Origin of the sequence: Streptococcus sp. HMSC065C01 (assembly GCF_001813525.1) — a bacterium.
In the GTDB taxonomy this organism is placed as follows: Bacteria; Bacillota; Bacilli; order Lactobacillales; family Streptococcaceae; genus Streptococcus; species Streptococcus parasanguinis_V.
Window position 1 is genome coordinate 254,281 of sequence record NZ_KV812857.1, and the last position, 41,349, is coordinate 295,629.

Here is a 41,349-nt window from a genome sequence, read left to right on the forward strand (position 1 = left end):
AACGTTGTATAGGGTTTATTGTAGTACTGATTGTATCCTACATAAGAGGTATACAGGGTACTTGCCAGTTGGAAGCTCTCAGTAACAGTTCTCACCTTTTTGATATTTTTTGCCCGATTGATTTCTTCCTGTGTAGCAGGTTTGCCTGTAAAAGGATCAATACCTTCTTCAATTATATAATAATCATATTTAGTTTGAAAAGCAGGATCTCGCCAACTAAGCATTTTTTGACTATCTAAAAGGAAATAGCGGTCTAGTAGGTAATCATAATTAGCTCGTTCTGTTTCAGATTTAAATAGTTGTGCATATGGATTCACATGAGCCATGGAGATCAATGTTTTAAGTTCTGGGTAGGCCTCTTCTAACGCTTCTTGATCCATTGCATCGATACGTTTCTTAAATTTCGGGTCCACCTTGGCTAATTCTGAAGGTAATAATCCTAAGTGATCATCCTTTACTTCATTATACCGCTTCCATAACAATTTGAGATCGTTCATATCCCATTTGGCAAGGATCGCATCACCTTGCCCCATATTCGTATACCTTTTATAGGCTTGAATCACATCTCCATACTCTTCCTCCAGTTCAGCACGTGACATTTTTGAGAGTTTTTCTTCTAATGTTTCAACTTTCGGATTCTTCACTTTGTTCAGAATGGCTTGACGTTTTTGCCATCCTAAAGAGGTTGTTTGCTTCCACGATAGATCAGATCCACTACTTGGAGGCAAGTAGGTTCCACTCGCAGCATCTTCTGTCGCTAGCAATTCTTTTGTTTAAATTAACACGCCTACAGAATCATCCTAATATCAAATTTTTTTGAGAAATACATGGACAAACTTCTTTCAAATTAATAAACTGACTTCATCATATGCTATAATTTAGTTATATTTTACAAAAATGAAAGTTTCTAACTAATGCCCCTATTTGCTCATTAATGTAACTGGGCTGTTATGTCATTATCAGTTTTATGTTATAGCTTTATCAAGGAGTTTCGTCTATGTTTCAATACCTTAAGCCTTTGCGCTGGTATCTTTTCTTTAATTTTCTCTTTAGTGGACTGTCCAATATTTGTACGGCTCTTCTTCCATACTTTACACAAGAATTAATTCGTGGCCACTATCAAATAGCTTTGTCAGGTTATTGTATCGCAGTTATAGGTTACTTGACTTGCAACTACATCCAAATGCGACTTGACTGGAAACAGGCCATTCTCTTTTCGACAAATCTAAAGAACGATTGGTTTCAATCTCTTTTAGGACTTGCCCACCATGATTTCAAGCAGAAAACAGTCGCAGAATACATTTCTTATCAATCTAATGATCTTGATTCACTGGAAAAAGATTATCTACCTCCACTGATGAGTTTTTTTAAGCAGATTCTACGAATTTTGATTTATACCATCATTATTACCAGAACGATCAATCCTATAGTGGCACTGATCCTACTGATTTCAACAGCCATCAGTATTCAAATTCCAAAGATCGTTGGTCAATTGACTGCGAAGCGTAGACAAACCTATCTTGAAAAGCAAGGTGATTATTATCGGACCTTGGAGGATCTATTCCGAGGACATCACCTAGTTAACAAACTTACTCTACCTCATTTTATAGAGCAACAAAGAAGTTCTCTCAAAAATTTGCAGGATAAGTATCTTGGGTATGGTTTGACTAAAATTACAGGTATTCTCTTGACGGGTATTTCTTTTGAATTCATTAGCCTTATTCTCTTTTCCTATCTAGCTTACTCTCTATATCATCATCAAATTGGTATCCCTGAGGTGGTTGCAAGTTTTGGTTATATTACAGCCTTCTCAGAACCAATTCAAGAAATCCTTTACGATCTGCAAATGTTAGAGTCGGTAAAACCTGTAATTAAAAGCTTTCAAACTATCGTTAAACATCCATCTTCAATTCAGGCACCACAGCATTCTTTTGAAACGATCACATTGAAAAATCTTTCTAAACAACTTGGGGAATCAACATTGAAGATTTCTTTTGCCACCATTCACAAAGGAGATAAGATTGCCCTCATAGGAGAGAACGGATCAGGTAAGAGTAGCCTGCTCAATATTTTAAATGGTACGGATGAGGATTTCCAAGGCGAGATTTTGCTGAATGATCTTCCCCTAAATCAGCTTTGGGGAAGATTTGGCCTGATCTTGCAACAAGAGCATAGCTTCATCTCTAGTTATGAAAATAATGTTACGCTATTCAATACTTTCCCCGCAGAGTTTAAGGATGAGGAATTTGAAGCAACACCTCCTCAATCCCTGTCAGCTGGACAACAACAACGCATGTACCTCAATCGAGAAAAAAACCGCCAGAGTCCATTAGTTATTATGGATGAACCTTTTTCAGCCTTGGATGCTCATCAGTTCGAGGCAGAATTGAAAAAAGTACTAGACTTACCGTGTGCTGTCATCATTACTTTACACCGACAGAATGAAGCACTGAAGAACTTTGACCAAGTCTGGGAAATTAGATCTGGAGAACTAATCATTCAAAAAAATGAGTAGACTTGCTTTCTCACGAAGATTTGTTTTACCATGATCAATACATCATCAGGCACAGATAGATTGAGGTCATCTTAACCTCAAAAAGAGAGTGGGACAGAAATCGGTAATTCGTTAGAATTCGATTTCGTCGTCCCACCTACTCACAGTTGAGTAGGGCTGTAAAAGCTGATGAAATCAGCGTAGTAGAGCCCACTCAACCACTGCGTCTTGCTCGACAATCCAAAAATAATTGAGAGGCTAGGACTTTTGTCCCAGCCTCTTTTTTATATTTAATTGTATTTCTTCCAACCCCTTCTATTACATCTTTAATTTCAAAAGAGATGAATCGTTTGATCAGTGCATAAGTATACTGGATTGATCTTCTCAATACTTCCTACTCGTCAGTGGACTTCTTAACTGTAATCACTCAACTAAGGATTTTATTCATACAAATGCAAATCATGATTTGCACTCTCTAAAAAGATATCACTCATTTAAATACTCTTTTCCTTAAATCCTATTTTACCAAAATATGCCCATGAATTCATACCAAAACAAAAAAAAGAGCAGCAAACTGAGCTGCTCTCCATTTGGTTTATTTTTCGACCATTCCGCCTTTGATAAGACTGTCTTTCGTTACTGAATAACTGACTGTTTTGTCATCTAGGGGATTAAAGCCTGGGACGATTTCTTTTAATTTATTAAAATCGATTTTTGTGTAATCAATGGTATTGCGGATATAAAAGATTCCGTCTTTGTATTCTGATGTTAGTTCAAATCCATGGCCCATCAGATCTTTGAATTTTTCTTGGCTCTTGGCGACGGCTTCTTTCATGGTTTCAAGAGGGTTCTCACCAGGCACTTTTGAGACGTCGTAATCATCAACTTTTTCTTGTAATAACAAGGTATCTCCCTTGTAATACAAGGTTATAGTTGACTTACCTGCTTCATCACTCGTTTCGAGAACGGTTTTTTGTGCACCTGCTAGTGCATCTTCTTTTTTGCTTTCATCAGTTGATGACTCTTTTGTCTTTTCTTTAGCGGATGATTTGCTTGTTGCTTTACTTGTCGCCTTAGTGGACGATTGACTAGTAGATTTTGTAGTCTCTTTTTGTGCGCAACCAGCTAAAAGAAGACCCGCTGTCAAGAAGACGGCTAACATTTTTGTGGTTTTATTCATTTTGAATACCTCACTTTTTATGATGGTTAAGGAAATGACTGACGTCTGAAACGAGTCATTTGGCAAGATCAACTGTCGTTTTAGATGTTATTAAAAAAGTCTCAAAAATGATATTCGCAGTCCCTCCTTATCGATCATTGTAGCCATCTGGGTGGCTGGAATGCCAAGCCCAAGCTGTTTGGATAATGGTTTCGATATTGTCAAATTTTGGTTGCCAACCAAGGATGGCACGCGCCTTCTCAGAGGATGCGATCAGGGTATCAGGATCTCCTGGTCTACGATCTGCAATCTCAAGTGGGATCGGATGTCCCGTCACCTTGCGGGCTGCTTCAACGATTTGAAGATTGGAGAATCCAGTCGATGAGCCCAGATTAAAGGCGGTCGATGGATTGCCATTTCGGAGATACTCCACTGCTAAAAGATGGGCATCTGCCAAGTCAAATGGATGGACATAGTCCCGAACATTGGTGCCATCTGGTGTCTTGTAGTCATCTCCAAAAATAGAGATCTTCTCGCGTTTGCCTTGGGCTACTTGTAAGACAATCGGCAAGAGATGGGTCTCTGGTCCATGGTCTTCTCCGATGGATCCATCTGGCTTAGCACCCGCTACATTAAAGTAACGAAGGGGCACGTACTTGATGCCGTAGGCTTGATCAGCCCAGCGCATGATGGTTTCCATCATGAGCTTGCTTTCCCCGTAAGGATTAATCGGTTTTTGTGGAGTGGTTTCAAGAATCGGAATTTCTTCTGGAATGCCGTAGGTGGCAGCAGTTGAAGAAAAGACGATGTAGTGCACCCCACATTCATGCATGACTTCCAAGAGTTTGACCATGCCTGCTGTATTGTTGTCAAAATATTTCAAAGGATCTGCCATGGACTCAGCGACCAGTGAGTAGGCCGCAAAGTGGATGACCGCATCAATATCGGCATGTTCCTTAAAAACAGTGCGCATAAAGTCTTGATCCGCCAGGTCTCCTTGGTAAAAGACGGCATCTGGATGCACCGCTGCACGGTGGCCTGTGACCAGACTATCAACCACGACGACTTTTTCCTGTCCTTCATTGACCAAGCGGTCCACCATGTGGGAACCGATATAGCCAGCTCCTCCGAGTACGAGTATTGCCATTTGTTTTCCTTTCGCTTCTTGTCTTCTCTCTTATTGTACCAAATTTCTGCCACTTCTCCACACTTAAAGTGTCGCAACAAAGCGTCTAAAGGCAGCTTGTCCTTCTGCTGTTCTCTTGTAGACACCAGCATCTTCGAGCACACGCGCAAAGATCTGGCCAACTGATTCACGGACAAGGGCTTCTGCCTCTGCTTCGTCTGTGATGGCTGGGTGAGTGGCTTTCAAATCATCTGCCCAAGGCTGGTGGTAGGTCGCCACAGTATTCTCACGTCCAATCAAATAGTCTTGAACCTGCTTGAGCTCTTCCTTGAGGCGAGGTGGCAAAATGGCCAAGCCCATGACTTCGATCAGGCCGATATTTTCTTTTTTGATGTGTTGCACATCCGCATGTGGGTGATAAATGCCATCTGGATGCTCTGGTGAGGTTTGGTTGTCACGGAGCACCAAGTCCAATTCATAATGCCCATCACGAATCCGTGCAATGGGGGTAATGGTATGGTGGGGCTGACCGTCGGATGCTGCTAAGACTTGAACGGCTGGATCCGAGTAGCCTCGCCAGGCTGTGAGGATATGGTCTGCCAGGTCAATCAATTGCGCCTTGTCATCTGATTGCAGACGAAGAACTGACATGGGCCAGTTAACAATCCCTAGCGACACAGCTTCAAATCCCTCAATGGTAAAGCTTTCCTCCACAGGAGCCAGCTCCATAGGGAAGGTGTGGCGTCCGCCTTGATAATGGTCATGAGTGAGGATAGATCCCCCTACAATGGGTAGATCTGCATTGGAGCCTGCAAAATAGCCTGGAAAAGTCTCCACAATGGTCAAGAGTCGCTCAAAGGTCTTGCGGCTAATGGCCATGGGAACATGCTGGCTATCGAGGAAAATGCAGTGTTCATTGAAGTAGGCATAAGGGGAATACTGGAAACCCCAATCATGACCGTCCATGTCAAAGCGAATAATCCGATGATTGGCCCGAGCTGGATGGTCTAGGCGACCTTGATAGCCTTCATTTTCAAAACACAATTGGCAGGCTGGATAATGACTGGCTTTGGCAAGTTTAGCTGCTGCAATGTCTTTAGGATCTTTTTCAGGTTTTGACAGATTAATGGTGATTTCAAGAGAACCGTAGGGAGTTTCTGCCTCAAAGGCAATATTTTGCGCAATGGCCTCTACCTTGATGTAATCATTGCGCTTAGAGAGGGCATAGAAATCAGCAATCGCGTCTTCCTTGGACTGACGGTAGGTCTCCCAAAAGCGATGGTTGACCTGACTAGGGCTAGGGGTAATCCAATCCATCAACTCCGCACCCAAGCTGTCCTTGGCGGCCATACTGTCCTGGATCTTGCTATTCGCAACCGCAATCTCCACCAACTGATCTTTGAGTGCAATCAAGTCTTCTTTTTTGGCTGGGGCATCTAGCCCTTCTTCTCCAACGCGACTCATGACGCGATTTTTTAGATAAATCCGATCCATCTCTTCGTAGTCACTCGCCGCAATGACGGCCGTGACAAATGCATCTAATACCTGTTCTGTCATCCTATCTCCTTTTTAATCGAGTACCCGTGTTCCTGCCGCAACTTCTGCAATATAGAAGCTTGGCGCATAGCCAACGACTTCTTCATAACGGTTGCCGACAGCTTCTTTAAAGGCTTCAACCTTATCTTTGTTTACGAGGGCAATGGCGCAACCACCAAAGCCTGCTCCTGTCATACGAGCGCCCAAGACGCCTTCTTGTTCCCAGGCTGTATGCACCAAGGTATCCAATTCTAGACCTGTCACTTCGTAGTCATGCTCCAAGGATACGTGGGAAGCATTCATGAGACGGCCAAAGCCTTCCAAATCACCTGCTTCAAGGGCCTTACGAGCTTGGAGAGTTCGTTGGTTTTCAAGTACAGCATGGCGAGCTCGTTTGATGCGATTTTCATCCTTGATCAAGTAGCTGTAGGCATCAAAAGCCCAGAGATCCAGTTCCCCTAAGGTTTGGATATCCAATTTTTCTTGGAGTTCAGAGACGGCGGTTTCACATTCTGAACGACGTTCATTGTATTTTGAATCCGCTAATTCCCGGCGTTTGTTGGTATTCATGATGACTACGACATTGTCTTTGAGGTCCAGCGGTACCAGATCATACTCTAGGGTGTTGGTATCGAGATAAATAGCCCGTTGATCAGCTCCCATACCGATGGCAAATTGGTCCATGATCCCAGAGTTAACTCCGATGAAGTGATTTTCGGTTTGTTTTCCGATCTTGACCAGATCTAGACGATCTAAGTGAAGATCATATAGTTTCTCAGCGATGACGCCAATCAAGAGCTCAAGGGAAGCTGAAGAAGAAAGACCAGATCCATTTGGAATATTGCCGTAGACATAGACGTCCATTCCGCTATCAATGACATGACCAGCTTCTTGCAAGAAGTGGAGTACGCCTTTTGGATAGTTGGTCCAGTTGTGTTCTTTTTCAAAGTGGAGGTTTTCAAGCGGAACTTCAATGATCCCCTTGTCTTCAAAGTTTCCTGAGAAGAAACGCAAGACCTTGTCCTCACGCTTTCTTGCCGCTCCGTAGGTACCAAGTGTAATGGCTGCTGGGAAGACATGCCCACCATTATAGTCCGTGTGTTCACCGATCAGATTGATCCGTCCTGGTGAAAAGAAAGTGTGGTCAGCCTTTTCCCCAAAGACAGCCTGGAACTTTTCTTGTAAATCTTGAGATGTGATTGTTGTCGTCATGAGAAACTCCTTTAGTTTTGTAAACGTTTTTATACTTGTATTATATCTGATCAGAAGTAAAAGTTCAAGTGTTTTTAGTAAAATTTTATTTAATTTTTATTTTATATTTAAAAAGCCTACAATATAGGTTTTAAACCATATTTTATTTCCAACTAAATCGGTATCGTTCGAGTTAATATTAGTAAAACTTTACTAAAAAATCTCAATTGGGAAATCACCCAATTGAGATTCTTAATTCATTAGTTTTTCTTTCTTGGATAGACAAAAGATCCAAGGAAGGTTAAGAGGCTGACACCCATAAGGGAGAGGAGGTTCCCTGTTTGACCGGTTTTTGGCAATACCGATGATGCAGGACTGGCTGAAACACTTGCAGGAACCTGAGCAGTGTCATGTGATACAGAAACCGGAGTGACTTGTGGACCATCAAGAGGGCTCACCTTTTCTTGCTTGCTAACAAGAACCTGTGTTCCAGTGTGACCAACCTCTACTGGTTGTGTCTGATGGGTTGGATCTTGAACTGGTGAAGTTGGATCTTGGGTTTCTGGTGTTGGCAATGGTGCAGGTGCTGGATAGAAGAGACCATGACCAATACGGTAGGCGTACTCTGTTTCCGACATTTTTCCGTCTACAATTTTTGGAATATCAACCGGTAAGGTACCTAGATGTTCTTTGCCATTGAAGATGACTTCCACTCCTGCAGGAATATTAGGACCAAATGCATTGTCTGGTTTGAGGGATTCCGTTGGATCCATTCCCTTATTTCCATAGACTGCCAAAATGGCTTTGGCTGCTGGATAGTTGGCTACATCATAAGGTTTAGAGATAGAAAGGACAGCTGCCTTCTTATGGTTGGTATTGGCATAATTGACGATCTCTGTTGGGATCTTGGTCCGCCAGAAATCTTTATCCAGTTGCCCTTCATAACCGATCTCTGAAATGACTACGATGTGAGTCGCTTTTTCAAGATCTTCTTTTAGACTATCCAGAGTAGATTCTTTAGTGAAGTTCTTGGCCACAAAGGAGGTGTCTTTTGGAAGCACTCCGTCAGCAATTAAGCGACGCATACCCAAATCGAGTCCAGGAACTTCGTTTTCAAAAGCTCCTAAGAGTAAGACATGGTCCCCTGTTTGCACCTTAAATGGCAAGGTATTGTCTTCATTTTTTACAACCGTCACCGCTGCTGCTGCAATCTTACGTTCCAAGTCACGATTGAGGGTAGATCCAACTGCTTCTTCTGCTTTTTCAGCTGTTCGAGCACTTGGATCAAAATTCAGGACCCCACGTTTTTCTTTGAGGGTCAGGATCCGGCGAACCGACTCATTTAAGCGTTCTTCTGAGATGTCACCGGTTTGGACCGCATCTACCACTGCATTGACAATGGTATCAATCTTGGTCAAATCGGCTTTGCTGCGAAGGGTCGTTGGCATCAAGACCAGGTCAACTCCTGCTTTGATGGCCATCTTCACAGCTTCCACCTCACCGAAGTTCTTGGCGATAGCATCCATTCCCATGGCATCGGAGACAATCACACCCTTATAGCCGTATTTCTTCCGTACCAAGCCCGTTAAAATATCATCAGAGAGGGTCGCTGGAACATAGATTTTCTCACCCGTTTCTTTTGACACGACCTGATCTTTTTCAATCTGCGGGTATTGGATATGAGCCGTCATCAAGAGGTCGACCCCTTCATCCATAGCTTTTTTGAATGGAAGAAGTTCCAATTTTTCAAGCTCAGCAAGAGATTTATCCACCAATGGGAGACCCGTATGGGAATCGACCGCTGTATCTCCATGACCTGGGAAATGCTTGGCCGCTACAGCCACATTGTAGTCCTGAATGCCTTTCATCATCGGAATACCCAAGTAGGCAACCCGGTTCGGGTCAGATGAGAAGGAACGAAGCCCAATCACAGGGTTTTGAGGATTGTTATTGGTATCTAGAACCGGAGCAAAATCCACATTCAAGCCTAGTGCAGAAAGTTCACGTCCGATAATTTGACCAGCTTCTTTCGCTAGTTTGGGATCATTGGTAGCTCCGATGGCCATATTACCGGGAAGGGCTGTACCCGTACCCAAGCGGTAGACGATCCCCCCTTCTTGGTCGATGGCTAACAAGAGCGGAATTTTGCCATTGTTGGCTTTGTTTTCAATCGCTGCCTTTTGCATGTCTTGCGTCAGAGCCAAAGTCTGCTTGGTTTCTTTGACGTTTTCAGCAAAAAGAATGACGCCTCCAAAATCATATTTATCAATCGCATCTGCTACTTCAGCATTGACCTTGGTGAGATCCTGTGGCGACTCCTGATTGGCCTCCTGCCACTTACGGAAGTCCGGCATGATCATTTGGGTCACTTTTTGTTTGAGTGGCATGTTTTCAATCAGTTTTTCCACTTCAGGAGATGCCGTCTCTGTCGATGTTACCGTTGGGGAGGCAGCAGGAACAGCTGCACGGTCTGTTGTCGTCGGTGTTTCGGCCACTTCTCCCTGATTTTCTGTGGTGCTTTCTGGCGTTGGAGAAGCCACCACCTCTTCTACTGTTGCCGCCGGTTCATTGGCTTGATCCGACGCTTGAGCTGTGTCTGCTTTTGCTGTTTGAACGGATAATAGAGCAAAAGCCGTTAATAGGGCCGCAGATGGATAAATGATTTTTTTCATAAAGCGACCTCCTTTCTTTCAATAGATATTGTACCATTATTTTATAGTTTTGTAAACGGTTGCAATGTATAAAACAGAAAAAGGATAAGCATTTTTTACTTATCCTTTAGTTCGTTCATATTTTTTTAAAACACAATGTCTTGACCATTTTCTGTCACTTGGTAAGTGCCATCAGCAAGATTGATTCGGGCTACTGCTGTGGAAGTTTGGTCTTTATTTTGGCGCGTGATGACAATGGTATGATCATCTGGTGTTTCCACCTCAATGCTTCCTTCTAGGTCAAAAGCTTGCGAGTTGTTCCGGAAACTAAAGAGCTTGAGAAGGGATTGCACGACTGGTCGCTCCACTTCTTGAGCAATTTCTTCATTACTGTAGTAATGACGGTTGATATTGCGGCCTTCTTTGGTGTTTTCTAAGAGTTCCAAATCATTCTTCCCAGCTAAGAATCCAACATAATAAACTTGTGGAATACCTGGTGCAAAGGCTTGAATTAATCGGGCTAGGAAGTACTTACGATCGTCATCTCCAAGCGCTGAATAGTAGGTCGAATTGATTTGGTAGATGTCCAAATTGTTGTACTCTGCTGTGGAATATTTGCGTTTAACATTTGCCCCAACCTTATAAAGCTCATTTGAAGCATAGTCAATCTCTTCATCTGTCAAGATATCCTTGACATCGACCACCCCAATTCCATCATGGGTATCGAGCGTCGTGAACTGCTTCATGGGGCTCATCTTCAGCCACTTGGCAAGGCGCTCCACTTTTGAACTATAGAGGCTATAGAGGGTCACCATTGGAAGGGCAAAGTCATAGACATAATAGTCGTGATCGGCAATCTTAAATTGGATGGAATAGTGTTCATGAATCTCTGGCAAGAGCTCAGCACCGTAGCTGGCTGCCATATCGCGCACCTTATCCAACAAGTCCCAAATGTCTGGCTCCACGAAGAAATCATTGGTGTCCAATTTCTTGACTGCATAGGCAAAAGCATCTAAACGAATGAGGTCACAACCATTGCTCGCCAAATGTTCGATGGTCTTGCGGATAAAGTCCATGGTCACTTCCTTGGTCACGTCCAGGTCAATCTGCTCTTCCCCGAAGGTATTCCAGAGATGCTCAGTTGTCCCATCCGCAAAGGTAATTTCTTGCTTGGGAGCTCGATCTTTGCGCTTATAAATCAAGTCCACATCCGCTTGAGTTGGACGATTCTCTGGCCAGAACTTGTCCCAGTTGAGAAAGAGATCCTTGTAAGCACTTTGGTCGTGCTTCTCTTGATAATCTTTGTAGTATTTAGACTGACGGGAAATGTGATTGATCATAAAATCAAACATGAGATAGTACTTGTCCCCCAGGCGTTTGACATCTTCCCAATCTCCAAAGGCTGGATCCACTTGGTCATAATCCACAGGCGCAAAGCCACGGTCACCGGTTGATGGGAAAAATGGCAAGAGGTGAACCCCACCGACTGCATCTCCAAAATGTTTCTCCAGATTTTCATAGAGATCCTTGAGGTTATTTCCTAAGCTATCTGAGTAAGTAATTAACATGGTTTTGTTTTGAATTGGCATAATGGTTTCCTTTTCTTTTTTTGAAAGCCAAGTCTTAGGAGACCTGGCTTTCTTGAGTTTTTCTATTTTAAAATTGCTTCCTAGGATACGATTTAAATCAGCAAGCTGAATTGTCCCTTTGTATCTTAAATTGAACACGCCCTAAGCTCTGTGTGAAAAAGATGAATCTTCCAAGAAGCCAAGGCTTCTTATTCAGATTCCCTTTTTTCACTGTGAGCTTTTGACGGGCTTTGTATCTTATTATTTCACTGCGCCGTTGCTCATTCCTGCGATGATATGGCGTTGGAAGAAGAGATAGACAATGGTGATACTGATAATGCCGACCACGTAAGAGGCAAAGCTTGGTCCGTAGTCGTTGAAATATTGGCCTGCGTAGTTGTATTGGAACAAAGGCAAGGTCCACATTTTGGAATCCCGGTTCAAGACAAGGAGTGGCAACATGAAGTCATTCCAGAACCAAAGGGCATTGATGATCATGGTTGTCGCATGCATGGGTTTCATCATTGGGAAGATGATGCGGAAATAGGTTGTGAATTTATTAGCCCCATCGATCTCTGCTGCTTCATCCAGACTTTCTGGGATAGAGATTTTGATATAGCCGACATAGAGGAAGAGGGTCTGTGGAATCGCATAGGTCAAGTAGAGCAAGATCAAACCAAAGGTGTTAGCCAAACCGAGTTTACTCATCATAACCGTAATCGGAATCATGATAACTTGGAAAGGTACGAAAATCCCAAGAATCAAGAGGGTGTACATGATGGTAAAGGCTTTTCTCTTACTCATATTACGTGCGATGGAGTAGGCTGCCATGGGGATAAAGATCATTACTGCAAGTAAAGACAAGACAGTGATGACGACAGAGTTCCAATAATAGCCTCCGATCCCATCAGCCAAGAGACGGCTGAAGTTGTCCCATGTGAAGTTGGTTGGAAATCCAAAGAAATTGTCTACGATATCCTTGGTTGGTTTGAAGGAACTAAAGAGGGTGGCAAGGAGTGGCACTAAAATCAGAACCGATCCTAGAATCAATAGAATGTATTTGCCAATCAAGGCTTTTCTTTCATCTTGTTTCATCGTGCTTCTCCTCTTAAATTTCAAATTTCTTAGATACTCTCAATTGGATGATCGAAATCACTACAATCAAGAAGAACAAGATTACGGCAATGGCATTGGCATAACCGAATTGGTTATTTTTAAAGGCATAGTTATAAACCAAGAGTCCAAGTGAGGTTGTGGCATTGTTTGGACCCCCACCAGTCATGGCAAAGACTTGGTCAAAGGCGGTAAGCCCACCTTTTAGGGCTAGGATAAAGACCATAGAGACACTTGGTAGTAAGTAAGGCAATTCAACATTCCAGAAGACTTGCTTGCTCGTCGCACCATCGATTCTTGCTGCTTCTGTAATTTCAGATGGAATAGATTGTAGACCAGCTAGGAAGATAATGATGGGCATAGCTACTCCTTGCCAAAGAAGGACAAAGACAGCCGCGAAGATCGCTCCCCACTTAGTCCCTAAAAGACTGGTTTGAAGAAACTCGATATGAAGGGCATTCCCAATTGCTGGAAGACCGTAGTTGAAGACTTGTTTGAAAATCAGAGCCACTGTCAAACCAGACAAAACTGCTGGGAAGAAGAACCAAGCACGAAAGAAGGTTTGGCCTTTGATCTTAGAGTTCAAGACACGCGCAATGAAGATCCCAAGGGCAATCTCACCAACTACCATAGCAATCGTGATGATTGCAGTAAAGCCAATAGCATTCATGAATTTTGGATCCATAAAGAGGAGCTTAAAGTTGTTCAAGCCGACAAACTTGTAGTTATAGGTCAAACCTGTCCAGTTGGTAAAACTGTAAAAGGCTCCTTGGAACATTGGCACATAGAAGAAAATTGCTTGTAATAAGAGGGGAATGACCACAAAAGCCCATGCCCAATATTTTTGTAATACTTTTTTCATTGTCTCTCTACTCCTAATCCACATCCGCTTTCATCGGGTTAAAGAAGGCATTCAAATCATTGACCATTCCTTGTTTATCACCTGTCAAGACATAGTTCATCGTCAAGGTATGGAAGTCTGCTTCACTGGTCCAGTATTGTTGCAACCACACCAAGTGACGATCCGTAAAGGCATATTTGGTCATCCCAGCAAGCGGTGAATCCTCTCCTGCTTGTTTGACCCCTTCGATCGCTGTTGGAGATCCGTCCACATCATAGTACTTTTGCATGACTTCTGGACGGGTCATGTATTCCACAAAGGCATTGGCTTCTTTTGGATGTTTGGTAGTAGCAGAGATAGACCATGCTAAGTCTCCTGCACCAACGGTTAAGCTTTGTCCTTTTTCTTTTCCTGGAATCATGAAGGTTCCAATCTTAAATTTCGGTTTTTGTTCATTAATCGCTGTAATCGCCCAAGACCCATTTGGTGTCATGAGGACGTCCCCACGCGCGAAGGCTCCGATAACGTCTGTATAGCCAGCACCTTCCCAGTTCTTTTGCTTCGAACCTTTAATGCGAAGAATATCCATCACCTTGATGTCATCTTTCATAATCGGATCCGTCAATTTAATAGCATTTGGTTGAGAATAACGAAGATATTGATTGGCTTCTTTTCCTCCACCTGCTGCTGTCGCAAAGGCTAATTGATTGTAACCATTGAGTGTCCAAGCATCTGCACCTGCAATTCCAAATGGTGTTTGTCCTTTAGCAACGATGTCTTTGACTAACTGTTCAAATTCATCCCAGGTTTCAGGGACCTTCAAGCCTAGTTCTTCGAATTTATCTTTGTTGTAGTAGATTCCGTAAGCATTGGCTGTAAAGGGAACGTTGTAGACTTTTCCGTTCACGGCATATTTTTCAGCATAGCCATTTTTCACGCGTTTCATATAGTCTTTATTGGACAAATCTTCGAAGACACCTGCTTTTGCCCATTCTTGTAGTTCGATGGACTGTGGGTAAATATTAACCACATCTGGCACATCTCCTGCGAGGACACGTGTTTTCAATACTTCTCCACCGTTCGGTACATTGACAACTTTGACCTTGACCTTTGGGTTTTCCTTTTCAAAATCACGCGCGATTTCTTCCAAAGTTTTAGTCATTTCTTTTTTCTGGTTGAAATACTCGATGGTCACTGTGCCATCCGCCGATTTTCCATCGTTGGAGCAAGCACCGAGCCCAAACAAGGCTAAGCCTGTTGTCGCAAGAAGTCCGATTTTTTTATACCATTTCATTTGGCTGTCTCCTTTTATTTTTTGACAAAAACATATTGTTTAGTGAGGAAATCTCCCTGAGGAAGAACGACGGTTAAGCCGGCATACATGAGCTCAGCTCCTGAATAGACTTGGTTGGTCCCTTCTAAGCTATAGAGCGCATCTTTTTCCAAGCCTTTGAGCTTCAGAGTTGGCTCGATCTCCTCAACCGTTGATAAGACCCGTACATAGGTTACAACCGTACGGTCTTGATAAGTGAACTGGACGGCTGCTTGATTGCTACCATGGCCTGGATTGATCAAGCGGTAGTGTTTTCCGAATTGGACAAGGGGTCGAATCGTTTTGTAATGAGCAACTTGAGCTGCGATCTGATCCAACTCTTCTTGCGGAAGACTGGTTAGATCCAATTCATAGCCTAGATTTCCCATCATGGCTACATGGCCACGTGTTTCTAGTGGTGTGATCCGTCCCATCTGGTGATTTGGCACCGCTGATACGTGAGCGCCCATAGAAATAGTTGGATAGAGATAACTCGATCCATACTGGATCGGAAGTCTGGCCATGGCATCCGTATTGTCACTCGCCCAGACCTGTGGGAAGTAACGCATCATCCCCAGGTCATTGCGTCCACCACCACCGGAGCAAGACTCAAAGAGGATGTGCTCGTATTTCTCCGTCAAGTAGGAAACCACCTCATAGAGACCTAAGATATAAGCATGGGATTGCATCTTGGTTTCCAGGTAGGTTTTACCATTTCCAAGCTTGGTGATATTGCGGTTCATATCCCATTTGATATAGTCGATCTCATGGTTTCCAAGTAAGTCATCCAAGACCTGCTTGATATAAGCCACTACTTCTTTATTTGAGAAATCAAGCACTAGTTGATTCCGTGAATAGGTGTGTTCGTAACCTGGGACTTGAATAGCCCAGTCCGGATGAGCCCGATAGAGGTCGCTATCAACAGAAATCATTTCGGGCTCCACCCAAAGGCCGAATTGAAGTCCCTTGTCATGGATGCCTTGGATCAATTCTGCTAGACTTCCACCTAATTTTTCTTCATTGACGGTCCAATCACCAAGGGCCCGATTGTCATCATAACGATTGCCAAACCAGCCATCATCAAGAACAAAAAGTTCGATCCCCACTTTTTGAGCTTCGTCTGCTAGCTCCAATAATTTGTCTTTTTTGAAATCAAAGTAGGTCGCTTCCCAGTTGTTGATAAGAATTGGACGTTCTTTATGGGCAAACTGGCTAGGAATGATATGGTTTTGGACAAATGCTTGACTCTCTTGACTGAGACCGGTCAATCCCTTATGGGAGTATGTGATCATGGCCACTGGCGTATCAAAGCTCTGATTGGATTCCAATTCCCAAGCGAAGTTTTCAGGATTGATCCCCAATCCAACCCGAACTTCATTGAGTTGATTCTTTTGAACAAATCCTTCAAAATTCCCACTGTAGAGCAGTTGGAAAGCCAGAGCAGAGCCCGCATCTTCTGTCACTTCATGATCGGCAAGGATGAGGGCCGGGGTCTGGGCGTGTCCTGAAGCACCACGATTGGAGCTGATGGAGAAGATTCCTTGCTCCACTTGCTGACGGCGAACTGTTTTTTCTCTCGCATAGGCTCCTTGCAGAGTGATGATATCGTAATCACTGGCTGGCAGATCGGCCAACACACTAAGAGCCTTGTGGATCACGACATTTTCATCACTACAGTTTTCAATCTTTGAGAAGCTGGTGATGGTTGCCCGATCCTCGTAGGCGGTGTAGTAGAGGGTCAAACGCAGGGCTGCTTGATCATCTTCAAAGACCAGTGCCAAGGTTTCGGCTTTATCTACTGAGTGAGGGTTCGGAAGACCGGTCGCCTCAACACTGCCAGAGTAGATATTGGCTCCGACATAAAGGAAATCCGTCACCTCTGTGGCGCCGTGCTGGATCTGAATAGACGGCTTTCGAAAATCTCCTAGTCCATGCTGTCCCAAGACCTGTCGCTGGGTATCTAGGCTAAAAGTTCGATTGTCAGGTGTTGGATTTCCAGCGAAAGCATGGTCCTTCTCATGCACGGTATTGGAAAAATGATAAGACGGGATCGGACGTCCCAGATGCTTGAGCATCAGGTAGCCATCTCGATTTTCAAGGATCAGGCTCAGTCCCTTACTTTCTACATAGAACAAATTTTGTTCGATACGAATTGCCATATCTTCCTCCATTGGACCCGAAAAAATATCACTATGTATTTTTAATTTCAGTTCCAATAACTTTCTTTTTTAGCATGTCTTTATTTTACTTGATGTAAACGCTTACTAAAATAGAATTTTGTTGGACATATATGGTAAAATGTTAGGTAGGAGGTTTACCGATGTTAGTCTTTTCTGAATACCAAACCGATACCATTGACCTAGCCCTTGATTTTTATGGCTACGAAGATTGCCCGAAGAACTATGAATTTGGCCCTAGCGTTCGGGATAATTTTGTTCTGCATTATATCACCAAGGGAAAAGGTGTCTTCCGCTTCAATAATAAAGAAATCCACCTAGAAGCAGGGGATCTCTTCCTTCTCCCCAAAAATAAAGTGACATACTACAAGGCAGATGAAGAAGAACCTTGGTCCTACTACTGGATTGGCATCAGTGGTACCAAGGTGAGTGATTTCATGCGTTTTTCAACCCTGCATGAAAAAGGTTTTCTGAAGAAAACAGAGGTGGAAACAGAAAAGATCGGCCAGTTTATGGAGCGACTCGTCCACAAGGCAGAGGCATCTAAGATGACCTCGCACTACCAACTCCACCTTCTCTCGCAGATATATGAACTGCTCTTTCTCATCAGTGAAGTGGCTCCCGATATCCATCGGAGCCATCCATCTCCCACCTATCAGCTCTATCTGACCTGCAAGCATGTGATTGAGACGCATTACAATAAAGAGCATCTAAGTATTCAAGAGATCGCTGATGACCTCAATGTCCATCGCTCCTATCTGACAACTATCTTTAAGGAGTTTCACCAGATCTCTCCCAAGGAATTCTTGCACTCGGTCCGCATGCAGCGTGCCCAGCAGTTACTGACCAACACAGACGAAAGCATTAAGATTGTAGCTTACTCGGTGGGCTTTTCGGATCCCCTCTATTTTTCAAAGGCTTTTAAGGCCTATAGCCAACTGACTCCTAGCCAATATCGCAGCAAACATAAAATTTAGTAAAATTTTATTTCTTTTTACTAGTTTTTAGAGTATACTGGAAGTAGAAATCAATAAAGGATGAACTATGGCAACGATTAAAGACATTGCGGAAAAAGCAGGCGTTTCTCAGGCAACGGTCTCTCGCGTTCTCAACCAGGATGCGACCTTATCGGTTGGCGAAGACACGCGCAGTCGGATTCTTCGCATCGCTGAGGACCTGCATTACCAAAAGAAGAGCCGCAAAACAGCGCCTCAACCAGTCGAAGACTCTCTTAAAATCGTCATCTTTGAATGGTACACGCGCGAAGAAGAATTAGAGGACCTCTACTACTATGCCATTCGGATGGGCTTGGAGAAACAAGCCCAGGAATTAGGCTATGAGATCTTTCGTATCTTCAACAAGGACGATTGGTCTTTGATTCAGGAGGCAGACGGCATTATTGCTCTTGGGAAATTCAGTCCCAAGACCATTCAAGATCTAGAAAGCTACGACAAACCCCTGATCTTTGTCGATAGCAATACCCTCTATCTGGGGCATTCTTGCGTGACGACAGATTTAGAAGATTCTGTTATCACCGCTCTCGAGCATTTCCTTGAGCATCATCACAAGGAGATCGGACTCTTGGTTGGTCAAGAAGAGACAGCAGATGCGACACCGCTTCAGATGGATCCTCGTCAACGAGTCTTTCAACAGTTTCTCACGGAAAAAGGGCTTTATGAGGAGCGCTTTGTCGCTGTCGGTCAGTTCTCAACTGAGTCAGGCTATCAGATGATGGAGCAGCTGATTCAAGCACTGGGCGACGACTTGCCAACTGCCTTTTTCATGGCCAGTGATGCCATAGCTGTTGGGGCCCTTCGGTCCCTTCAGGAGCACCAAATCGCTGTGCCTGATCGCGTCAGTCTCATTTCCTTCAATGATACCTCCATCGCCAAGTATGTCTTTCCGGCCCTCTCTACAGTGACCGTCTACACAGAAGAAATGGGCAAGCAAGCCATTCAGATGTTGCGGCAAACCTTTCAAGGGAGTCAACCAAGTGTTCCCTGCATGGTCAAATTAGCCACCAAACTGACGATTCGAGACAGCAGTCGCTAGGAGGTCTTAGTCTTATGAAAACACACGAAATCCTCTTTCAAACCCTTTCTCAGGCAGATGATTATGTCAACGGGGAACAGTTGGCAAAAGAATTAGGCGTTTCCCGCACCTCCATCTGGAAGGCTATTCAGCGCCTGGAAAAAGATGGGGTCGTCATCGAATCCCTAAAAAAGAAGGGCTATAGACTGGTCTCAGGCGATATTCTGCTTCCTGAAGTCATCGCAAGCAATACCCAGTTGACCGTTACTTTGAATGAAGAATGTCATTCTACCCAATTGGACGCAAAATTAGGCATGGAAGCCCATAAAGAGGGTAGGGCTCTCTACCTGGCCAAGTCCCAATCTGCTGGAAAGGGCCGCTTTGGTCGCGACTACTACTCTCCCGATCAAGGCGGCATCTATATGTCTCTTCATCTCAAGCCCCAACTCCCACCTGCGGAGCTCCCTCCTTATACCCTCATGGTCGCAGGAGCCATCTATAAGGCTATTAAAAATCTGACCCTGATCGATGTCGATATCAAATGGGTCAATGATATTTACTATCGCCATAAAAAAATTGGGGGAATCCTAACCGAAGCTATCACATCCATCGAGACTGGCCTTGTCACAGATGTCATTATCGGAGTCGGTCTCAATTTGGCTATCTCTACTTTTCCAGATGAGCTAGAAAGCAAGGCTGGTTCCTTATTTGAAGGCCCTTGTCCCATCACCCGCAATGACCTCATCAGTGAGATCTGGAAAGAATTCTTCCAAACGGATATCGATGAACTGGTCTACCTCTATAAAGAGCGCTCCCTGGTCTTAGGCCGAACTGTCACTTTTGAGCAAAATCAGCAGACCTATCAGGGCATCGCCAAAGACATCTCTGATACCGGCCAACTCTTGGTCCAATTAGACAATCAAGAAGAAATCTGGCTCAATAGTGGCGAAATCTCCTTGACGAAATGGTGAAATGATGTATAGAAAAAGCCACCCGAGGGTGGTTTTTTTTGATCTATTTTGAAAGCTCCTTCTACCCAAAGACTACGGAACTTCATTCTTTTTAAGATATCCATAACTAGTTACGGCTTTAGCTCTTGCTCCATTTTTTTTACAAAGTGATTTAATGCTGTTTGCACTTTTTCTAGGAGCTCTGTTTGCTGAGAATCACTGACCTCAACTCGGTTTGTGGTCCCATCTTTCTCAATATGGAAATAACTAACATGTAGTAATCCCCACTCTTTATCTAATGAAAAGGCTACATCTATTTTTTCACCCTCAATGATCGTTGAAGAGGTAATCAAGATTTTATTGTCATCTGGACTAGGAACTCGTACCATCCATTTCAAATCCCCATCCATTTCCAGTTGGTCTATGCCACCCACACGTCTGATCTCTGCGTCTGAAGGAATCCCATAGCCAGCTTTTCTAATGGTATTGGCATTACGATGATCAAGTATTCTTGCCAGCAATTCAATTTTATTTTTAGATGAAAAATTTAGAGCTGGTTGTTCATTCGGAACAAAGAGAAGCCAAGCTACTAACACAGTAATTCCTAATAATAGAAAGATCAATCCTTTTTTTAGCACAGACATCCTCCTTTCCTCACTTCTTTTCTAGCTCCTCTTCGATGTATGTCTAGTATAGAACAAACCACCGCGAGGGTGGTCTGTTATTATCGTAATTAAAAACACCTCAAAAGCTAGAAATAATCCAACTTTTGAGGCGTTAATCAATTAAGGCTCATTATTGATAACAGAACCACCACTACTGAATGTATAAGAAACACCGTCTATAATTAAAGTTTTATTCATTGCAAATGCACCACCGTCGTTAGGATCAGCATAATATCTTGTTCCGTTTAAATCAAGCCAGCCTGTTTTTAAATCACGATTAACTGGGTCAAAATAATATTTTTTTCCATCTATTAATGTCCTCTGACCTACAAATGCCTTACCAAATTCGTCAAAGCAATACGTTTTCCCATCTATAGTTTGCCAACCTGACAATCCTTCTCCACTTTCTGGGTTGTAATAATACCATTCTAGACCAGGGTATCCTTGTTTAGATATCCAGCCCGTTTTCATATCGGAATTAACTGGATCGAAATAATATCTTTTATCACCTATCTTTTGGAAACCTTTTAACGCACTATTTTCAAAGTAATACCATTTCCCATCTATATTTCTCCAACCGGTAGCTTTTTCTCCGCTTACAGGGTCGTAATAATTCCATTCCGTACCAGAATATCCTGGATTAGATATCCAACCAGTTTTCATATCACAATTAACTGGGTCGAAATAATAAAGTTTTCCATTTATATTTTCATGACCAGAACGTGCTCCAAATGGAGTAAGGTAATACCATTTCCCATCTATCAATTGCCAGCCTCTTTTTTCCTCACCGGTTACAGGATCATAATAATACCACCCAGAGTAATCTCCACCATTATACACATTATATTGCCAGCCAGTTATCATATATCCTCTATCATCAAACTTATAGCTTTTACCGTCAATATTAGCTTCTGTGTTTTTATAATAAGAACCATTGTTCAGTGAATACCACCAACCAACATTATCTTGATGCCAATCAGCCTTAACTTGTGATACTGGGGTTAAAAGTAATATTAGCAATGCACCACCTAGCAAACACTTAGTTGCTTTTTTCATTTGCATTTCCTCCTTATATTTTGTATACGCTTTCATTGTAGCATGTTTATTTCTCTAAATCAAATAATGTGTGGATATAAAGAGGTCACTGTCAACGAATTCAAATATAAAGTCACTCTCTTTTTATTTGTCCTTTAAAAGGCTATCAGTGTCCACTTTTAGATAAAATCATATAAGATATTATCTAAAAGTAGACCAAAAAGTAATTAAAGAAATAACCTGCTCTATTATTAAAATTTTAGCAACTGACTTTATCAATGATTATAAATGAAGCTTATTAGCTACCTAATAACTCACTCTGGTTATATAATAAAATTCTTTATCATCATAGTTAAAAACACCTTCAAAGTTAGAAAAAAATCTAACTTTTAAGGTGCTGATCAATTAAGGTATATTGTTTATAAGAGTACCTCCATTATCGAATGTGTATGAAATACCGTCTATAATTAAAGTCTTACTTCTTGCAAGTGCACCACCATCATTTGGATCTGCATAATATTTATATTTACCTGACACAAACCATCCTATTTTCAATTCACAAGTATCTGAATCAAAATAATAATCTTTTCCATCTAAACCACTTATATGACCACTGTATGCCCCATACAGGCCAAAGTAATACTTTTTCCCATCTATCTCTTGCCAACCTGATAGCTGTTTCCCACTTTCTGGGTCGTAATAATATCTTTTTGTACCAGAGGCCTCTTGTATGCTTACCCAACCCGTTTGCATATCGCAGTTAACCGGATCAAAATAATATTTTTCTCCATCTAAATTCTGCGAACCTTTTAAGGCACCAAATATAAAGTAATACCATTTCCCATCTATATTTCTCCAACCTTTAACTTTTTCTCCGCTTACAGGGTCGAAATACATATTTTCTGTCCCATAATGGAATTGTTCAGATACCCATCCTGTTTGCATATCACCATTAACTGGGTCAAAATAATAATTTTTCCCATCTATCAATTGCTCACCAATAAGTGCTCCACTTCTAGTAAGGTAATACCACTTTCCATCTATATTTTGCCAGCCAATTTTTTGATCACCATTTACTGGATCAAAATAAGACCAGTTTATTTTTTTCAGACTAGTAGCATTACGCTCCGCTATCGGCTGCCAGCCGGTCATCATATAACCTCTGTCATCAAATCTATACCACTTCCCGTCAATATAAGCTCCTGTGTTTTTATAATAAGAACCATTGTTCAGTGAATACCACCAACCAACATTATCCCGTTTCCAATCAGCCTTTACTTGAGACATTGGAGTTAAAAGCGATATCACAATCGCACTAGCAAGCAATAGCTTATTTTTTTTCATTTTCTTTCCCTCCTTGCACGATCTTTGTATACGCTTTCATTGTACCATGTTTATTACTCTAAATCAAATAATGTGTGAATATAAGGAGGCTATTATCAATGTATTCAAGGGTAAACAAAAAAATTTGCACAATTTGCTTATAATAAAAGAGGCACTTACTACTCTACTTATTTTCTTCCAAAATATTGCCAATGTCCATTTAATGTCAAATACAATGTGACTTATCCATCAATTGTTTATTTATCGATTGCGAAATCCCCTAAAAGCAGTAATTTGAAAAATAACAAAATTTTAAAAATCTTAAATTGAGTCTTGAATATTCATCATAGCAAACTCTCAACTTTCCGGAAAACGTTTCTTTTTTTAGAAAAATATAATTTCATTATTTATCATTCAATAATTTTTGATTCCTTCATACTCCCCAAACACCATCCCCCTATTATCCCCCCACTTGTGGTATGATGGTAGAGTATGTTTAGGTGCCGTCAACCCTGCTCGAGCACCTCCGTGCTAAAAGGAGAACGAATATGAAAATCGCATGGAATGAAATTAAATACCAACCCAAGAAGTTTATCCTGATTGAACTCCTCATTACCATTCTCATGTTTATGGTGGTGTTCTTGTCCGGGCTGACAAATGGACTGGGCCGTTCGGTATCGGCTCAAATCGATAACTATGGGTCGCTGCACTACATCCTTTCTACGGATTCAGAAGGGATTATCCCCTTTTCAACCATTACGGAGAAAGATTTAGATGAGGTCCAAAAGATAGAGGGGATGGACTATTCGGGTTTGTCCATCCAGCGGGCAACCGTCTCAAAAACAGAGGATTCCAATACTCTGGATATCACCTACTTCGCGACCGATCACAACGAAGAAGAAATCCTCAATCCAATCATGGAAGATACAGACCTCAAGATCTCCGACCTAAAGAAAAACGAGGTCATTTTGGACAGTTCTTTCAAAGAGGATGAAGGGATCCAAGTCGGCGATCAAGTGATCGACAAAACTTCTAAGCAAAAACTCAAGGTCGTGGCCTTCGCGAAAAATGCCAAATACGGCTACAGCGAGATTGGTTTTATCAGCTCGGATACCTACACAGGCATGCGACAAAAAACAGATCCAAGCTATCAATGGCAAGCCCAAACCCTTGTGACCAAGAAAAGCATCCCTTCTAGCGATCTAGCCAGCAACTTGATGGTGGCGGATAAGAAGCAAGTAATCGATAAAATCCCTGGCTACAAGGCTCAAAACCTGACGCTACGGATGATCACGTGGGTGCTCTTACTCGCTTCTTCTGCTATCCTTGGGGTTTTCTTCTATATCCTCACCTTGCAGAAGTTGAAACAGTTCGGCGTCTTGAAGGCCATTGGCATGTCCATGAGCCAGATTACCTATGTCCAACTATCCCAGCTCACCATCATCTCCCTTATCGGAGTACTGCTGGGTCTTGGCCTGACAACTATAATGGCGCCATTTTTACCCAATAGCGTCCCTTCCTTTATGACCCTGAAAGACAACCTCACCATCTCGCTTAGCTTTATCCTGACCTCTATCTTGTGTGGTACCTTGTCCCTTGTCAAAATCAAAAAAGTAGATCCAATCGAAGTCATTGGTGGAAATGGAGAATAAGATGGCTATTATTGCATTAGAAAATATCAGAAAATCCTACGCCGATGGCAACCAGATGCACCATGTCCTCAACCAGCTTAATTTAAGCGTCGAACCCAACGAATTTGTCGCCATCTTGGGCCCATCAGGATCTGGCAAGTCCACGCTTTTGGCTATCGCTGGCTTACTTTTATCAGCAGACGAGGGGCGGATTCGCATCGCAGGCCAAGACTTGACCGGTCTCAACCAAGGCCAGTGGACGCAAAAACGGCTGGAATTGCTCGGCTTTATCTTTCAGGATCACCAGCTCCTCTCCTATATGAAAATCGGTGACCAGTTAGAACTGGTGGCCAAATTAAAAGGGGAAAAGGACAAGAAAAAACGCCAAGAGGAAGTCAAAGCCTTGTTGGCAGATCTTGGCATCGAAACTTGTTACCACCAATATCCGAATCAGATATCCGGTGGGCAAAAACAACGGGCAGCCATTGCTCGGGCCTTCATCGGAAATCCACAGGTCATTTTAGCCGATGAACCAACGGCTAGCCTAGACCCGGATCGGGGACAAGAAATCGCCCAATTGATCCAAAAAGAAGTCAAATCTAAAAACAAGAGCGCCATCATGGTGACCCATGACCGCTCCATCCTGACCTATGTGGATACCATTTATGAATTAAAACACGGCCAACTGCTAAAGGTAGAAAAGGTTGATTAAATACAAGCGAGTGGGACAGAAATCGGTAATTCGTTAGAATTCGATTTCGTCGTCCCACCTCCGCACAGTTGAGTAGGGCTGTAAAAGCTGATGAAATCAGCGTAGTAGAGCCCACTCAACCACTGCGTCTTGCTCAACAAACCAAAAATAATTGAGAGGCTAGGACTTTTGTCCCAGCCTCTTTTTATTCTTGTGGCTCTTTGGGCAGTTCCATACGGAAGCGTAAGCCCATAGCCGTTTTATCAAATTGGTAGGCCAGTTCTTCATGGTCTAGCAAGTGTTGGACCACAAAGAGTCCCAAGCCTCCTTCCTTCTTCTGGTGGCTAGCAGTCATTGGCATCTCAGCGGTCTCTACCATTTCCTGGCTGGTATTTTCAACCGCCAAGTGCGTTCCTTCCTCTTCGAGACGGAGCTGGATCTCTCCACCGGCATCCGAATGCTTGACGGCATTACTGATGACATTTGAGAGAACCAATTTCAGAATCGCTGGGTCCATATAGACGGCTTTGTCAGGGATCTGATTGTCAATCGTGAGCGCGCGGGATTGAGCCAAGACCTTGTACTGGTCGAGGATCTGCTCTACGACCTGATCCAGCTGGATCCACTCCTTGTCTCCGGCCAATTCTTGGACAGAGGACAGGGACAGGATTTCTAAGACGATCTGGTTCATCTCATCGACGATATCGAGGGAGACCGACAGGTAGCGGTCCCGATCCTTGTAGCGGCCAATCTTATCCCGCATATTTTCTAGGATAATCTTCAAGCTGGCTAGCGGCGTCTTGAGCTCATGCGAGGCCCCCCGTAGGAATTCGACCTTCATCTGCTCCAACTTCAGATTTTCCTGTTTCTGCTGCTCTAGATTGTCGATCACTTCTAGGAGATGGTGATAGAGGTCGTTGATCTGTTGCTTGAGGACGCCGATCTCATCCTGCGAATGAATGGGAAGACTGGCCGTCCGATCCAAACGCTTCATCCGCTTGGTCATCTGCTTGATCTCCAGGATCGGAGCAGAAATCAGGCGGGCATAGAGATAGGAGGCAAGGAGTGACAGAACAAAGGAAGCGAGGAGACTATAGGGAAGAAAGCCCAGACTGATGTCCCGCGCTTCCTTTTGGGAATCGACAGTTGCTAAGAATTGCAAGATCAAGTCCTTTCCCTCTTTGGTCTGGATCTTTCGCTCTTCAATGACCAGGGAATTGTTCTGGCTATCCGGGTTCAGGAGCAAGTCATCCTTTACCTCTAGGGCATTTTGTTTTTCCTTGCCCTTGATTGAGACCTTGATATCATTGGTTTTGGAATAAAGGTCGATGACCGACTCAATGGTCCCTTCTTCCTGGCCTTGGAAACTCTTGGCTAGGGCCTGTGATTTCTTCAAAATCGTCTGGCGCTGAGACTCGATATAGGTCGACGGGAAAATAAAGTAAACCGAAGCATGTAGAAGGATGACTAAGCCACTAAATAGGGCAAAGGTGATCAGAAAGATCTTTGCAAAGATACTCCGTTTGGTCATGGTCTCTCCAATTTATAGCCGACATTGCGTACCGTAACGATACAGTCCAGCTCTAGTTTTTTTCGTAGTTCCTTGATATAGACATCGATCACCCGGTCAAAAGGAATCTCCTCTGTCTCCTTCCAGACGGCATCGAGGATCTGAGAGCGGGTCCGTGCCTTGCCCTCATGATGGAGCAAGTATTCCAAGATTTCCAACTCCTTGGCATTCATAGAGATGGCTTGCCCAGCTAGACTGGCTGTGTAGCTCTCAAAATCCACCCGTGCCTCTCCATAGGTGAAGACCCGGGAAGGCTGGAGCTTTTTAAAAATAGCTTCGATACGGACCTTTAAAAGTGACAAGGAGAAAGGTTTTTCCAGGTAGCCATCTGCCAACTCTCCAAAGGCCGTCAACTTATAGTCCTCGTCATGGAAGGCCGTCAGCATGAGGACAGGGACTGAGCTGGTCTTCCGGATGGTCTTAAGGACCTCCAAGCCATTGAGGATAGGGAGCTGGATATCCAGCAAGACCAGATCTGGCGCCTCTCTGTGAAAGAGGTCCAGGGCCTCCTGCCCATCTCCTGCTTCAAAGACTTCATAACCACATTCCATGAGATAGTCGCTCATCCCTTCGCGAATCAGGACTTCATCTTCTACGATTAGTATCTTCATACACTTTCCTTTTATCTAAGAAACTTCTTCTACCTCCTATTATACCCTATTTCTATTTTAGGAAACAATCTCTTATTCGACATCCACCAAGAGATCTTTTGGTTTCTTATGCAAGAGCCATTGAGAAGAAAGGATGGATACGAGAATCAAGAGGAGGCCGCCAACCAAGACAATCACCAGCAATTGGCTCGGTTGGATGTCCATATGGAGGTCTGTCAGGGTCTTACTGAAGCTTTCTGCCTCAGCTCCACCACCAAGGTTGGCTGCAGAGGATTCTTGAGCCATTTGTTTGGCAATGCCACTGGTTACGTTCTTAAGCACCGTATCTCCCACAGCTTTGGCAAGAAGTCCTGCAACTCCATAGGAAAGGAGGAAGGCTGGGATGGAAATCATGACCAATTCTGCTACGAATTGTCCCGCAATCTGTACCTTAGAGAGTCCTAGAGCCAATAAGATTCCCACTTCTCTGCGACGGGCATTGAGCCACAAGACGAGGAGAAGGGTGAGAAGCAAGCTAGCAAAGATGAGGCTACCGATAAACAAGTAGTCTGCCACTTGGAACATGCTGCTAATGGATTTTTGCAAGGCTGGATAGTTAGAAGAGCTCTTAACCAAGTCAAAGTAATTCCATGGGATATCCAAGGCTTTGATTTTTTCGATCAAGGCATCCAGGTCCTGATCCCCCTTGGCAAAGAAGGTTGCATCCTCATAGGTAGCTGTTTGGACAGTATTGCCATAGAGTTTAGCAGCTGTATCCAGGTCAGAAATGAGGGTATCTTCATACAATTCTTGGGCGTAAGTTAGAGGAGCTTGGTTCTTCCCTGAGAACAGACCCTTAATGGTCACTTCGACGGTTTCATTGGCCCCTTTTTCATTGTCAGCATCGTAGAGATTAGACTTGAGACGCACCTTATCGCCTACCTTGAGGCCATTCTTTTTCGCCAAATCTTCGTGCATGAGGATTTGGTTTTTGTCCTTATCCGTCAGGTGCTCCCCTTGGACCAGCTTGTAGGCTCCAGAGACAAACTTATCTTCTTTAGAAGAGTCATTGACCCCTGTCACCATCAAGGTATTCTTGAAGTGCTTGGCCCGCTCTGGAGATTGATTTTGCAGGGTTTCTTCAGTCTCAATGATCTCGTGGTCTAGGATATCCGCGATGGCATTGATCCGCTTGATAGAGGAGGTGATCCCCTCTACCTGGCTGATTTTTTCGATATCTTCTCCTCTGAGATTCCCTGCTCCCCGAGGGGTTCCTGGATTGGTCCTGCGGTTGATCTGCATGGAGAAGCTATTAGTGATGGATCCCAGGCTTTCCGATGAAGCTTTTTGGGTCGCTCCCTTCATGGAGAGTCCGATCAAGCTCAAGGTCCCCATGAGGAGAATGATGGCAAAGAGCAAGAGGGACTTGGGCCATTTACGTGTGATATAAGCAAAAGCATTGCGCAACATAACATTCCCTCCTTACTTACTCTTCTCAACGAGGCTACGGCGACTCAATTCCAAGATAACATCGGAGGCCTCTGCCACTTCCTTACTGTGGGTGACAACGATGACACATTTTTGGCGTTCCTTGGCCAACTTCTTCAAAATGGCAATAATGTCACCCGCTGTCTGTTCGTCTAGGTTTCCTGTTGGCTCATCTGCCAAGATGACAGGTGCTTCTGAAACGAGCGCACGCGCAATGGCCACCCGCTGTTGCTGCCCTCCAGATAGTTGAAGGACGTTGCGTTTGATTTGCGTTTCGTCCAATCCCAATTCCAAGAGAATTTCTTTTCCAGCTTGTTTGTTGACCAGGCGGACATTTTCCAGTGGCGTCAAATAATCAATCAGATTGTAATTCTGAAAGACAAGGGAAACATGGTGCTTGCGGTGGTAGCTAGACCCTTTGGTTTGGATGTCCTCCCCATCAAAGAGAACCTGCCCCTTCTTGGGATTGTCCAGACCAGCCAAGAGGGAGAGGAGGGTCGATTTCCCTGCTCCAGACTGACCGATAATGCTGTAAAATGTCCCATTTGCGAACTGATAGTTCACGTCTGAGAAGATCTCTTCTTGGTAGCTTTGGTAACTATAGGATACATGTTTGAGTTCTAACATAGGTGTCATTTCTCCTTAACTCATTTTTGTTAATATTTCTTTTGGACTCTTGCGCCAGATCATGCTGGTAGTTACACCGAGCGACAAAAGGATCAAGCACAAGAGGCTAGCATAGGCGATTCCTAAGGAAAGGCCTTGAGGGACTTGGTTGAGCAAGTCTAGGGTCTGCTGTTGACCCGTCTGTCCGACAAACTGCTCTAAGAAACGATGGCTGACCATCCGCCCGATGAGAAAGGCTGGGATCACCGCTAGTAAAGATACCAGCACCACTTCCAAGAGGAACTGTCTAAAGATCCGTCCCTTGCTTTTCCCAATGGATAAGAGGACGCCGATTTCATGGATCCGCTCCCGTGTCCAGAGACTCAGTAAGAGCGATAGAGCACCGGCTCCTGTCACTAGGAGGACGATCATCATGATCCGCACCAGGCCTTCTAGGGTCTGAGAGGATTCTTTCATCTGGTCAAAAGCCTTGCGATCTTCGACCACGCGCAGAGACTGCCAATCCAGATCCAAGTTTTTGACTTGCTTCAAGAGGGCATCGATTTTCTCAGGATCTTTGACCCCAAAGGTGACCTGGGTCACTTCTTGCTGACTGAGACCAAGAAGCTTAGTCGCATCCTCATAAGGGAGGTAGACTTGATTCTCACTCAGATCAGAGGTCATCCCAGTGAATTTTTCCTGTTTCTTACCTGAAAAGATCCCTACGATTTTAAAAGTTTGCTCTTTGGCAGGAGTCTCTCCCATCTGAAAGCTGGATAAGGTCAAGGAATCTCCGACCTTTAGCTTGTTCTTCTTAGCCAACTCCTCGTGAATCAAGATCTGGCCACGAGCCTTGTCGGATAAGTGTTTGCCTTGCACCAGTTGGAAACTGCTACTGCGGAAATCCAGGTGCTGGTCTGTCTTCTGGGTAAAGACAGCACCTAACGCTTGCTTGGCTTCCTGACCCAGATCATCCCGTTCCACCGACTGCTGCCCCGTCACCGCCTCTTTACCAAGAATGCGAACGGGACTTTCATATTGAGGAACCATAGCTCCTACCCCAGAAAGCTCTCGCACCTTTTCAGCTTCCTTTAGAGCAAAGGGCGTATCCCCCTGCTTACTGGTCAGGGCAAAACTGGTCCCAGCCGACTGCTTGATATGGTCCTCCAACCTTTCTCCCACTTGCATCAGTGAAAAACAGAAATACAAGCAAGAGAGGATCAAGAGGAGAATCAGAAAAAGGACCAGATTCCTCGTTCTTTTTCGAGAAATATAGGCGATTGCCTGTTGTAAGAGCATGAACTCACCCTCCATTTCAAAGCCCACAGCAATGCAATATGGGCGCTTTCATCATTTGTTATAGTTATTATAGAAAAGAAATGTGAAATGTTTATGAAATAAAAAAAGTTTCCTAGATTTTCTAGGAAACTTTATTCGATTTAAATAATATTAGAAAAATATACTTCCCACTTGCTTGACCTTATTTTTCAAAGACTCCTCCTTCTTGGATCTTTGAAAAGATCTGATCGGTCAGTCGAACATTCAAGAAGCTCCAAAGAGCAAAACCTCCAAAGGTAAAGAGATAAATAGCTGTCAGTAACCGTTCAGGACTACTGAGACTGATATAAACCACTGCCAGATTGAAGAAGATAAGAAAGATGATTTGAATAGGATTTAAGAGAGCAATGAGGAAACTATTCAGACAGACCTTTTTTGTAGGATCTTCAAAGAGGCCGATATAAGGGAAGATCAAGGTCATCCCTCCACATAGAAGGACGATAAAGGGAAGCAAGATCCAAATCCCATACTCACTTAAGAAGGCCGTATTTGAAAAAAGACAGTAATCCAGATAAAGAAGGGCTGATAGTCCTAGACAAGTCAGCCAAATCACCGTCGCTTGCTTGAAATTAGCTCGAAAGAGACGGAAAAAATGAAAGACGAGATCCGTATCTTCCCCTTTCAACAAGCGGTGCCACATGGTTGCTAAAGCCGTAAGCGATGCACCGATCGTGAGAATCGGAAGGCAACAAACGATAAACAAGGTGTTCAAGATAATGATGTCTGTCAACCGGGTCAAGGTCTTGACCAAGCGTCCATCCAATGAAAATAATTTTTGCATCTTCTTCTCCTTGTTCTTCATCTCAATTTCTGCTACTTCCTCTAAGGAAGCACTCAGGGGCTCTACGCCCCTGAGTTACCTACTTGAATCCATTTAGACCCCTGTTACTTCACTTCTTTTTGGTAACGATCATAGGCATCTTGTTGAATCTTCATAAAGTCATCAATGCCCATCTTCTTCAAGGTTGCTTTGTAATCGTCCCAATCCTTTTCGACGCCCCCTTCTACTACCCATTTAGAAGCTTGTTGGGTAACATAGGAGTTGATATCTACATAAATAGAGGATAATTTGTTCAATTCTTCTTGAGAGTAGATGACATTTGGATATGCTGGCAAAGCGTATTGTTTCAATTCTTTGTCCATCTTCAATTTGAGACCATCACCCTGTGTTTGGTCGATGTCGACATGACTATTGATATCATCTGATACATATTTTGGTCCAAAGTCACGAAGGGAATTGATCCAAGCCCATTCATCGGCAGATTTACCATCTTTTGGAGCCAAGACCTTGTACTTGTCGCCATCTTTTTCAGTCGCAATGCCAAAGGATCCATAGAAGTTTTGGATGCTGGCATCATCCGTGTAGAATTTATCCAACCATTTGAGCAATTTTGCAGGGTCCTTGCACTTATTTGTGATCAGGATTTCATTGCGTCCATAGTTCAAATGATCTGGGTCAGAAATGACATATTGTTTGCCATCAGGGCCTTTCAATGCTGGGAGAGGAGCATATTCGCTAGCATGTTGGCCAAAGGTTGCATCTGCTGTCCAACCACTTGACACACCGACACGCGCCACACCCTTGTCCATCCGTTTGGCAACAGACATGGAGGTATCTTCTGTAAAGAGTTCAGGGTCGATCAAGCCTTTCTTGTAGGCTTCATGCATCGCCGCTATCCCTTGTTTATAACTTTCTTCCATCCGGAGGTAGACCGGTTTGCCATCTTTGACGGACATTTCATAGGTGTTATCTCCGCCCAGACGGTTGTTGAATGGCAAAATATAAGAGAAGGTCGGATCAAAGTTACCAGAGCCAAATGGAATTTCATCATTGACATCGCCGTTGCCATTGGCATCCTTGTCCTTGAAGGCTTGTAAAACAGTCACCAATTCGTCATAGGTTTCGGGCATCTTCAAGCCAAGATTATCCAACCATTTCTTATTAATAAAGAGTTGGTTGCCGACGATTGGCCGCATTGGCAATTTCTTAGGCAGGCTGTAAATATGACCATCTGGATTGGTCACCATGGCTTTTAATTTCGGTTCTTTTTCAAAGGCCTTGTTCAAGTTTGGCATATTATCCTTGATCAAGTCTTCCAATGGAATGAACATGTTTTGGTTCTGAGCGATTTCAGAATCCGTGAAGGCATTGGATCCCAAGAAAGCGTCTGGTAAATCTCCACTGGCAACAAGAACAGATTTCTTATCAGACCAGTCTGCAGCCACCATGGTATCCCATTTGATCTTGATACCTGATTCCTTGGCTGAATCATCTAGAAAACCTTTGTGATAGTCTTCCCCCCAATCCGACCAACGAACGGTCGTGATCTTGAAGGTATTTCCATCATTCTTGTCATTGCTTGATTTATTTGTGGAAGCTCCACAAGCCGTCAAGCCAGCTAAAGCAGCTGCTCCAAGGAGCAGATAGGCAAATTTCCTGTTTTTCATGATCTTCTCCTATTCTTTCAAGGCCCCTATCATGACACCTTGATTAAAGTATTTTTGGACGAATGGATACAGCATCATAATCGGTGCTGTTGAGATAACGATGGCTGCATATTTCATCATATCAGCCTTGATACGGAGGTCAGAAGCTACCTCCCCTGTTGCTTGCGACTGCAACATTTGATTACTAATTAAGAGACGTCGCAGGATCAGTTGTAGGGGTTGGAGATTTTCATTGGTCAAATAAATCAGGGCATTGAACCAAGAATTCCAGATCCCTACTGCTGTCCAAAGTCCAATAACGGCAATAATAGCCTTGGACAAGGGGAGCACGATCTTTCTGAAGTAATAAATGGTTCCGCAACCATCGATCTGGGCGGCTTCCCACATCCCTTCTGGAATACTATTGTTAAAGAAAGTTCGAGCTACAACGATATTGTAAGGAGATACTGCAAACGGTACAACCATTACCCAGAAGGTGTCGACCAATCCCATTTGTTTCACTGTCAAATAAATGGGAATCAAGCCCCCAGAGACAAACATGGGAACGATAAAGAAGACACTGACCCATTTCTTAGCAAAGAGGTCCTTTCGCGACAAGGCGTAACCAGCCGGGATATTAATGACCAGGGCAACGATGGTTCCCACAACCGTGTAAAGGATGGTGTTGAGATAGCTCTTTAGAAATAAAGGCTGCTCAATCAAGCGTTGATAGCCGTCTAGTCGCCATTCCCTCGGGATAAACCAAACCTTACCAGTTGCCACATCAGACGGATTACTGAAGGAGGCAATAATGACAAACCACAAAGGGTAGACAATCAAGAGAATCAAGCAAATCGCTAGACCATAGATAAAAACATCAAAGAGGATTTCTGACTTGGTCTTTCTCGCATGTTGAAACAATTTCACAATTTCTCCTCCTTTCTAGAACAATCCTGTCTTGGTATAGCGTTTCGCAAACCAGTTGACCGACAATAAGATGATCAAGTTAACCAAGGTATTAAAGAGACCGATCGCTGTCGAATAACTATATTGGAAATTAATCATCCCCACTTTATAGACATAGGTCGAAATGATTTCACTTCCTGCCAGATTGAGTGGATTTTGCAAGAGCAAGACCTTTTCAAAACCAACACTGAGTAGGCTTCCTGCTCTGAGAATCAAGAGAATCATCGCCGTTGGTAACAGTAAGGGTAAGTCAATATGACGGATTTTTTGCAATCGACTCGCCCCGTCCATAGTCGCCGCCTCATAAAAGGTCGGATCAATGGCCGATAGAGCGGCTAGATAAATGATACTATCCCAACCGATATGTTGCCAGACATCGCTCCAGACATAGACACCTGCAAAGCTACCCGGTTTGGATAAGAGAGCAGGCATCTTTAAGCCGACCAATTTGAGGACATTGGCTAACAGTCCACTACTTGGAGAGAGAAAAAGAATAATCATCCCACACATGACCATGGTCGAGATAAAATGAGGCAAATAAGTTGTTACTTGAAAGATTTTTTTGAACTTGCCCACACGAATCTGGTTGCAAATAATGGCTAGAACAATCGGCAAGGGAAAACCAACCAGAATACTGTAAATAGAAATTTTCAAGGTATTCTTCATGGTTGTCGCAAATTGGAAGGATGAGAAGAACTGGTTAAAATACTTGAGACCAGCCCAAGGACTTCCAAATATCCCAGTAGCGGGAGAGTAATCTTTAAAAGCGATGACTAGACCCGCCATAGGGATATAGGCAAATAAAATCAATAAAATAATCGATGGCAGGAGCAGCACATATAAAGGAATATTTTTCTTAAATTTGCTCTGCTTCGCATTTACTTCGCTTTTCATAAGGCCCTCCTTTTCTTTCTCCTCTATTTTATAGGAATCCTTTCCATCTTTATAGAACTTTTTCGTGCATCTTCATCCACTTTTCCGTTTTCTCCACACAAAAACATGCACTTTCCCGATTTTTTTTACTTTATTATCGGTTTTGTTCATGAATCCGTTTTCAAATAGTGCTATAATATATGTGAGGTGCTCATTATGAAAGCTATTCACAGAAGTACACGAGATCACTCGATTCAATTTTTTTCGCGCCTACTCTTTCTCCTCTTAGTCGTCAATACCTTGATCAACCTTTTGATTGGTGGGATTAGTCGAAATTTTATTAAACACCAAAATATGCTCCATTTAGAGGACTCGATTCATATCTATGCGGATTCCTTAAACACAGAGCTTCACTCCGTTGAGCGTTTTATGTACAGTACCATTAGTCATAATGACTATTTGACAGAGCTCAATACCCCACTTGATTTCACGGATTTTCATGAAAATCTAAAAAAATTGCGGATCGATTTTACGGAGTTCCAGTACCAGATGGATAGCCCCATTACCTTTTTCATCGAGACACGAGATATCTCCCATTTTTTCAATGCCTCCAGTCTTCAACTGCCCTACCTGGACTATGTACAATTGAAAGATCATCTTAAGACCTATGACAAAGAAACAGACAAGACTAGTCAAAAATGGCAACGAATCAGCCTGAACCAGCATGATTATCTCTTAAAATCCCTCCATTACAAAGGCAAGGCTATCTATGCCATCATTTCTACCCAGGATATTTTAAAACCCTTGCAAAAGCTCAATATTGGAAAAAAAGGGCGCTTATCCATCGATCGCCCCAACCAGATCCATGCTACAGATTCCGTCATTCAAGCCGGTAGCAATCAAACCCACCTGCCTTTTGATCTGTATGTGACGGTCGATTACGGAGACGTTTTCCGTACAAATATCGTACTGGAAACCCTTCTCTCCTTGGTCCCTTTGATCATCGCCGTTCTCTCCACCATTCTGATCCTTTATATTCGTCAACGGATGATCCAACCGATGAAACGACTCACCCAACGTCTTTCGCAGCTAGATGCTGCTTCTACCAAGCTAGATGTGATCGAAGACCAAGGGATCTTAGAGATCGATCAGGCCAATCACAAGCTCAATCAGGTCCTAATCCATATGAAAGACCTTCAAATTCGAGCCTACCACGCGCAACTCAATCTCAAAAAAGTCGAACTCAACTATCTCAAAAATCAAGTCCGACCCCATTTTTACCTCAACATGCTTTCCATGATTCACAGCATGCTCCAAACCAAGGACTATAAGGAAATCGAGGAGTTGACCAAGGTGACTTCCAACTACTTGCGCCACCTCTTTCAAGCCAATCAAGATTTCAATCGCTTAGCAGATGAAATCCAACATATCCGAAATTACCTAGAGATCCAGAAAATCCGCTATGGGGACAGCATCCACTTTGATCTGGACTGGGATCCTGGTCTGAAAGATGCGGCTATTCCACCCCTGCTTCTACAAACCTTTGTGGAAAATGCCATCAAACACGGATTTTCTTTCCAAGATTCCTTCCACATCCAGCTTTCCATTCATGAAGAAGCAAACCAACACCTTGCCATTTCCCTTCAGGATAATGGACCTGGTTTTAGCTCCGCTATCTTACAAGATCTAGCAGAGAAAAAATCCTTAGTCACAGAAGATGGCCACCACATTGGTTTGACCAATGCACGGGAGCGACTAGATCTCCTCTATCCAGATCACTACACCCTTCAATTTTCAAATGGATCCCAAGGAGGTGCCCACATCCAACTGAGCCTTCCTTATGAACCCTACAAAGGAGACACACATGAATATCCTACTCGTTGACGATGATCGTTTTATCATTAAAGCCCTGCAGGAAACCATCCATTGGGAAGCCTTGGGCATTGAGCAGGTATATACCGCCTCCAGTCTGAGCCAAGCCCAAGCCATCATTCAAAGCCACCCGATTGCCCTCATGATCAGTGATATCGAGATGCCACAAGGCAGTGGGCTAGATCTCCTAGCCTGGGTCCGGTCAGAAAAATATGACATTCAAACGATCTTCCTCACCAATTATGCTGATTTCAATTATGCCCAAAAAGCCATTGAACTCCAAAGTTTTGAATACTACCTCAAACCGATTGACCCCGACCGCTTAGAATTTATCATTCAAAAAGCCCTCAATAAGATCAAGCGCCACAAGAGTGCAGCACAATTAGCCCAGCAAGGACAAAAAGAAGCTGAATTTTGGCATGACTACTTGCGAAAACCGCGTCCATCTCAAGCAGAACAGCTCCTTCAAGAAGTAACAAAACGGGGCTATAGCCCTAAACCACATGAAGACTACCTCTTGGTCCTCATCACTCTCCACTTAGTTGAAGAAGACTTTCACCCCAGCGTCCCTTCTTGGCGCTTGCAGCTCCGCCATTGTATCAAGGATCTCTCCCTGGATTTCCCTGTCCACTACTGCGCCCTCAGTAAAATCGAAAGCCAGACCGATCGCTACCTCTGCCTCTTCAAAAAGAATCAGACTACAGAGTGTGCAGACTTCCTAAAGGCTATCCAGCAGAAGATCCAGCAAGACTTAGACCGATCCTCTATCCTTCTCTATTCAGATGCTATTTCCCTTGAGACGCTCTTGATGAAGGCTCTGCAACTCTGCCAATACAGTGAAGAACAAGTCTTCCATTGGAACAGTATCCACTCCTATGCTTCTTTGGGTCCACAACCTCAAAAGCCCGCTCATCGGACATCGCTTACTTTTACAAATCAACTAGAGACGGAACAGCTTCTCCAAATCATCCATAGCTTAGAGACTCAAGATCGCATCCCGCTCTCAGATCTGAGTGAACTCCAGCTAGACTGGACCCAGCAAATTGGGATTTATCTGGATAAAAACGGAATTCTCGCTCACAAGTTATTTCAAAACAAACACCATCAATTTCTCTTCGAACGGCGTTTTCATGCCATCGAAGCTTTTGAAGCCTATATTGGGGATTACTGGAGCTCTGCTCGCCATTATGTGATCGATCTAGAACACCAATCCAATCTCATCCAGCGGATCACCGACTACATCGACCACCATTACAAGGAGGATATCAGTCGCACCAAGCTGGCCGAAATGGTTTTTCTTAGTCCAGATCATCTAGCACGGATGTTTAAGCGCGACACCGGCGAAACCCTGGTGAAATACATCACCGATAAACGGATGGCCGCTGCAAAAGAGATGCTATCGCAAAGCGATACCCCCATTTACCAAGTCGCTCTCCAGGTGGGCTATGACAACTACTCCTACTTTACAAAGGCTTTTAAACAGAAGGTCGGCCTCTCCCCAGGAGATTACCGCAAACAATGCCAAGAAGCCTTTTAAAACAAGAAAAAAACCTTTGAAAAAGGATTCCTTTTCAAAGGTTTTATTTTCTTTTCTTTCTGATTTCTTTTTCAATGGCACTAGCAATCTTCTCCACCATATAGGCCGTCTGGAGATTGCGCAAGATCAAGAGGGCCCAAAAACATGCAAAGAGCATTTGACCCGCCATGGTCGCTTCATTGAAAAAATAAGTCTCCATAGCAGTAAAGACTGCTATCACTGCAAATTGTTTTCTATTCATAAAATTATTTTACCATGATTCAGTAAAAAATTCATGTATTAATCGTCTTGCAGGGTGATTTTATCGGATAAAAAGTGAAATTCCTCAGGGATGACACTTTCCTCTTCTTCCACCACTTCCGCTTTTTGACCACGCGCCTTAGCCGAAAACTCTGCCCGGATTTGGGTCCATTCTTCCATCGAAACCGCTAAAATCTCTGGTGAGAAGCCCGCAGCATTGCTGAGGATATTTCCAAACATGGTATTGAGGTTGTCCCGCTTCATGGTCTGTTCAGCATTAAAGGCAGACTCAAAGGCTAAAATAGCGTGATTTTCATTGGCAGCGACCGGCTGGGATCCGATTAAGAGGGCCTTATCCGCACCTGCCAAGCTCTCGATGATTTCCCCCCAAGCGTTCTGAAGACGGATCAAGTTGGTCCGTGCCAACTCTGGGTTTTCAACCGCCTCTTGTAAAATGGCATTGACCTTGTTTCGATCTGCACGGTAGCCCTTGCTCGACTTGGTTGGACGAGTTACCGCTGGTTTTGAAGCAGGAAGACTGCTACCTGATTGCGCTAACTGTTGCTTGAGTTGAGCGACTTCCTTCTTCAAGTCTTCCAGCTGAGCTAGCACATTGGAAGGAACCTCCACTGCAGCTGACTTAGAAACTTGGCCTGTACTTTCAGCCAATTTAATGGTCATCATTTCAGTATATATACGCGGTTGCAGACTATTTTTGATATCCGCTAGACTAGTCGTCGCCTGATCAATCAGAGCAAAGAGACGGGCTTGATCGGCTTCAAGATTCGCCGCAAATAAGTCACTAGCGTGAGTGTTTTCTCCGCCTGTCTGAACAATCAAGAGATCTCTCAGGTATTGAAGTAAGTCCGTGACGAAACGGGCCATATTCTTCCCATTATCAAAGATAATCGCCAGCTGATCCAGCGCCGCTGTCGCATCATGAGCCAGGATGGCAGCCACGTACTGATCGAGCGCAGCTAGACTGATGGAGCCCGTAATCTCTTCAGCTATTGCTGTCGTCAACTCACTACCTGCAGTCAGACTTAGGGCTTGGTCTAAAATGGACAAAGCATCCCGCATCCCACCTTCAGCGCGCCGGGCGATGATCTGGACAGCATCTGCTTCATAGGCAATCCCTTCAGTAGCTAGGATATTTTCCAAATGCTGGAAAATATCTGGCAGTTTGATGGATTTGAATTCAAAACGTTGCACCCGTGACAGAATGGTCGCAGGAATTTTGTGCAATTCTGTCGTTGCGAGGATAAAAACCACATTTTCCGTCGGCTCTTCCAGCGTCTTCAACAAGGCATTAAAGGCCCCTGTCGAGAGCATGTGGACCTCATCGATAATGTAGACTTTGTGCTTGGCTAGACTTGGAGCATAGGTCGACTTGTCGCGAATATCGCGAATTTCATCGACCCCATTGTTAGAGGCTGCATCGATCTCGATAACATCTTCAAGACTCCCATTGGTAATGGATTCACAGATATAGCAGTTGTTACACGGCTCCCCATTGACTTGATTGGGACAGTTCATGGCCTTAGCAAAGATCTTGGCCACACTGGTTTTCCCAGTTCCACGAGGACCCGAAAAGAGATAAGCATGGCTGATCTTGTCCTGCTCGACGGCCTGTCTCAATGTCCGTGCCACCACTTGCTGGCCGACCAATTGGCCAAAGGTCTGGCTACGGTATTTCCGATATAAAGCTTGATACATTAGTTCTTAACCCCAAACATCTTAAAGTCCCAGTTTGTCTTTTCGATCAAGAGAGCGACAAACTTTTCCAAATACTCTTGATCCAGCTGATCATAGTCAGAGACACACTCCGAATCCAGGTCTAAAACCCCAAGGAGATGACCGTCCTTGACCATAGGCACCACAATCTCACTCATAGCCCGGCTATCACAGGAAATATAGTTGGCATGCTGGCGCACATCTTCAACAATCATGGTTTCCTGCTTTTGAGCTGCTTCTCCACAGACACCCTTTCCAAGTGCGATATGGACACAAGAAACACCTCCCTGAAAAGGTCCCAAGATCAATTCCGTTTGGTCATACAAATAAAAGCCTGCAAAGACCGAACGAGGCAGGGCTTGATTTAAGAGCGCACTGGCATTGGACAGATTAGCCAAGGCATTGCTTTCTCCTGTTAAGAGAGCGTCTAACTGAGCCAGCAAGAGCTGGTATTGTGATTCTTTTTCCGAATGTTTCATACCTTCCATTATACCAAATCTTTGCCCAAAAATTAAGCTTCAAACAGCGAAAGAAAAGAGAGTGGGACAGAAATCAGTCATTCGTTAGAATTCGATTTCGTTATCCCACCTCCGCACAGTTGAGTAGGACTGTAA

General features: G+C 43.7%; 33 protein-coding genes and 1 pseudogene. 8 read left to right on the forward strand and 26 right to left on the reverse strand.

Translation table 11 applies throughout. The features are described 5' to 3' along the window. Positions 1 to 728: pseudogene (locus tag HMPREF2918_RS06875) on the reverse strand (hypothetical protein); the annotation flags it as partial. Between the two features lie 269 nt (positions 729 to 997). Between HMPREF2918_RS06875 and HMPREF2918_RS06880 the strand changes: the two are divergent. Next, positions 998 to 2,515, forward strand: coding sequence for an ATP-binding cassette domain-containing protein (locus HMPREF2918_RS06880; RefSeq protein ID WP_021153454.1), 1,518 nt, complete (start codon positions 998 to 1,000; stop codon positions 2,513 to 2,515). A 574-nt stretch (positions 2,516 to 3,089) separates the two neighbouring features. Here HMPREF2918_RS06880 and HMPREF2918_RS06885 read toward each other — a convergent pair. From HMPREF2918_RS06885 to HMPREF2918_RS06930, 10 genes are all read right to left on the reverse strand, one after another. Continuing rightward, entirely contained in the window at positions 3,090 to 3,674 is a 585-nt protein-coding gene (locus HMPREF2918_RS06885) for a DUF1307 domain-containing protein (protein WP_070594973.1), read from the reverse strand. Positions 3,675 to 3,801: 127 nt separating this feature from the next. Next, positions 3,802 to 4,800 carry a UDP-glucose 4-epimerase GalE gene (gene galE, locus HMPREF2918_RS06890; protein ID WP_070594975.1) on the reverse strand — a complete coding sequence of 333 codons (999 nt, stop codon included), beginning with the start codon at positions 4,798 to 4,800 and terminating at the stop codon, positions 3,802 to 3,804. A gap of 63 nt (positions 4,801 to 4,863) precedes the next feature. After that, entirely contained in the window at positions 4,864 to 6,336 is a 1,473-nt protein-coding gene (galT, locus tag HMPREF2918_RS06895; RefSeq protein ID WP_070594977.1) for a UDP-glucose--hexose-1-phosphate uridylyltransferase, read from the reverse strand. 12 nt (positions 6,337 to 6,348) lie between these two features. Next, positions 6,349 to 7,527 (reverse strand): galactokinase, encoded by a 1,179-nt coding sequence (locus HMPREF2918_RS06900; RefSeq protein ID WP_371106483.1) that lies wholly within the window; start codon positions 7,525 to 7,527, stop codon positions 6,349 to 6,351. A gap of 239 nt (positions 7,528 to 7,766) precedes the next feature. Continuing rightward, positions 7,767 to 10,178: a glycoside hydrolase family 3 N-terminal domain-containing protein gene (locus HMPREF2918_RS06905; RefSeq protein ID WP_070594978.1), complete on the reverse strand. Its 2,412-nt coding sequence runs from the start codon at positions 10,176 to 10,178 to the stop codon at positions 7,767 to 7,769. Positions 10,179 to 10,303: 125 nt separating this feature from the next. Then, positions 10,304 to 11,746 (reverse strand): sucrose phosphorylase, encoded by a 1,443-nt coding sequence (gtfA, locus tag HMPREF2918_RS06910; RefSeq protein WP_070594979.1) that lies wholly within the window; start codon positions 11,744 to 11,746, stop codon positions 10,304 to 10,306. 240 nt (positions 11,747 to 11,986) lie between these two features. Continuing rightward, on the reverse strand, positions 11,987 to 12,820 hold the full coding sequence (locus HMPREF2918_RS06915; protein WP_021153463.1) for a carbohydrate ABC transporter permease: 834 nt from the start codon (positions 12,818 to 12,820) through the stop codon (positions 11,987 to 11,989). A 13-nt stretch (positions 12,821 to 12,833) separates the two neighbouring features. Next, positions 12,834 to 13,700 (reverse strand): carbohydrate ABC transporter permease, encoded by an 867-nt coding sequence (locus HMPREF2918_RS06920; protein WP_021153464.1) that lies wholly within the window; start codon positions 13,698 to 13,700, stop codon positions 12,834 to 12,836. Positions 13,701 to 13,713: 13 nt separating this feature from the next. Further along, a complete protein-coding gene (locus HMPREF2918_RS06925; protein WP_049472579.1) occupies positions 13,714 to 14,973 on the reverse strand; it encodes an extracellular solute-binding protein in 1,260 nt (419 codons plus the stop codon). Positions 14,974 to 14,987: 14 nt separating this feature from the next. After that, positions 14,988 to 17,150 (reverse strand): alpha-galactosidase, encoded by a 2,163-nt coding sequence (locus tag HMPREF2918_RS06930; protein ID WP_070594981.1) that lies wholly within the window; start codon positions 17,148 to 17,150, stop codon positions 14,988 to 14,990. Between the two features lie 161 nt (positions 17,151 to 17,311). On the opposite strand from HMPREF2918_RS06930, the gene HMPREF2918_RS06935 reads away from it, so the two are divergent. From HMPREF2918_RS06935 to birA, 3 genes are all read left to right on the forward strand, one after another. Further along, positions 17,312 to 18,145: an AraC family transcriptional regulator gene (locus HMPREF2918_RS06935; RefSeq protein ID WP_070594982.1), complete on the forward strand. Its 834-nt coding sequence runs from the start codon at positions 17,312 to 17,314 to the stop codon at positions 18,143 to 18,145. 67 nt (positions 18,146 to 18,212) lie between these two features. Beyond that, positions 18,213 to 19,220: a LacI family DNA-binding transcriptional regulator gene (locus tag HMPREF2918_RS06940; protein ID WP_070594984.1), complete on the forward strand. Its 1,008-nt coding sequence runs from the start codon at positions 18,213 to 18,215 to the stop codon at positions 19,218 to 19,220. A gap of 14 nt (positions 19,221 to 19,234) precedes the next feature. Then, positions 19,235 to 20,170 carry a bifunctional biotin--[acetyl-CoA-carboxylase] ligase/biotin operon repressor BirA gene (gene birA, locus HMPREF2918_RS06945; protein ID WP_070594986.1) on the forward strand — a complete coding sequence of 312 codons (936 nt, stop codon included), beginning with the start codon at positions 19,235 to 19,237 and terminating at the stop codon, positions 20,168 to 20,170. A gap of 110 nt (positions 20,171 to 20,280) precedes the next feature. Here birA and HMPREF2918_RS06950 read toward each other — a convergent pair whose 3' ends face one another. The 3 genes from HMPREF2918_RS06950 to HMPREF2918_RS06960 all read right to left on the reverse strand — a co-directional run bounded on the left by HMPREF2918_RS06950 (position 20,281) and on the right by HMPREF2918_RS06960 (position 23,193). Continuing rightward, on the reverse strand, positions 20,281 to 20,793 hold the full coding sequence (locus HMPREF2918_RS06950) for a hypothetical protein (protein WP_070594988.1): 513 nt from the start codon (positions 20,791 to 20,793) through the stop codon (positions 20,281 to 20,283). Between the two features lie 141 nt (positions 20,794 to 20,934). Next, positions 20,935 to 21,870 carry an N-acetylmuramoyl-L-alanine amidase family protein gene (locus HMPREF2918_RS06955; RefSeq protein ID WP_070594989.1) on the reverse strand — a complete coding sequence of 312 codons (936 nt, stop codon included), beginning with the start codon at positions 21,868 to 21,870 and terminating at the stop codon, positions 20,935 to 20,937. Positions 21,871 to 22,254: 384 nt separating this feature from the next. Then, the gene (locus HMPREF2918_RS06960) at positions 22,255 to 23,193 is read right to left on the reverse strand and encodes an N-acetylmuramoyl-L-alanine amidase family protein (protein WP_070594991.1); all 939 of its coding nucleotides are present in this window, start codon (positions 23,191 to 23,193) and stop codon (positions 22,255 to 22,257) included. A 527-nt stretch (positions 23,194 to 23,720) separates the two neighbouring features. Here HMPREF2918_RS06960 and HMPREF2918_RS06965 point away from each other — a divergent pair. Continuing rightward, a complete protein-coding gene (locus tag HMPREF2918_RS06965; protein ID WP_070594993.1) occupies positions 23,721 to 24,824 on the forward strand; it encodes an ABC transporter permease in 1,104 nt (367 codons plus the stop codon). Position 24,825: 1 nt separating this feature from the next. Then, positions 24,826 to 25,515 carry an ABC transporter ATP-binding protein gene (locus tag HMPREF2918_RS06970; RefSeq protein WP_070594994.1) on the forward strand — a complete coding sequence of 230 codons (690 nt, stop codon included), beginning with the start codon at positions 24,826 to 24,828 and terminating at the stop codon, positions 25,513 to 25,515. Between the two features lie 184 nt (positions 25,516 to 25,699). Here the strand turns inward: HMPREF2918_RS06970 and HMPREF2918_RS06975 are convergent, their stop codons facing one another. The 9 genes from HMPREF2918_RS06975 to HMPREF2918_RS07015 all read right to left on the reverse strand — a co-directional run bounded on the left by HMPREF2918_RS06975 (position 25,700) and on the right by HMPREF2918_RS07015 (position 35,373). Further along, complete coding sequence (locus tag HMPREF2918_RS06975) at positions 25,700 to 27,025, reverse strand: sensor histidine kinase (RefSeq protein WP_070594996.1); 1,326 nt, start codon at positions 27,023 to 27,025, stop codon at positions 25,700 to 25,702. Further along, entirely contained in the window at positions 27,022 to 27,675 is a 654-nt protein-coding gene (locus HMPREF2918_RS06980; RefSeq protein ID WP_049491949.1) for a response regulator transcription factor, read from the reverse strand. The genes HMPREF2918_RS06975 and HMPREF2918_RS06980 overlap by 4 nt, the downstream gene beginning before the upstream one ends. 72 nt (positions 27,676 to 27,747) lie before the next feature. Then, positions 27,748 to 29,124, reverse strand: a complete 1,377-nt coding sequence (locus HMPREF2918_RS06985) for an ABC transporter permease (protein ID WP_070594998.1) — start codon at positions 29,122 to 29,124, stop codon at positions 27,748 to 27,750. Positions 29,125 to 29,136: 12 nt separating this feature from the next. Then, entirely contained in the window at positions 29,137 to 29,778 is a 642-nt protein-coding gene (locus tag HMPREF2918_RS06990; RefSeq protein ID WP_070594999.1) for an ABC transporter ATP-binding protein, read from the reverse strand. Between the two features lie 6 nt (positions 29,779 to 29,784). After that, positions 29,785 to 31,047, reverse strand: coding sequence for an ABC transporter permease (locus HMPREF2918_RS06995; protein ID WP_070595000.1), 1,263 nt, complete (start codon positions 31,045 to 31,047; stop codon positions 29,785 to 29,787). 181 nt (positions 31,048 to 31,228) lie between these two features. After that, positions 31,229 to 31,867 (reverse strand): YesL family protein, encoded by a 639-nt coding sequence (locus HMPREF2918_RS07000; RefSeq protein ID WP_070595001.1) that lies wholly within the window; start codon positions 31,865 to 31,867, stop codon positions 31,229 to 31,231. Positions 31,868 to 31,971: 104 nt separating this feature from the next. After that, on the reverse strand, positions 31,972 to 33,534 hold the full coding sequence (locus tag HMPREF2918_RS07005; protein WP_070595003.1) for a type 2 periplasmic-binding domain-containing protein: 1,563 nt from the start codon (positions 33,532 to 33,534) through the stop codon (positions 31,972 to 31,974). Between the two features lie 9 nt (positions 33,535 to 33,543). Continuing rightward, a complete protein-coding gene (locus tag HMPREF2918_RS07010; protein ID WP_070595004.1) occupies positions 33,544 to 34,440 on the reverse strand; it encodes a carbohydrate ABC transporter permease in 897 nt (298 codons plus the stop codon). A 15-nt stretch (positions 34,441 to 34,455) separates the two neighbouring features. Next, positions 34,456 to 35,373, reverse strand: a complete 918-nt coding sequence (locus HMPREF2918_RS07015) for an ABC transporter permease (RefSeq protein ID WP_021153492.1) — start codon at positions 35,371 to 35,373, stop codon at positions 34,456 to 34,458. Positions 35,374 to 35,568: 195 nt separating this feature from the next. On the opposite strand from HMPREF2918_RS07015, the gene HMPREF2918_RS07020 reads away from it, so the two are divergent. Then, complete coding sequence (locus tag HMPREF2918_RS07020; protein WP_070595006.1) at positions 35,569 to 37,236, forward strand: sensor histidine kinase; 1,668 nt, start codon at positions 35,569 to 35,571, stop codon at positions 37,234 to 37,236. After that, the gene (locus HMPREF2918_RS07025; RefSeq protein ID WP_049472608.1) at positions 37,217 to 38,761 is read left to right on the forward strand and encodes a helix-turn-helix domain-containing protein; all 1,545 of its coding nucleotides are present in this window, start codon (positions 37,217 to 37,219) and stop codon (positions 38,759 to 38,761) included. Before HMPREF2918_RS07020 ends, HMPREF2918_RS07025 begins: the two co-directional genes overlap by 20 nt. Positions 38,762 to 38,804: 43 nt before the next feature. Here the strand turns inward: HMPREF2918_RS07025 and HMPREF2918_RS07030 are convergent, their stop codons facing one another. Genes HMPREF2918_RS07030 through HMPREF2918_RS07040 form a run of 3 tightly spaced genes read right to left on the reverse strand, consistent with a single transcriptional unit; the run spans position 38,805 to position 41,214 of the window. Further along, positions 38,805 to 39,002 carry a DUF3272 family protein gene (locus HMPREF2918_RS07030; RefSeq protein ID WP_003002577.1) on the reverse strand — a complete coding sequence of 66 codons (198 nt, stop codon included), beginning with the start codon at positions 39,000 to 39,002 and terminating at the stop codon, positions 38,805 to 38,807. A 38-nt stretch (positions 39,003 to 39,040) separates the two neighbouring features. Continuing rightward, a complete protein-coding gene (gene dnaX, locus HMPREF2918_RS07035; RefSeq protein WP_049472607.1) occupies positions 39,041 to 40,717 on the reverse strand; it encodes a DNA polymerase III subunit gamma/tau in 1,677 nt (558 codons plus the stop codon). Continuing rightward, positions 40,717 to 41,214 (reverse strand): GAF domain-containing protein, encoded by a 498-nt coding sequence (locus HMPREF2918_RS07040; protein ID WP_023918486.1) that lies wholly within the window; start codon positions 41,212 to 41,214, stop codon positions 40,717 to 40,719. The genes dnaX and HMPREF2918_RS07040 overlap by 1 nt, the downstream gene beginning before the upstream one ends. Positions 41,215 to 41,349: the final 135 nt, after the last annotated feature.

Excerpts from the sequence above, each read along its gene's own strand:
- HMPREF2918_RS06880 (WP_021153454.1), top strand. The coding sequence starts at position 998 with ATGTTTCAATACCTTAAGCCTTTGCGCTGGTATCTTTTCTTTAATTTT.
- HMPREF2918_RS06885 (WP_070594973.1), bottom strand. The coding sequence starts at position 3,674 with ATGAATAAAACCACAAAAATGTTAGCCGTCTTCTTGACAGCGGGTCTT.
- galE (WP_070594975.1), bottom strand. The coding sequence starts at position 4,800 with ATGGCAATACTCGTACTCGGAGGAGCTGGCTATATCGGTTCCCACATG.
- galT (WP_070594977.1), bottom strand. The coding sequence starts at position 6,336 with ATGACAGAACAGGTATTAGATGCATTTGTCACGGCCGTCATTGCGGCG.
- HMPREF2918_RS06900 (WP_371106483.1), bottom strand. The coding sequence starts at position 7,527 with ATGACGACAACAATCACATCTCAAGATTTACAAGAAAAGTTCCAGGCT.
- HMPREF2918_RS06905 (WP_070594978.1), bottom strand. The coding sequence starts at position 10,178 with ATGAAAAAAATCATTTATCCATCTGCGGCCCTATTAACGGCTTTTGCT.
- gtfA (WP_070594979.1), bottom strand. The coding sequence starts at position 11,746 with ATGCCAATTCAAAACAAAACCATGTTAATTACTTACTCAGATAGCTTA.
- HMPREF2918_RS06915 (WP_021153463.1), bottom strand. The coding sequence starts at position 12,820 with ATGAAACAAGATGAAAGAAAAGCCTTGATTGGCAAATACATTCTATTG.
- HMPREF2918_RS06920 (WP_021153464.1), bottom strand. The coding sequence starts at position 13,700 with ATGAAAAAAGTATTACAAAAATATTGGGCATGGGCTTTTGTGGTCATT.
- HMPREF2918_RS06925 (WP_049472579.1), bottom strand. The coding sequence starts at position 14,973 with ATGAAATGGTATAAAAAAATCGGACTTCTTGCGACAACAGGCTTAGCC.
- HMPREF2918_RS06930 (WP_070594981.1), bottom strand. The coding sequence starts at position 17,150 with ATGGCAATTCGTATCGAACAAAATTTGTTCTATGTAGAAAGTAAGGGA.
- HMPREF2918_RS06935 (WP_070594982.1), top strand. The coding sequence starts at position 17,312 with ATGTTAGTCTTTTCTGAATACCAAACCGATACCATTGACCTAGCCCTT.
- HMPREF2918_RS06940 (WP_070594984.1), top strand. The coding sequence starts at position 18,213 with ATGGCAACGATTAAAGACATTGCGGAAAAAGCAGGCGTTTCTCAGGCA.
- birA (WP_070594986.1), top strand. The coding sequence starts at position 19,235 with ATGAAAACACACGAAATCCTCTTTCAAACCCTTTCTCAGGCAGATGAT.
- HMPREF2918_RS06950 (WP_070594988.1), bottom strand. The coding sequence starts at position 20,793 with ATGTCTGTGCTAAAAAAAGGATTGATCTTTCTATTATTAGGAATTACT.
- HMPREF2918_RS06955 (WP_070594989.1), bottom strand. The coding sequence starts at position 21,870 with ATGAAAAAAGCAACTAAGTGTTTGCTAGGTGGTGCATTGCTAATATTA.
- HMPREF2918_RS06960 (WP_070594991.1), bottom strand. The coding sequence starts at position 23,193 with ATGAAAAAAAATAAGCTATTGCTTGCTAGTGCGATTGTGATATCGCTT.
- HMPREF2918_RS06965 (WP_070594993.1), top strand. The coding sequence starts at position 23,721 with ATGAAAATCGCATGGAATGAAATTAAATACCAACCCAAGAAGTTTATC.
- HMPREF2918_RS06970 (WP_070594994.1), top strand. The coding sequence starts at position 24,826 with ATGGCTATTATTGCATTAGAAAATATCAGAAAATCCTACGCCGATGGC.
- HMPREF2918_RS06975 (WP_070594996.1), bottom strand. The coding sequence starts at position 27,025 with ATGACCAAACGGAGTATCTTTGCAAAGATCTTTCTGATCACCTTTGCC.
- HMPREF2918_RS06980 (WP_049491949.1), bottom strand. The coding sequence starts at position 27,675 with ATGAAGATACTAATCGTAGAAGATGAAGTCCTGATTCGCGAAGGGATG.
- HMPREF2918_RS06985 (WP_070594998.1), bottom strand. The coding sequence starts at position 29,124 with ATGTTGCGCAATGCTTTTGCTTATATCACACGTAAATGGCCCAAGTCC.
- HMPREF2918_RS06990 (WP_070594999.1), bottom strand. The coding sequence starts at position 29,778 with ATGACACCTATGTTAGAACTCAAACATGTATCCTATAGTTACCAAAGC.
- HMPREF2918_RS06995 (WP_070595000.1), bottom strand. The coding sequence starts at position 31,047 with ATGCTCTTACAACAGGCAATCGCCTATATTTCTCGAAAAAGAACGAGG.
- HMPREF2918_RS07000 (WP_070595001.1), bottom strand. The coding sequence starts at position 31,867 with ATGCAAAAATTATTTTCATTGGATGGACGCTTGGTCAAGACCTTGACC.
- HMPREF2918_RS07005 (WP_070595003.1), bottom strand. The coding sequence starts at position 33,534 with ATGAAAAACAGGAAATTTGCCTATCTGCTCCTTGGAGCAGCTGCTTTA.
- HMPREF2918_RS07015 (WP_021153492.1), bottom strand. The coding sequence starts at position 35,373 with ATGAAAAGCGAAGTAAATGCGAAGCAGAGCAAATTTAAGAAAAATATT.
- HMPREF2918_RS07020 (WP_070595006.1), top strand. The coding sequence starts at position 35,569 with ATGAAAGCTATTCACAGAAGTACACGAGATCACTCGATTCAATTTTTT.
- HMPREF2918_RS07025 (WP_049472608.1), top strand. The coding sequence starts at position 37,217 with ATGAATATCCTACTCGTTGACGATGATCGTTTTATCATTAAAGCCCTG.
- HMPREF2918_RS07030 (WP_003002577.1), bottom strand. The coding sequence starts at position 39,002 with ATGAATAGAAAACAATTTGCAGTGATAGCAGTCTTTACTGCTATGGAG.
- dnaX (WP_049472607.1), bottom strand. The coding sequence starts at position 40,717 with ATGTATCAAGCTTTATATCGGAAATACCGTAGCCAGACCTTTGGCCAA.
- HMPREF2918_RS07040 (WP_023918486.1), bottom strand. The coding sequence starts at position 41,214 with ATGAAACATTCGGAAAAAGAATCACAATACCAGCTCTTGCTGGCTCAG.